The sequence below is a fragment of the Methylophaga sp. SB9B genome, from assembly GCF_004832235.1.
GTDB classification, from domain to species: Bacteria; Pseudomonadota; Gammaproteobacteria; order Nitrosococcales; family Methylophagaceae; genus Methylophaga; species Methylophaga muralis.
Map to the genome: position 1 here is coordinate 62,467 of NZ_SSXS01000012.1, position 57,671 is coordinate 120,137.

The following is a 57,671-nucleotide window of genomic DNA, read 5'->3' on the forward strand; positions in this document are numbered from 1 at the left end:
CTAAAAGGCCAGACAACGGCGTCCATTAAGCGAACATTTTTTCATCAATCGTTGGTCTGATTAACGCGTTATTCTTGAAATTGAGGAAAGTACAATGAAATCAATGGTGATTATCACAATCCTGAGTTTTTTCAGTACATCTGCTTATGCTTACAACAAGATTTATCTGAAAAGATTACTCGAACAGAACCAATGTCATCATTGCGATTTAAGTGAAGCACCGTTAGAAGATCATGATCTGAAAGCTGCCGATATGAGCGAATCCAATCTCAAAGGCATCAACCTTAAAAATGCCAATGCCAAAGGTGCCTGGTTTACTCACTCCCGCATGCATGGTGCCCAACTTGAAGGTGCCAATCTCAGTAATTCGTTAATGGATTACAGCCAGTTGATAGATGCCAATCTTAAAAATGCCACCCTTGACGGTGCACACCTGATTTTCTCAGATATGACGGGAGCTGATTTGACCGGCGCATCAATGGAGGGAGCCCATGTCCGGGGCATTAAATATTGTAATACCACTATGCCTGATGGCAGCATAAACAATGATGGTTGTTAGAACCGGTAATATTTCCCGAGATTTAAAGATAAATTCCCGACAAGTTACCACTGACATTTGATTCAGTTGTAGATAGTATATGGCAGAGAAAATCTGCCATAGGAATTAGTTTTGTTGCTGAAAAAATTTTTATTTGTCTGTTTGTTGGCTCCTGTTTTGTCTTACGCTGCTCCCGTTACATTGGTTTTAACCAATGGTGATCGTCTTCAAGGCGATTTATTAGAGCGCAATCAGGAATCTCTTACGATTAAACATCAACTGCTCGGTGAAATGACCATCAGTACCAATACGGTCTCAGAGATCAAGACCGATTATGAAGCCCTAGCGCAGCAAACTCCCACCACTGAGCAGTCAACTCCTCAACCCTATGTCGAACCAGCAGGCCTGGTAGCAGCAGCTGAGCCAGAAGACTCTGGTTTATTTGGCACTGGTTGGTTATCTGACTGGGAAAGACGTTTTGATTTAGGTCTGACCGGCAGCAGAGGCAAATCTGATAACAGTAAAGTAAACGTAGCATTTAACGCCGACCTGGCCACTGAAAGAACCCGTATCAATAGTAGAACTGCTTATTTTTATGCTAAATCAGAAGATGAAACCTCTGATAACAGCTTTTTTACTTCCATTAACCGTGACTGGTTGAAGCCAACAACTCCTTGGTTCATGTTTGCCGGTGGTCGCTTTGATATCGATAAATTCAAAGATTACGATTACCGGGTAAATGCTAACAGCGGTTTTGGTTATGAATTTGCAAACTCCGAAGACTTTTTATTCGTTGGTCGTTCAGGTGTGGGTTTTAATAAAACTTTTGGCGGAGAACGCCAAGAATTCACTCCTGAGGGTTTATTAGGTCTTGAATCTCGCTGGCGGATTAATGCAGCTCAACGTCTGGCACTGGCCAATACGTTCTATCCAAGTTTTGATTCCTTTGATGCTTATCGTAACGTGACTACTTTTGATTGGATCCTGGATCTCGACGAACGTGCCGGCGTAGCCTTAAAAGTGGGTATGACCAACGAATATGATTCAGAAACTGAAGATAACATCAGTAAAAATGATTTCAAATATATGTTGTCACTGTCTTGGAGTCTGTAAAGACGTCTAATCTCACATAGCATCGATGCTAAATGTATGATTCAGCCCTCAGGGCCATTGCATGCGTCCGGGTAAATTGAAGATCAGTGAACAACCTACAGCAACAACTAGAATCACAAATACAAAATACAATGATTGCCGACCAGCACAAGCTGCGTCGGCGCTTATTGCAGTTGCAGAATAAATCCGCTAATGAGTCAGAATGGCTGAGCCTGCAACAACAAATTGAACGTTCCTATCAACGTTATCAGTTACGACGAGATAATCTCCCCAAACCATCCTTAAATGCTGATCTTCCGGTTATCGAACGTCGCGAAGATATCGCCAAGGCAATTCAGCAACATCAGGTAATTATTCTTTGCGGCGAAACCGGCTCAGGTAAAACCACTCAGCTTCCGCAGATATGTCTTGATCTGGGTCGAGGCGTCGGTGGGCTGATTGGTCATACTCAACCACGCCGTATTGCGGCCAGAACTGTCGCCACCCGAATAGCCGAAGAACTGAAATCTGAAATTGGTGAATCAGTAGGATATAAAGTCCGATTTCATGACCAGGTGAAGGCCGATAAAAGCTACATCAAGCTGATGACGGACGGCATTCTACTGGCCGAAACGCAGAATGATCCATATCTCAGCCAATATGACACACTGATTATTGATGAAGCCCACGAACGCAGTCTGAATATCGACTTTTTACTGGGCTATCTGAAACAACTGCTGCCTAAACGCCCCGATCTGAAACTGATCATCACCTCAGCCACTATTGATACCCAACGTTTTTCAGAGCATTTCAATAATGCACCGGTGATTGAGGTCAGCGGCCGCACCTACCCTGTGGAAATCCGTTATCGGCCGTTAATGAGCCGTGATGATGACAGTGAAGATCTGGATTTTATTGATGGTATTGTTCAGGCTGTCGATGAATTGTGTCGTGCCGGTCCCGGAGATGTTTTGATTTTTCTTTCTGGTGAGCGCGATATTCGTGATGTTTCTGAAGCCCTGCGTAAACATCATCCGCCCAATACCGAAATTCTGCCGTTATTTGCCAGGCAATCCGCCAGTGAACAGAACCGTGTGTTTAAAACCGGTGGGCCACGGCGCATTATTCTGGCCACCAATGTTGCTGAAACCTCGCTAACGGTACCGGGCATTCGCTACGTGGTAGACCCCGGTCTGGCTCGTATCAGTCGTTACAGTGTGCGCAATAAGGTGCAACGGTTACCGATTGAGAAAATCTCGCAGTCCAGTGCTAATCAACGCTCCGGTCGTTGTGGGCGGGTTGCCGCTGGTATCTGTATTCGTCTGTATGACGAAGAAGATTTTGCCGCCAGACCCGCGTTTACCGATCCGGAAATTCTGCGTACCAACCTGGCCTCAGTCATTTTGCAAATGACGGCGTTAAAACTCGGCGATCCAGCTAAGTTTCCGTTTATCAATCCCCCGCCACCGAAGATGATTAATGATGGTTATCGGTTGCTGGAAGAACTAAATGCCGTTAATGACAAACGACAAATCACTGAAATCGGCCGACAGCTGGCGAAACTACCGATTGATCCCCGTATTGCCCGAATGATTCTGGCAGCAAATGATCAGAATAGCCTCAATGAAGTTTTGGTGATCGCCAGTGCTCTGAGTATTCAGGATCCGCGTGAACGGCCAATGGATAAACAACAGGCTGCTGATGAAGCGCACAGTAAATACAAAGATGAACGCTCGGATTTTTTGGCCTTCCTCAAACTGTGGGATCTGTATCACGACCGGCAAAAACATTTAAGCCAAAACAAGTTTCGCAAATACTGCAAAGAAAATTTCCTGTCATTTCTGCGCTTACGCGAATGGCATGATATTTATCAGCAGCTGCATGTTCAAACCACTCAAATGGGCTTTAAGCCAAATCAACAACCGGCAGAGTATCAAGCCATTCATCAAGCCCTGCTCAGTGGTCTGCTCAGCAATGTGGCCATGAAGGCTGATCAGCACAGCTATGCCGGAACACGAAATCTGAAACTGAAAATTTTTCCGGGTTCTGCCCTCCACAAAAAAGGGCCGAAATGGATCATGGCCGCCGAGCTGGTTGAAACCGGACAACTCTATGCACGGATTGTTGCCAAAATCGAACCCGAATGGATCGAGCCGATTGCTGGTGAATTGGTCAAACGCCAATACAGTGATCCCCATTGGGAGAAAAAGCCGGCACAGGTTGTTGCATTCGAAAGTGTCAGTTTATATGGCCTGCCAATTGTTAACCAGCGCAAAATTCACTATGGCCCTCTGGATCGCCCTACGGCTAATGAAATATTTATCCGTGAAGCGCTGGTCAATGGTGAATTCAACTGCAGTGCAGCATTTTTCAAGCATAACCGTGAGTTGATTGATGAAATAGAACTGCTTGAGCAAAAGTCGCGGCGACGTGATGTGCTGGCAGATGAAGACACCTTGTTTGCCTTTTATCAGCAACGCATTCCTGGCGACATTATTAATGGCCATGGCTTTGAAAAATGGCGCAAACAGGGTGAGAAAAAAGACCCGAAATGTCTGTTTATGAGTCGTGAGATTCTGATGCAGCACAACGCCGAACTGGTGACGGTGGATAGTTACCCGGATCAATTGCTGGTAAACCGGGTGCCTTTGCCTTTGGAATATCATTTTGAGCCTGGCAAGCAGCATGATGGGATCACTCAGACTATTCCACTGTCGCTGCTCAATCAAAGTGATGCTGAGCGTTATGAATGGCTGGTGCCTGGGTTACTGCGCGACAAAGTTATCTTTCTGCTGAAAAGCCTGCCTAAATCATTGCGCCGACATTTTATACCGGTACCGGATTATGCCGATCGTTGCCTTAAAGCGCTGACACCATACGAAGGCGCATTATTACCAACATTAAGCGATCAGTTGCGCAAAATGAGCGGTGTGGAAATCAAACCTGATGACTGGCGTCTCGAAGATCTGCCACTGTATTTAAAAATGAATTTCAAACTGGTCGATGAACAAGGCCAGTTATTGGCTGAAAGTCGGGATTTAAATCAGTTAAAACAGGACTGGTCAAAAGAAGCGGCTGCCAGTTTCCGGCAATTACCCGATTCAGAATATGAAAAAACCGGCCTGACTGGCTGGGATTTTGAGGCATTTCCCGAACATATCGTGATGCAGCAAAATGGTCTGGAAATGACCGCCTACCCGGCTTTGGTTGACCGGGTTGAACATGTTGATCTGACCTTGATGGATACCTTGCAACAGGCGAAATCGTTTTCAGCTTTAGGGCTGAGAAGACTGTTTATGCTGGCAGAGAAGGATAAAGTTAAATACCTGCAGAAAAATCTGCCGGATATTCAGAAAATGTGTCTTCACTATGCCAATGTGCCAGCAGCCCCATTTGAAGAAAAAACAACGCAGCAAATCACGCCATGTGAGCAGCTGAAACAGGATTTGATTGCGGTGGCATTTGATCGATGTTTTTTAAAAGATCAAGACTGGCCACGCGACAAACAACAATTTGAACAGCGGCTGCAACAACGCAGTAGTGAACTTATCAATACTGCCAATCAACTTGCCAGACTGATTGCAGAGCCATTGAGTGAGTATCACGCCATTGCCAAACGCCTGTCTGGAAATATCCCATTAGCGGCGATGCATGCGGTCAAGGATATCCGCGAGCAATTAGGTTATCTGCTGTATCAGGGGTTTGTGCATCACACACCGGATGAAGCCTTACAACGTTTACCGGCTTATTTTCGTGCTATCGGTGCACGTTTAGATAAACTCAAGACAGATCCAACCAAGGATCGCCAGCGTCAAATGGAAGTCCAACCACACTGGCAACGTTATCTGAACAATATCAAACGTGCTGACAATGAAGCCATGCAGCAATACCGCTGGATGATTGAAGAGTTGCGTATCTCGGTTTTCGCTCAGGAAATCGGTACTGCTATCCAGTCTCAAGCAAACGACTTGATAAGCAATGGTCCGAGTGCTAAAAATTCATCCTTAAATTTCATAGCCATTCAGTATCAGTTCAGTTAAATATTGCTACCCTGAATTTCATTTCGATGAGTGGGGTTTGCGCCATGCCAAAATACCGCTGCACTATAAGCCAGATCGGCTATGTTTCCCCAACGCCATTCTCTCGAATATTTAACAGTAACTATTCCCAAAATAATATTGTTCTCAACCATGCTGGGTCTGTTCTAGATAATGTCATGCTAAGCTCACCAGATTGTATTTATTTAGATGGTCGATAAGCCGTTATGAATTTACGTTTTACAGTTTTCGTGTTTTTTTGCTGTTTTGGCTTGTGGTTTGAGCCAGCCCAGGCTCAGGCTGGCTATAAAGTCACTGAGGGAAATAAACTGGATCCGCAAACCTATCGTGGATATTTACTTTATCGAAACTGGTGTGCTCGCTGTCATGGCACATTCGCCCAAGGACTTGCAGGACCTAATTTAGCAAATAGCCTGAATCAAGCTTCTAAAGAAGAATTCATGCAGGTTTTGTTTAAAGGAAAAAAAGGCCGGACAGGCATCATGCCCGGCTTTCAAGATAATCCCCAGATCGTCAATGGTCGTGAACAACTCTATAGCTATTTACGTGCACGTGCGGACAACGCCATCGGACCCGTAATGCCAGAACAAGGTCCAAAATAATGCATTCACTGACTGCTCGCAGTTTGTTATTATCCAACCATAACAAGCACAATAAAACTAAGGTTATTACATGAAATTTTCCTGGTATCTGCTAATAATGATTCTCACCTTACCGTTATCAGGGTATAGCGATCACTTACCGCCGGAAGCGGAAGCCGGAACCAGCATTAATGATATCGCTCTACCATTGACTAAAAAAACGGCCGCAGAACTGGCTCAGGTTGAATCGGGTGGCCGGGTTTTATCCGTCGATCAAGAGCAATATCAAAACCATACAATTTTTCGCGTCAAAGTATTGCATCAAAATGGTAAGGTAAAGACCTACCGACTGGATCGGGATACCGGATATCAAATGCAATAATTTATGCGTGTTTTATTAATCGAAGATGAACCCCAACTACGTGAACAGATAGGCCAGCATTTACGTCAACAACAACTTACTGTTGATATGAGTGCGGATGGCGAAGACGGATTATATCTGGGCTCAGAATACCCATATGATGTTGCCGTTATTGATCTTGGCCTGCCAAAACTTTCCGGCATCGAGGTGATAAAAAAACTTCGTGAACAGAATGTTACTTTTCCCATTTTAATTTTGACGGCTCGAGGACGTTGGCAAGACAAGGTTGAAGGTCTGGAAGCCGGTGCAGATGATTATTTGGTCAAACCCTTTCATTTTGAAGAGTTACTCGCTCGGTTAAATGCTTTAGCTCGCCGTGCAGCGGGGTGGACAAACTCAACGATGCGCTGTGGTCCGGTAGAACTGAATCCAGCGTCACAACAAGTCACTGTTCATCAATCCGCAATCGAATTGACCGCATTTGAATACCGGCTACTGCACTATTTGATGCTCCATGCTGGTGAAGTCATTTCTAAAACTGAACTGACCGATCACATTTATGAACAGGATCAGGATCGTGACAGCAATGTCATCGAAGTATTTGTTAAACGGCTGCGTAATAAGTTGGATCCGGATAAATCTTTAAACCCGATTGAAACCCTTCGCGGCCGTGGTTACCGATTAACGTTGCCTCGTGAATAAATTCACTCTGTCACTGACCAATCGGCAGTTAATTGCCGTAACCTTGGTATTAAGTGCTTTTCTGGGAATATCGGCGTTCAGTTTATTTAATGCTTTTGCCGGCAATGCCGAGACGGCGCAGAAACAGCGTTTATTGAACTATGTATACACTCTGCTGACTGCTGCAGAAATGAGTCATGACGGCAAATTAATCATGCAGGATAAGCTGGCAGAACCAAAGTTTTCCATTCCTAATTCCGGTCTTTACGCACAGATTACCAGTGGCGATACCATTGTCTGGCAATCGCCCTCGGTTATCGGATTGTTTCTCGCTCTTCCCTATCACCCCGGCCCATCTGAACAGTTATATAGTCAGATAAATCTTGATAATGGCATGAAATTACAAAATCTGGCCTTCGGTATCGTTTGGGAAAATGACGATGGCGAGCATTTTGATTACACCATAAATGTTTCTGAAGACCAGCACATGCTGGAAGCACAAATTGACGAATTTCAGTTAAATCTTTGGTATTGGTTGGGCGGTACTGGTTTGATGTTACTGATTGCACAATGGTTAATTCTCCGCTGGAGTTTGCAACCACTGCATAAAGCCGCTGCTGATCTACATGCGATTGAATCCGGTAAACAACAGCGTTTGGGGGATGATTATCCTAGCGAACTGCAACAGCTCACCCGCAATATCAACAACCTGCTTGATCACGAGCAATCTCGCCGGCAACGCTACAAAAATTCACTGGCCGATCTGGCTCATAGCCTGAAAACACCTTTAGCATTGTTAAGATCTGAGCTGGAAAGTTGTGATGATGTGGTCGCCTGCAAATTGACGGGCGAAGAGCAATTAGACCGTATCAACGCTTTAGTCGACTATCAACTACAACGTGCAGCCACTGAGGGTAAAAGTAACCTTCTGGCACCAGTATCGATTGGAGAAATCATCAATAAACTGATGAACTCACTGAAAAAAGTCTATCAAAGCAAGAACATTCATACTCAATGTGAAATTGAACGAGATGCCATGTTGCATGCCGATGAAGGCGACATGTACGAACTGCTGGGTAATCTACTGGAAAACGCTTTTAAATACTGTAACCATCAGGTCAACATCGTATTACGTCAGCAAGATCGCAGGATTGTCGTGCGTATCGAGGATGATGGCCCTGGAGTGCCCGCGCATGCCAGCGCTGATATTATCAAACGCGGCAATCGCATAGATACCCAGATTGAAGGTCAGGGATTAGGCTTGGCCATTGCCAGTGATATCGTTGAAGCTTATCAAGGGAAAATCAGTGTACAGCCAAGTTATCTAGGCGGTGCTTGCTTTCTGATTGAGCTAATCGATCATTGATTTTGCTGTAACTGTTGGAGATACTTAAACAGTAAACGAGCCGATTTTGGTGGCTGTTGTTTGGCGGCTTCCTGCTTTGCATTACGCACCAGCTGCCTCACATGTTGGTTATCAAAATCTTCAAATTGCTCGCGTAACTCCGCCATGACCGTATCGTCTTCAACCAACAAACGATCACGCCATTTTTCCAATTGGTGAAATTTGTCGGTTTGTGCCTGCAGTGGTTGCTTTAGCTGATCCAGCTTCTGCTGAATTTCTTCATGATCCAGTCGAGCAATGATGCCGCCGATATAACCTTTCTGACGTTTTAAAGCGCCTTTGCTCATGGATTGGGCGTTGATCACAGCTTCAGTTAAATCTTCGTCCAGTTCCAGCTTTAATAAATCTTTTTTAGGCAAATCAATTAAGTCCTCGCCTAATTTTTTCAGTTCATCAAGCTCACGTTTAATACGTGATTTACTCTTGGGAATCGAAGACCAATCAAATTCCTCATCAAGGTGATCCTGTTCAAATTCTTCATTCATTATTATTCACCTTGTACTGTAATAATTACCCGACGCTGCTGGCGGTGAGTGCGATGTTCCCATAAATAAATGCCCTGCCAGATACCCAGTGCGCATTTGCCATTACTGACAGGGACTACTAAGTCCGGATTGGTCAACACGGTACGGATATGAGCACTCATATCATCCGGGCCTTCATCCTGATGCAAAAACATAGCATCACCATCTGGAACGATGTGCTGCATAAAGGTTTCTAGATCCCTTCTAACGTCGGGATCAGCATTTTCACATATCATCAAAGACGCGCTGGTATGTTGCACAAACACATGGCATGTACCCGTAGTGATTCCTGACGCAGCAACAATTTTTGCGACTTCATCAGTGATATTGAGAGTACTGCGACCTTTCAATTCAAATTGTAATTGCTGTTGCAGAATCATCATTTTTTACCTTGTTCAAAAACAGCAAAAGCTTTACCAGAATCCAGAACATTTCTGACCGCATCACCTGCTGCCATTTGATCTTTAACTAAACCACAATGCCATAAGGCCATGGCCGTGCCATAGACCAGTAAATCATAGGCCACGCCTTTTTCCCCTTGCAGGGCAGCCAGACCACGCTGTGCCGATTCAGATGCTGTGAGTTGTTCTTGATCAGGCATCACTCCGCGGGTTTGTTGACTGACACCGAAAGCCTGCGGATCCAATGAACATGGTTTTAACGCACCATCTATCAATAAAAAATTATCCGAAGCTTCCCGCAAGGTCGGCACAATACCACCTTCCAGCCCACGCACGATCAATGCACTATCAAAACCACTTTGTTTAGCCAGATAAGCCAGCACAGGTGGATAAGCTTTATGCACAAAGCCAATTTGCAGATGGGTCTTTTTAGCTTTAACTGGCATCACCAGTTTTTCCAATGTCGCCAAGCTTGGGCGTTTAATCATCAAACGGCGCAAATCCTGCAGAGCAAACAAACTCGGTGTAGTAATAGCCTGATCCAGATAAGCCCAGCCGATATCGGCATTGTTTAAATGCTCAACGGCTTCAGGAACACTCATTCGAACATTCACCCCTGCGGCTTCTAGAACCTGGGCGTGAGTAACACCAAATTTCGGTGCCATTTCATACACACCCTGAGATAAAGCCGGTAATCCACAGGCTGCCATAACTGCTGGCAAAAATGCTGCGATCGGACAATGACGACTAAACCCGTTAAAAGGATCTGACAGCAACATGACGTTTTCAACATTCAGAGTTTGTTGCCCGGTCTTTTCCTGCATGGCTAAAAGCAAGCCCAAATTTTCTTCATCGGTTTCACGTTTCATTCGAAGTGCAATTAACATCACTGCCATTCTTACTGGATCAACTTCACCTGACAGGATCTCTCGCATCGCTTCACGACTTTCTTCCAGACTGAGATCTTTACTCAGATGGGGACCGGTCGCGACTTTTTTGATGGCATCAGCAACTGCACTCATTTAATTAATCCACTGTATTAGGGTCGCTTCATCGACCACATCAATCCCGAGAGATTGGGCTTTATTCAATTTGGAGCCAGCATCTCTGCCAGCTACCACATAATCGGTTTTTGCAGAAACGCTGCCTGCTACTTTGGCACCCAGTGCCAATAACTTTTCCTTGGCTTCACTGCGTGACAGATTTTCTAAGGTTCCGGTCAATACAATTGTTTTGCCGGCTAATTCTGAATCAGCATATACCGGTTTTTCTTCCGGCCAATTTATTCCGGCATCTAACAATCGTTGAATCACATCCAGATTGTGCGTTTGTTGGAAGAAGGTATAGATATGATGCGCAACCACTGGTCCCACATCTTCAATTTCGATTAACTCGTCTTCTTTGGCGGCGATTAATTTATCTAATTCGACAAAGTGTAATGCCAGAGATCGTGCAGTTGCCTCGCCAACTTCTCGAATGCCTAATGCATATAAAAATCGTGCAAAACGGGTGTTTTTGGCCTGCTCTAAAGCATTAACCAGATTTTCGGCAGATTTTTCACCCATACGTTCCAGAGCCGAAAACTGTTCTTTGTTCAGATAAAATAAATCGGCAGGATCTTTAATAAGTTCAGCATCAACCAGTTGTTCGACCAGCTTATCGCCCAAACCATCAATATCCAGTGCTTTACGTGAAGCAAAATGTTTAATTGCTTCTTTACGTTGCGCGCCACAGAACAAACCACCACTGCAACGAGCCACGGCTTCACCTTCAATCCGTTCGACTTCTGCCCCGCAAACCGGGCAGTTAGTGGGCATCACAAACTCAGCTGCACTAGCAGGACGTTTATCTTTGACTACCTGCACCACTTCCGGGATCACATCCCCCGCCCGGCGAATAATCACCGTATCACCGATGCGAACATCCTTACGACGAACTTCATCCTCATTATGCAGCGTGGCATTACTGACCGTGACACCACCAACAAACACTGGTTGTAAGCGTGCTACCGGCGTTAACGCACCGGTACGGCCCACCTGAACTTCAATATCCAAAACCAGCGTGCTTTCTTCCTGAGCCGGAAATTTATAGGCAATGGCCCAACGCGGTGCTCGTGAGACAAAACCCAGACGATCCTGCAATCGACTGTCATCAACCTTGAATACAACACCATCAATGTCATAGGAAAGACTTGCACGCCGCTCACCAAGTTGATGCAGATACTCCAGACATTCATCAACACCTTGTAGCTGTTTGGTGTCGGGACAAACCGCCCCACCCCATTCGCTGATGATCTGCATGGCTTCGGTGTGACTTGCTGGGCGCTCCATTCCCTGAATTTCGCCAAGCCCATAACAGAACAAAGCCAAAGGACGGCTGGCAGTTACAGAAGAATCGAGTTGTCTTAATGAGCCTGCAGCGGCATTACGTGGATTAACAAACAGTTTTTCGTTATTGGCCAAACGCTGTTGATTGAGCTTCTCGAAACCCGCTTTTGGTATATAGATTTCACCACGGATTTCAACCACTTGCGGAACATTATTACCGTGGAGTTTCAATGGAATATTACGAATGGTCCGGACATTTTCAGTGACATCTTCTCCTACTGCGCCATCCCCACGAGTAGCAGCCTGCACTAATAAACCGTTTTCATAACGAATACTGATCGCCAGACCATCGAGTTTGGGTTCTGCAGCATAGGTAATTACGGCATCGGTATTGAGCCGATCCAGAACACGTTGATTAAACGCAGTCAATTCGGCTTCATCAAACACGTTATCCAGCGATAACATCGGCATTGCATGTGTCACCTGGGTGAACTTGTCTAGCGGTGCAGCTCCGACTCGTTGTGTAGGTGAATCAGCTGTCGCCAGTTCAGGGTAATCTGCTTCAAGCTGTTTTAATTCGGCAAACAAGCGGTCATATTCCGCGTCGGTCACTTCTGGTTCATCAGCGCTGTAATAGAGAAAATTATAACGGTTGATTAAATCTCGAAGTTGCGCTGCACGATTGCTGATTTCAGTTGAAATCGTCATCAGATTTATTGCCTGTCTGCAAAGATAAATTTAATTCAAAAATCCGGTTGCGAATGCCTTCCAGATGTTTATCGGTTATCGGTTCACGTTTTTCATCACACAATATGCCGCCCAGATAAGCAGTCAATTGCTGTGCAGTATCCAGCATGGAATCAAATACAGTGAGGCCATTTATAGGGCCCGGAAGTTTTGCGAATAATAATAATCCCGGTGTTTTCATCGAGATCAGCTGATCCGGTAATAAGGTGCCCGGGTCTAGAATATTGGCAACGCTGAATAAGGTTTGACGACGATTGTTAACGGTATAACGATGATAAATCTGCATATCGCCAAAATGCATTTCTTGCTGATCAAGGGCTGATTTTATAGCGCGCCCGGTAAACATTTGTGATTCTGGCGCCATAATCGTCAGCGCAATCACCATTTCCCAATCGGGAGCTTCTTCGAGCTCTTCGTCTTCGAAATCTTCGTCGAGTTCTAGCTCGTCAAATTCATCGTCAATATCTGATTCATCTGAATTCAAACGTACTCGCGGTCCATCCGATAATTCAACCGTATCCTGCGCAAAAACCGAATCAAACCGCGCATGAAAATCGCTATTGTCCGTTTCATCAAAACGATCCAGTTCACGCTCGAACTCTTGCGCACGCTGCTGCTGCCGCGAATGGGTATACCAGCCGCCGATCACCAGCACTACTAAAACAATTACAGACAGAAGAATGATTTCAAACACTTAATTAAATCTACCAACTCAGGGATAATAACGGTTTTGTTAACTGTTAGAGATTACCTATGTCTACGCTACCAAGCAAACAACTGGAAACCTTCGATAACGCTGTTCCGGAGCGGGATTATACCATCCACATCGAAACACCTGAATTTACTTGCCTGTGTCCCAAAACCGGTCAACCGGATTTTGCCACGATTAAAATTGATTATGTACCCGATCTAAAATGCGTTGAACTGAAATCTCTGAAACTGTATTTCTGGTCATATCGTGAAGAAGGCGGTTTTCATGAAAAACTGACCAACCAAATTCTTACCGATTTAGTAGCAGCAACTGAACCACGCTTTATGCGTGTCACTGGTATCTTTAATGTGCGTGGTGGTGTCTACACCAATGTCGTTGCTGAATACCGTAAAGAAGGTTGGGTTGCCCCGACACCTGTTCATCTTCCATAAAACATGCGCGACAGCACATGGATTGGCATTGATTTCGGCACCTCCGGGTGCCGGGTCTGCGCCATTGATAAATCGGCCAATATTATTGCCCAAACCGAACAAAGCTTCCCCGCCTCGTCAAAATCCTATCCATCGCCCCAACAACAGTCCCAATTTCTTTTCAACACGTTAAAAACTTTGCTAAGCCAACTGTCTGAGTTGGATATTGACTCCATCAGCATTGATGCCACTTCCGGATCAGTGATGTTGTGTGATTTTGATGGACATCCATTAAGTGAGATGCTGATGTATAACGATCAGCAAGCCATTGAGGCTAGCGAAGATATTGCTAAACTTGCTCCGGCAGAATCCGCCGCAAATGGGCCCAGCTGTGGCCTTGCCAAACTAGTCTATTTGCAACGCTCATTGGCATTGCCAGCAAACTATTTTCTATTGCATCAGGCAGACTGGTTGGCCATTCAATTAGGTGCCAAACCTGGTTTTACCGATTACAACAATGCACTTAAATCAGGCTTTGATGTAACCAACAATTGTTGGCCTGATTGGTTAAGCGCACTAACGCCATTACATGTTTTACCGCAAGTGGTAACCCCAAGCACGGTGATTGGCGAATTATCAACATCAGTCATAAAAACTCTCGGACTCAAACAATCTACACCTCCTCTTATCAAAGCAGGAACAACCGATAGCCTCGCTGCTTTTATCGCAACCGGTGCGAATAAGATAGGTGATGCAGTCACCTCACTCGGCTCAACGCTGGTATTAAAGCTTGTCTGTCAGAATCCGGTGTTTGATGCCAAACGTGGCATATACAGTCACAAGCTTGGCAATCACTGGTTATGTGGTGGTGCGTCAAATTCTGGTGGTGTGGTGTTAAGGCACTATTTCAGTGATGAGCAATTAGTCGCTTTGAGTCAGAAAATTGATTTGCAAATGCCAGTCGAAGATTATTATCCATTGCTAAAACCCGGTGAACGTTTCCCAATAGCGGATCAGGATTTTCCCCCGCGCATGCATCCACGCCCGGCAGAGGACCAACAGTTTTTATATGGTTTACTATCAGGAATTGCCCGTATTGAAAAAGCCGGATATGAATGTCTGCAACAATTAAGCAAGACGCCATTAACCTCAATACGCAGTGTCGGGGGCGGTGCAAAAAATGCTGTGTGGACTCAACTTCGCCAATCATTGATAGACGTGTCTTTCAAACCAGTAGAACATACTGATGCTGCCTACGGCAGTGCATTACTTGCAAAAGATGGTCTTAAGTTATTTCAATAAGGTATTGATATATGGGTGATTTTATCCAAGGCTCACGCTATTTATTAAGCGGATTCAAACTTATCAATCAACCTGGTGTGCGGCGTTTCGCCTTCATACCTATTGTGATAAATACCCTGCTGTTTGCCGGAGCCATCTGGTTTGGCATCAGTCAGTTTGATTACTGGATGACCCAGTTAACACCGACCTGGTTACCAGAGTGGTTGTCCAATGCCTTGATGTGGATTCTCTGGCCATTGTTTGCGATTTTGATTGTGTTAATTGTGTTTTTTACCTTTTCCATTCTCGCCAATATAGTCGCTGCACCATTTAATGGATTATTAGCTGAAGCAGTTGAAAAACGCCTTTCCAATCAACCTCCACCAGAACAAACCTTTTGGCAATTAATTGCTGATACGCCACGGATGATTTTTAACGAATTACGCAAATTAGCCTATCTGCTGAAATGGATGATTCCGCTATTTATCCTGTCATGGATTCCAGGTATTAATCTTATAGCACCGTTGTTATGGCTGTTCTTTTCCAGCTGGACATTAGCGCTTGATTATCATGATTATCCACTTGGAAATCATCTGATGGGTTTTAAACAACAACGAGAGTTGCTCAGAAAAAAACGCTCATTAGCTTTGGGTTTTGGCATGACCACTTTGGGCGCGACCATGATCCCTATCCTGAATTTTTTGATTATCCCGGTGGCAGTTGCCGGTGCGACGGCTCTTTATGTCGGTCGTTTGCAAAACCTGACTGAACTAGTGTCAACAGAAAATTAACTTTCCGCCTGGATGCTTAATTAGGTTATGACACTTCCTTTTTGAGTAGTGTACTGGCTTGTTATTCATCATAAATTCTGTTTTTAAAACCTATCCAATATTCCTATCATTTCTTTTCAGCGTCTTAATACATTTTTCTTCGGCCTATTTTCAAATATCAGATCAAGCCTGAGTTCTTCTCCATATATATCCTCGTAGCACAATTCATACACTGTGGAACTAATACAATAATTAACTGTTGCGCCTACAAATAAGAAGCATTATCATTACGTTACTCAAAAGCAGAACGATACGTTTCAATATTAAAAACCATAGGGATAGAAGGAAAAAAAATGAGATTAAAACCACTTTATGTGATGCAGGCATTGGCAATTGCTAGTATTTCAATGTCAGCTAATGCGGAAACACAAACTACCACCCAATTTAAAATGCCTGCATTGCAAGTAGTCGGCACTGAAGGTTCTAAAGAAGAGCGTATTTCGCGCCAGACAGGTGCTGTAGTCCTCATCGATCGTGAAGAAATTGAGCGCATCCAACCAACCTCCACAGAAGACGTTTTACGCCGAGTTCCTGGGATTAACGCTAAAACTGAAGAAGAATCATCGGTAGTTAGCAATATTGGTATTCGAGGCCTTTCCGCAAGTGAATCTAAATCTTTGATTTTGGAAGACGGTGTCCCTGTTGCACCTGGTTTATTTATTGGTAATGACCGCTATTTCAATCCGCGCATTCAGCGCATGGAAGGTATTGAAATATTAAAAGGTTCTTCATCTTTACGTTATGGGCCATCCACTATCGGTGGGGTTATTAACTACCAAACAAAAACACCAGATGATGGTGTACATGTTTCTACTCGTTTTGGTTCTTTCAATACACGTGAAGCAACGTTAGAAGCTGGCGGTCGTACAGAATCCGGTGATAGCTTCGCGGGTATCGTTGCCACCCGCGCCCTAAGCGATGGCTTTATGGACAAAGATTACCGCATGAGTGACATCATGGTTAAAGCCGGGACTAAGTTGAATGAAAATCACAGCTTGGGCATAAAGCTTTCTTACTATGAGAATGAAGCTAACATCTCTTACCGAGGCATGTTCCTGAATGATTACAAAGCAGGCAGAACTTACAACCCTGCTCCAGATGATTATTTCTTAACTGATCGCAAGGCTATAGATGTAAACCATGAGTGGCATTTAAGTGATAACGTCACGCTGACCACCTTGGCCTATTGGAGTGAAATGTCCCGTGACTACTGGCGCTATGGTGTTAACACTGGTGCTTCAAATGCATCCGGGCGTTGGGTTTACACTGATAGTCTAAATGGTAATAACCGAAGCTTTGAGCGTTATGGCGTTGAATCTCGTTTAGCAATTGATCATAACCTGTTCGGCATAACCAATGAAACCGAGTTTGGTATTCGTTACATGCAGGAAGAATCTGACGATAAAACTATCGGTGCGACACGAGCTAATGATCGAAGCGGAAGGTTGAACAACCATCTTCGTGATAAAGCTGACAGTATTGCTGGTTATGTACAAAACCGCTTTGAAATCACTGATCGTCTAGCTGTAACGCCTGGATTACGAGTTGAATCCTACGAACAGAAACGTAATACCATTTTAGTTCGAAACGCTAGTGGAGTTCTGCTTCCTGCAGCTACTGGTTCAGAAAAAACTAACAATACTGAAGTACTGCCAGGTATTGGTGCAACCTATCAGTTAATACCAGAAGCTCAGTTGTATGGCGGTGTGTATAAGGCTTTCTCTCCAGCTTCAAACAATGTTGCACTGGAGGGGCTGACAGACCAAAAACTGGATGGTCAACGCTCAGTAAACTATGAACTAGGAATACGTGGCGCTGTTGATCGTATGTCGTACGAGCTTACAGGCTTCTATATGGATTTCGATAATCTGGTTGTTACTGGAAACTCCGATCCAAACTTATCTCAATCTAATGCAGGTGAGAGCAAACATTACGGCCTGGAAGCTGCTTTGGGTTACGAATTAGGTGGTGGTTTCAGTGTTGATACAAACCTAACATGGGTTCCCTACTCTAGGTTTGAAGCGGGCGAAAATAGCGGTAATCGTCTACCGTATTCTCCTAAATTCCTTGCAAACGTAGCATTGAACTATACTCAAGGTAAATTCTCCAGTTCATTAACGGCGCATCACCGTGGTGAGCAATATGGGCTTGAAACAAATGAAGAGAACATTCCTACTGGTGCCGGTGGTGGTATCTGGGGTGGGTTAATGCCTTCATATACTGTCTACGATCTTTATGCCCAGTATCAAGTTAGTGAGCAGTTCCGTGTGCGCGGTGCAGTTAAGAACCTGACAGACAAACTCTACATTACTGGTTTACGCCAAGGTATTTATGTTGGCCCTGAACGTTCGTTCGAAGTTGGTTTTGACTACAGCTTCTAAGCTGAAAACAAATGAGGTGCGACAGCTCTGTCGCACCTCCTTTTTCAACATTTGTCTTTTCTATTTAAAAACCAATTCATCCAGCAATAATTCGATCTCGTGATCACAGGAACCACATCCTGAAATTGCGCCGGTTTTTCGTGAGATGGTATCCGTGTCTACAATGCCCTGCTCTACCAGGCTAATAATCTTTCCCCGCGTAGTACCACTGCAATCACAAATTACTTCATCAATATTTTCAGTCATGTCATTTTTGTTATCCATCGTGATTACCTGACAAAAAAATAATAGTGGAGAAGAATTTTCCGGTTTGGTTTAGCATATTAAATAGCGTTAGTTATGATTAACTCAAGTTATTGTGACGTCATGCCCAAACTGAAATAGTAGCTAATGATTAATTGTTCTTGGTCAGACAAGAGCCTTCCCGAGATCTATCCCATTTTGATTCCGTATTTAAAGGATTTAGCTGCATGTTGAGTAAATTATCTCTACAGCAAAATTTCGCGTTACCACAATCACTAATGAGCTTTTCCAGACTCATTATCGTTATATTTACCAGTCTTTTTTTTAGTACCACTTTTGCTGAAACATCTAACGAACAGGTCGACGGCACAGCATTTTCACATGACACAGTTATTGAATATGCTCGCAAGCTTGCTGAAGAACCGTTTAAACAACCAAAAACTGCTCCAGAAGAATTAAAAAAGCTGGATTATTCCACCTATCGGCAAATCAATTTTCTGGAAAATGCGGCGATTTGGGGGGGTACTCCAACTAAATTTTCGGTGCAATTATTTGCCCCCGGATTTCTATACCAGGATTTAATTGATATTGATGTGGTTGAATCAGGAAAGTCTTTTCCGCTTGAGCTCTCTGAAAATTCATTTCGTGTACCGAATGAAATCATCGGCAAAAAACTGACTGAAGTAGGTAAATATGCGGGTTTGCGCCTCCACTATCCTCTGAATAATGCTGATTATCAGGATGAATTTATTGTGTTCCAAGGGGCCAGTTATTTCCGCGTTGTCTCCAAGGGTCAGCTTTATGGAATTTCTGCGCGTGGCTTGGCGATTGATGTCGGACAACCAAAAGGTGAAGAGTTTCCAATTTTTAAACGTTTCTGGATTGAACGGCCATCCTCAAAACAGAATGCCATCGTGGTCCATGCCTTACTGGATAGTAAAAGTGTCACCGGAGCCTATCGCTTTGGAATACATCCTGGCTCCCCCAGCAAGGTGGATGTTCAGGCCATTCTGTTTCCTCGCACAGATGTCAAACACGTCGGCCTTGCGCCATTAACATCAATGTTTATGCATGGCGGCATGGATCGCCCTGATCAACTGGATTATCGCCCGGCAGTGCATGACTCAGAAGGTTTGCAAATGCGAAATGGCCAAGGTGAACGAATCTGGCGTCCGTTGAACAATCCGCAGACGTTGCAGATAAGTGCATTTATAGATGAGAACCCGAAGGGATTTGGGTTGATTCAGCGTAATCGTGATTTTGCTTATTATCAGGATCTTGAAGCCAATTATCATCAGCGTCCTTCAGCATGGATAGAACCGGTGGGTGACTGGGGCAAAGGTCAGGTTGAACTGGTTGAGATACCATCAGCCTCGGAAGAAAATGACAATATTGTTGCCTACTGGAAACCAGAAAATGGCCTGAAAAAAGGCGAACCGTTTGAGTTTGCTTATACCTTAACATCTCCTGATGATGTGCCTACCAATAAAAATAGACCCCGTATTGTCGGCAGCGCTAGTGGATTGAAATTATTCGATAAAAACAAAGAAATATTGATTGATTACAGCAACATCAACAGCGATGACATTGAAAATATTGACGTTATTGCCAGTATTAGTCAGGGCAAGATCTTAGAAAGTCGGATCGAAGCAAACCCTCATATTAACGGTGCACGAGTAGTGATAACGTTTGATTCTCAAGATGCTGATGTTGCAGAGTTACGAGTGCAACTTAATAAAGGTGATAAACAAGCTGCACCAACCTGGCTTTACAGATGGTTAAGCAGAGACTGGAACAATTCTTTATGAGCGTTGAGTTATTGACTGACAATAATGAAAAGAGCATCGCTTATGAACGTGCTCTGCCCCCTGAGTCGCCATTATCCATGCCTCGGCATGGCGTATACGAACAGGTTTGTCGATGCGTCATAATCAACGGACATTCTTTTATATCCTAAGAACCTTAGTTTCCAGATTATTCGTACTCGCCGTGATGCTGGGATTATCGTATTACGGTATTACCGAAATATATGGTGTTTTAAGTACCACCAATAACGTTACTTACCTACAGTGGTTGTTCTTAATTCTGTTCAGTATTAACTTTCTCTGGGTATCGTTTGCTTTTGCACAAGCCTTGTTGGGTTTTTTACTTCATCTCAAACCAAGGCTGATAAGACAAGCTGAGCGAGAAGCTGATTTTACCACCGCGATTTTGTTGCCCATCTATAACGAAGATCCGATAAGAATTAAAGCTGCGCTTAAAGTTATGCGCGAAGATATATTAAACAAAGCGCCCGGTAAGTTTGCCTTTTTTATCCTGAGCGACACCAATAAAGCAGATGCCTGGATTGCCGAAGAACAGGCTTTTCTGGATCTAGTCAACAAAGACGAATCCGGCTGCCCGGTCTACTATCGTCGCCGTCAGAATAATTCTGAACGTAAAGCCGGCAATATCGGTGATTGGGTGCAACGCTGGGGCGGCGCTTATGAAGCAATGATTGTTTTAGATGCCGATAGTGTGATGAGCGGTGAGTGCATGCTTAAATTGTCCCAACGGATGGCGGCGTCTCCTGGGGTAGGTTTAATTCAGACGTTACCAACTATCATCAGAGCAAACACGTTGTATGGGCGTTTACAGCAATTTGCTAACCATTGTTTTGGCCCAATTTACGCTGAAGGCTTATCTGCCTGGCATGGTTTGTCTTCCAATTTTTGGGGGCATAACGCCATCATTCGCACCCGAGCATTCGCCGAGTCATCTCATCTGCCGATTTTGCCCGGTAAACCACCATTCGGTGGGCATGTATTAAGCCACGATTTTATTGAAGCGGCCTTATTACGTCGTGCAGGTTGGGGCGTTCGCTTTGACACTGATATTCAAGCAACTTTTGAGGAATCTCCACCGTCGTTGATTGATGTGATGATTCGAGATCGCCGTTGGTGTCAGGGAAACCTGCAACATACGCCGTTTATGTTCGCTCAGGGGTTTGTTCTGCCTACTCGTTTGCATATATTTTCGGGACTAATGTCGTATTTAAGTGCGGTTTTCTGGTTATCGTTAATTGTTGTCGGTTTAGCTATCGCTGTACAGGCAACCTATGTTCGGCCTGAATATTTTGCTAACCCGTCACTGTTCCCTACCTGGCCGGTATTTGACTCGGAACGGGCTTTAAACTTATTTATTGTTTCGATGGCTATTGTTATTGCACCAAAAGTATTTGGCTGGTTTGCAGCACTAATCAATATTCCTCGTTGTATGCAATTTGGTGGTCCAATTCTGTTGACCTTGAGTACCCTGCTGGAAATGATCATGTCGGCTTTATACGCACCCATTCTGATGGTGCATCAATTTGGCGTGGTGGTTGGCATTTTTCGTGGTAAAGACAGTGGCTGGATGCCTCAATCACGCGATGATGGTGCCTTAAACTGGGCATCGGTTGCCCGTGCTCATATTGGTCATACTATCTTTGGTATTATTCTCGCTGTTATCTCGTTAGTACTCAGTAAAGAATTATTTTATTGGTTGTTACCGATTACCGGAGGGTTGATGTTATCCATCCCGTTATCCTGGATAAGCGGCGGCGCCCGGCGCAGCAAGTTAATCAAATGGTTAGGTCTGTTACGGGCACCCGAAGAGAAACATCCAGCACCGATTATCAAAGCATTGGAAGCACAGCTGTCTCAACTTTCTGATCAGCCCAAGCAACATGCCTTTATCCGCTTGCTAAATGATCCACAGCTTTGTAAATGGCATATCGCCCAGCTGCCGGACGATGCTGGACAACGCCCGGTATTTCACCCGCCCCGTATTCTGGCGGAATGGAAAGTGCGTCATGCCGAGAGTATGCAGCAACTTGAGACTTGGCTGGAACCAGCAGAATCAATGGCATTTTTAAGTCAACGAGATTGTTTGCAACAACTGAAAAGTCTTGAACACTCGTTTCTTAAACAAGTTGTTTAATTGTTAAATCCAGTACATCGAGCCAATTTAATTCTGTTTAGTTAAGTTAATAAACTAAGTTTAAGCAGTTGGCTCGTCTCTTTTCTGCACAATCAAATAGAGATGTAATTCGGGATATTGATCATATTCAAGATGCCTACATACCGCGCCGGCTTTATCAATCAGTCTAAGTGTGTCGGGGATGCCTAACACGTTGTAATACATCGGTGGCCCCATTACTGAATCAGTTTTCTCAGAGGCTGTATCCATCGCACCAGTGGTAAAAATCAAAACGCCACCGGGTGTCAAAGCATCAATCAACTTGTTCAAAACCGGTTGCTGCTGATTTAACGGTAAATGCCAAATGCTATCCCAGGCTGAAATAAAATCGTATTGCTGAGTAAACTGCCATTCACAGATATCAGCATGATGAAAAATCGTTTGCGGATGTCTTTTACGAGCAAATTCCAGCATCTTTTCTGATATATCCAGCCCTTCCACATCAAATCCGTAACTCATCAACAAATCTAGAATACGTCCACTAGCACCACAGCCAATGTCGAATGCTTTAGATTTATTTTTTACAAATGCAATTGCCCGTTTGTGTTGTTTGATTCCATTGTCGCGGTTAAAGCTGTCGCTGTTCCACACATCAGCAATCTGATCATAACTTTCGGCGACTTGTTTTGGTTTCATCTGTGGTTTATCACACTATAATTTATTCAACGCAGCATGAATCCGTTCGACAGCCTGAATTAAACGAGCTTCATCTGTGGTATAGGCAAATCGCACATGTTGATCGGCAAGATGTAAACCGAAGTCATTACCTGGCGTAATCGCCACCCCTGCTTCGCTGAGAAGATATTTAGATAACGCCATGCCATTTGGGATTTTGTCATTCAATAATTTGCTACAGTCTGCATAAATATAAAACGCGCCTTGCGGTTTCACCGGAATGGAAAAGCCCAATGATTGCAATGCCGGTAACAATATATCTCGGCGTTTTTCAAATGCTTGGCGGCGTTGTTCGAGAATCGCCAGACTCTCCTGTTCAAATGCAGTCAATGCAGCATGTTGAGCGGTTGTTGGTGCGGCCAGAAAAAGATTTTGTGCCAAGCGATCCATCACTGGTTCGAGACTTTCCGGCACCACTAGCCAACCCAATCGCCAGCCAGTCATGCCAAAGAATTTGGAAAAACTATTGATGACAATCGCTTCATCATCGACTTCAAGGATGGAAGGCAAATGTACGCCATCGTAATTCAGTCCATGATAAATCTCATCAACAACTAATAGTCCCCGCTTTGCGTTAACGGCCTCTGAGAGGGCTTTTAAGCCGTCTTTATCAATAATGGTTCCGGTAGGGTTAGAAGGTGTAGCAACCAGGGCTATTTGCGTGTCCTGATTCCAGTATTTTTCAATATGTTCTGGAGATAATTGGTAAGCCGTATCGGCACCCACCGGCACAGAAACGGCAGAGGCTTCTACAAAACGGGCGAAATGTCGGTTACAGGGATAACCCGGATCGGTCATTAATAAATGCTTGCCTGCTTCTAATAGTGCTCCCATCACTAGAAGTAAGGCGCCTGAAGCGCCAGGGGTAATGACAATTCGTCGTGGTGAAATGACAAGCCCGTATTGCTGTTGATACCAGTCGGCTATTTTTTCGCGTAATGCCATCAAGCCTAATGATGGTGTGTAAAACGTATCACCGTTTTTTAATGAAGCAATTGCAGCATCAATAATAGGCTGCGGCGTTTGAAAATCCGGCTCCCCAATTTCCAGGTGAATAATATCCCTGCCCTGAGCTTGCAGCACCTTACCTTGCGATAAAATATCCATCACCTGAAACGGTTTAATATCCAGCGCGCGTTGAGTTATGTTAATTGGCTTTGGCATGTAAATCCTGAATGGTTTGAGCAGTGATATAACTCGTATTGATCGGTGAGCCAGCGATTATTTTGCAGGGAGAATCAGCTTCGCCAAGCTGATCCACAACACACACTGCCTGGTTGAAATCCTCTTCGGCGGTATAGGAATTAATAGTTACCAATGTGCTTATGCCTGCTCCAACAGCGGCCTGCAAACCATTGGCTGAATCTTCTATTGCCAAACACTCTTTGGCATCCAAGTGCAATTGTTGCAGGCAATAGTGATAAATATCTGGGGCAGGCTTTTTCATGGGCACAATATCACCCGCTGCAATGCAATCAAACCAGTCTAAAGCACCTTCCCCCATCGTTGCTTTAATTAAACCTGTTACATTCTCTGGAGTTGATGTGGTGGAAATAGCCAGTCTGATTCCAGCAGCTCGTAATTCCTCTATCAATCTTTTCACACCAGGACGTAGCTGAATTGTCTGGCTTTCCAGCAAGCCAACATAGTGCCTGTTTTTATCAGCGTGTAATTTAGTAATCATGTCACGATGATCACCGGCAAAACCACACTGCAAATGAAAATTTTCCAGATAGTACTGGATACGTTCTTTACCGCCCGTTATCGCCAATAATTGTCCATAAAACTGTTCATCCCAATACCAATCCAGACTCGCCTCGGCAAATGCGCGATTGAACGCAATTCGGTGACCACTACGCTCGGTTTCAGCAAGGGTTCCATCTACGTCGAATATAACGGCTTTTAATTGATTCATTAGTCTCTTATTTTTTTCAAAATGGGTTAAAATAGCTCAATTATTTTGCACATGCCCGAAGCTTCTGGTATAGATGCGCCCTTGTTTTTAGAAAGTATGAGGTTTGCCAACATGGACCCGAACCAAGATGATGTAAGTTTCACCCCGTATCAACCGGGTAGTGATGAAGAATACATGAGCAAAGATATGGTAAAACATTTTCGGGGTATTCTCGAAAAATGGCGTTCGCAACTTATGGAAGAAGTTGACCGCACTGTTCACCATATGCAGGACGAAGCAGCAAACTTCCCGGATCCAAACGATCGCGCTACGCAGGAAGAAGAATTTACCCTTGAATTACGTACTCGTGATCGCGAACGCAAACTGATCAAAAAAATTGAAGAATCATTGATTGATATGGATAAAGGTGATTACGGATATTGTGAATCATGTGGTGTTGATATCGGTATCCGCCGTTTAGAAGCGCGTCCGACAGCAACATTGTGTATCGATTGCAAAACATTGGATGAAATTCGCGAAAAGAACCGCGCCTGATTTCACCCAGACTCACCTCATACTTGAGTAAAAGGTAGGTCAAAAAAGCCCTGTATTTATACAGGGCTTTTTTTATCGTTCGTAGATATACAACAAGTCCACGCCGCTATGTGTCCCTGACTCCGCTTGCAACGTCCAAATCTTGCTTAAGGTATAGCGTAATTGCACGGTGCTCACCGGCTCAAAGATACCAATGCCGTAACCCAAATAAAGTTTGGGTGACAGGTATTTGCCGATTTGCACTGCAGCCGTCTCTGGACTTTCACCTGTAAACTCGACCGAATCCAAACCAAAAGTGTTGGCAATTTGCTCACTTATCGCATTACCGTTGGAAATACCGAGGTTGGTTGCAGCTGAAGCCAACATCGCAGCATCAGCTGCGCTGGCTTGTCCTAATGGCCGTCCTAGAACAATATAAGACAGAATGTCTTCCTGGCTCATTGATGGCACTGAAAATAACGTTGCCTGGGGATTATTAGCAGGTCCGGTAATATGAATACCCGCCTGATAATTTGTGCCTTTACGAATTGCTTTTATATCTAGATCGGGGTTATCAATAGCTGCACCAGAAAACAACACTCTGCCATTATTTACGGTTAATTCGCGCCCATAAGCGGCATAACTGCCATCATTCACTGTGATTTGGCCATTGCCCAGCAAAAGCTCTCCTGCATCACCATATATGCGTAGATTTCCGCCCAGACGACCACGAAAACCTAATGCCCGTATCATCACATTGTCACCCAACTGCACAGTGACATCGACATCCGTTGCCAGACGCATTTTTTCATCATCCATTTCCTGACCGACAATCACCACATCCTGACTAGCTGAAACCGTGGTGTTGAAATCCATCGGTGCTAATTCTGCTGTAGGAATCGCAACTGTGCCACTCACTTTGGCTGTCTGCGGAGAAACCATCAGTTTTAAATCTGGCGAAGCAATCACATAAGCTTCCGGCAGATTCATCACTTCCAGCTGGTCACCTTTAATGGTGGCATTCAGCAACCAATCAGCATCGGTCATGCTGAAATCACCAGCAATTTCCAACTGGCCCTCGGCGGACTGTGCCTGCAATAACATCTTCACGCCAGATAAAGGATCGCCTTTGATATCGCCATTAATCGCCGATAAGGTTATCCCCATATCTACTAAAAATATTTGCCCATCACGCAAGCTGATTGCTGTGGATAATTCCGGTTGATTAACTGTGCCCTGCATATCAACATGCAACTCAAGTTTGCCGGCTAATTCATCAAATGCCAGTGTTTCCAGATTTAACGCAGCGAGATCTTCAACCGAAGTCTGCAATTGCAAGGTAAGCGGTGTGTCCTTCGGTGCTTCCATGACGGTTTTAATCGCGGCAGATTGCAATCTTGCTTCGATGGGCTGCATACCAGCGACATCGGGAGCAATAGTTATAGCCAGCATGCTGTCTTCAGCGGTGAGCTGATAAAGCAATTCAACCGACTCAAATTCAATCGGTTCTTGCTGGCGGAGGCCTTCCGATTCAAGTTTTAAAACAGCTTCGTCCAACGATAAATTGCCAGTGCCAGTAATATCCCCTTCCGCTGCCATAGCCAGTTGCAATTTGCCGTTAATAAACCCGGATAATTTTGCGTATTCCTCAATCCAGGGTCTGAACAGTTCCATTGAAAGTTGATTGATGTCTACTTGAGCCTGAGCACCTTGCACCGCATTTTCACCTTGCAGACACAGTTCTGCCTGCTGAGCAGATTGCCAGCAATGTTGCGTCATGATCTGTTTATCCGCTGATAACTGGATATCACCGGCTTCACGTAGTTGCCAGCTGCCCGCCATATCATTATCAATGTCCATTGACTGTAACCGGCCGTCCATTGATTTTCTGCATTTAAGCTACCTTGTAATAGACTGGATAAGGTCACAATGTCAGACTGGATCTGCAGACCAAGCTGGTGTTGATCGCGTTTACCACTCAAACTTAAGTCAACTGAATCGATGGTTTGTTGAGCAACTACGATCTGCGTTGACTTAACATTAAGTTTGCTTTGTTGATTGTCAGTAAGGTCTATTTGGGCATTGGCATTAAAAGAGCCGATAGTTAGTTCATCGGCCCAGTGAATAGCGCTGCCGTCCAGTTTGGCATTCAGTTTTAATCTGGCCAGTTCGCCGAACAATTGCCCCTGCCCGTTTAAACTACCGGATAAATCAGGATGAAAATCCTGCAGATTGGGTGAAGCTAATTGCCAACTTAAATCCAGCTGCTTCTCAACCTTACCATTTAACGATAGTTGTGAATCGCCTAGTTTGAGCAGCAAATCTTCAATATTTACATCGGTATTAATTGCTTGCAGATTACTATCCAGCGAAAAGTTACGTTCTCTCAACATGCCGTTTAAATGCAATTGCTGCACACTGGCTTGGAAATTACCCTCACCTTTATCCTGAAATTGTAATTGTGCCTGACCACTTATCCTGCCCGGCCATTCAGTGTCAAAAGCCGCGGGATCCAGCTGTCTTAAGGTGAGTTTTCCTTCAACCAACAGATTTTCTTTCCAATTGACTTTGCCGCTAAAACCGGCACCACCATCTGCGATTTTAGTATCAGCCCGTATCTCGGTTATTCCGGCTTCCGGGCTGCTGGCCAGTAAATTTACTATCAAGGGGATGTCATCAATAATAAAATCTGAATCTAGTTTTAAATCAAATAGTTCTTTCTCACCTTTAAGGTTGAATAAACCCGAATAGCTTTCAACCGTGACGCCACTTAAACTTGCCGGTAGCTGCAGATTTTTCCATCCACCTTCCAATTGATAACGTAACTCAGGATCCCAACCGACATCACCACTAACAGCAAGCTCAGCGAGCGCCGATTGGATTTCTAGTGAATTAATTGTCGCGTGCTGCAGATCACCGCTTAAATTTGTATTAATCGTCCAGTTTTGCTCCAGTGCTGATAGCGAACTGCTCAGTACCAAACGATAATCCTGCAGGTTCCCATCCAAAGAAAGTTGTCCTGAGGCATCGCCAACTAATAATTCGGTATCGGGTTGCCAAGGCCATTTTAGCTTCGACCAGCTTGCCTCAATTGAAAAGCCGCTCTCCAGCGGATCTTCAGTAACTTGTATGTCGCCATGCAGCTCGGCAAAACTGTTTTGACTGATAGCGGCCATTAAATCAACACGCCAGTTGCTTAAATCATTCGAACTCAAACTTACACTTGCCGACAATGGTGGGTGTATTTCTTCAAATTCATCCAGTTGAAAATCAAGTTCTAACTTAGCGCTGTTCAAGGTGCCTTTGGCATCTAAATCGATTGCGGTGATATTGCCAAGGTCAGTTTTAAGAATTTTCCCCAAGGGCAACTCTTCACTTTCAATGCTGAGACGCCAATCTAAATCACCTAGCAGATTACGCACCATGATGGTTTGTTCAGATGCAAATGGTGCCCCCAATTGCTGTCGTAATGTCATTTGTTGAAGATCACCGGTAATCGTTCCGGTTGCAGAAATAAGGCCCCATTCAGGATCGTTCAGTCTGGCACCATAATTTAAATTGGTGGTGTAGGGTTCGTTTAACTGCACATTGCCCACTAAGGTAAAAGCAAACACATCACGATTCAGCCTTAATGAAGAGACAATCAACCGGTCGTAATTCAACCTTAGTGATGTATCGAAACGATCAAATAAAGACGTTGCAACACCTTGATTATCAATCAATTCCGCTCTCGTTATGCGCAATGATCTGACATGTATTGCAAGGGGGATGCGTATTTCCGGGAGGCTGAAGCTATCTTCATCATCAACCTCGATGACCGTTTCGGCCTGTTTGATTTGCAGCTTATTTAAATGGACTTGATTGATAATAAATCGGCTGGAAAGTAGCGACCATAACTGCCAACGGGCATCAATAGTATCGACATAAATCGCATCGCCATCTTCAGGTTCATAGGCAATACCTTTTAAAAATATGCCATCGTAAAGCCGACCACGTGCTTCGTTAATAGTGAGTTCTGGTATGGTTTTCTGAGTAAAATTTAATGCTGTTTCAAAACCAGACTTTGTCATTAATAACCAATATAAGCCTGCCGGCAAAACCAGCAACAGTGTAATAGCGATTATCCATAATGCGCGCTTTATCACAAATCAGGCCCTATCATGATATGTAAACCAAAGGGTTTGTCTTCATCCGAAATACCACTGGCTACATCCACTCGTATCAAGCCAACCGGTGAACGCCAGCGAATACCGACACCTACACTATACTCTATTGGATCAGACCAACTATTGAATGCGTTACCAAAATCAGTAAACACCGCACCACCCCAATTCTGCAAAAACATATGTTCATATTCGACACTGCCAACAGCCGTATAACGACCACCAGTCACCTCATCAAGATCATTTTTTGGACCAAGTGATTGATAATTAAATCCACGAATACTGTTATCGCCACCGGCAAAAAAACGTAAGGAACTGGGTAATTGTGAAAAGTCACTGACTTCAGTGGCACCAACGGTTGCTCTGGTAATAACTCTGCTGGAACCACCAATGCTTTTGATGTATTTACCACGCAAGACTATTTGGCTGAAACTGATATCTGACAGAAAACCTTCAGCCGCACCACTCAGCTCTACGCTGACTCGACCACCATGTCGGGTATAAATAGTGTCATCAGCCCAGGTTCTGGCGTAAGCAATTCCGGGAATTAATAAAGTGGTTGATGCAGAATCGTCTGACACGTCAAAGTTTTCGTTAAGAAACTTGATGCTACCGGTTTCTTCCCAGCCCCAACGCATGCGGTTGTAATAACTTCCGACCGCAACGGATTGGCTTTCACTGGTATCGGTATCTTCTTGCTTTAATTCTGTATTAAAACCAACTGTATCAATGTTTTCACTCCAGAACGGCATCTGGTAATCGGCACCAATCCGGTTGGCAATTTGCGATAAACGACTTTCTACCGAAAGTCTATGACCACGATCGTTTACGTAGCGGTTTTGCCACCCCAGACTCATCCTGGCACCGGTATCAGTACCATAGCCCACCCCTGCGCTATAACGATGCTTCAGATTTTCATCCAATGAAACCTCTATAGGGACTTCATCGTTTTCCCGAGCAGACGTCATCGCTTGAGTAGAAACAGAAGCAAAATAGCCGCTGTTTTGTAAGTTATTGCGTAATGTCAGTAACTTGCTTGAAGTGAAGGGTTCACCTGTTTCGATAGGTGACATCGCTTCAAGCAATTCATCATTTACCACGGTATCTGGAAAAGAAATCGTACCGAATCGATAGCGCTGTTTGCCGTCATACACCAGACAAATGTCGGCAGCATTAGCCTCTATATCTACACTGACCCGATTACAGGTAAAAGCACCATCAAAGTATCCACGCTCAGCAGAAATTCTGAGCATAGACTTTTTGGCATTTTCATAATTGTCATGTTTAAAGTGGTCTCCCACTTTAAGCGGCATAGTCTTTACCAATGTAGTAAAGACCGGATCAGTCTTAGCATCACCCTCAACAGCGATATTGATTTTACGAATAGTGACAGGTTGGCCCAACGCAATTTGATAACTGGCCTGCCAGTTATTTTCGTCAGTCTCAATTAATTCAGCAGTAATTTCAGGGGAATAATAACCATATACCGTAAGCATATGTTTCAATTCATCGGTCGCTTGATCGTGTAAACGGCCAACGCTGCGAGACTCCAGCCGCGGGCTATTCTTTTGTCTATTGATGCTCAGACCATTCAACAAAGTTTCAGTTAATTCTTCATCTGCCCTGTTATTTGAATATCGATATTCTTTTCTGAATCTGCCATGACCAAATGGGATGGCAAAAAACTCAAAATTAATAACAGGATGACCCTGTTGAAAAAATAGTATTGGCATAACGGCATAGAATTTCTGTCATTACTGAAGGGGTATTTTTGAGAGGTGAAGCAAATTTAACTGTCACAATTATGACAGCTTGAAGCCTTCGACGTTCTTAATAAACGAAATTAAATGACTAGTTATAGCGATTAATCAGGCAGATTTACTTTCCGAAAAGCGCTGGGTGAACAGCCAAAAAACTGACTGAAACGTCGGCTGAAATGGCTTAAGTCATTGAATCCATAACCATAACAAGCTTCAGTGACACTTTGGCCGTCACGAATCGCATCAGCAGCAGATTTCAGTCTGAGTTGTTGGTGAAATTCACCTGGTGTACAACCTAACTGTTTTTTAAATTCAACATACAATCGGCTGCGACTCATACAAGCCTGCCGACATAATTGATCGATATCCAAAGGTTCACGAAGGTTTTGTTCCAACGTGTGAATAACCGTTGTTATGCCACTGGCATCGGGCACACGTTTGCAATAACTTAATAACACTTCGCGACCCTGCTCACGAAGTAATCTAATTACCAGTTCTGATACGCCTAAATCCACCATCAATTCTTTATCTGGATCATTTCGCACATAAAACGAAACCATTCTTTCCAGTAATTGCTGGGTATCACGAGTGTGATGTTTGTGAATAATGCGGGGCTGATATTCCCAGTGATGTTCTGGGGCTTCTATTTTCACTAAATCTCGCATACGTTTTGAAATTGCTTCAATACGTTCTTTGGAGATCTCAATGGTCAGGCAAGTTGTAGGTTGTTGCTCATTGGCATCGGGAAAATCAATTTCAACATGTTCGCCAGGTGGCATCACATATGATTCATGTGGCACAAACAGCTCACCCGAAACATTGTAATGGTTATGCATGACTTTTCGGCCACTAACCATGCCGCAATACAATAAGTGATCAGCTTCAAGTGCGACGCCTGATGAATTACGATAAGTATCGTAAATACTTAATTCCGTTTCTGGACCGTTGAATGTCACTTTATTTTCTATTAGCAACTGACGGTTTTCGCGACGGCTAATTGGTGGCAATGTGTTCAGGCTCATAATATGACCTTAATAAACGTTGATTGATCATGTGTCCGTTTCCGAGCATAAGTCAAGTCATAGTATTTACGACTAAAGACTTCTTTCCAATCACAAAAGATGTGAAAATTTCATAGCTAAAAATAGCAACTCTATCGAACGATGTGTTAACTTTTTTGTCACTTCTGGACTATCAGTCAAGTGAACAGGATTTTCAGTCAAGTATTTTATCCGCCACAGCATTTATGCTGGGCTTTTTAAAACATAACAATATAAGAGAGAGAATTATGATTTACGCAAAACCAGGCACACCAGATTCGGTGATCTCATTTAAATCACGTTATGAAAACTTTATTGGCGGTGAATGGGTCGCCCCTGTAAAAGGCGAATACTTTAATAATATTACCCCGGTAACCGGTGAAGTCATTTGTGAAATCCCCCGCTCCGGCGAAGCTGATATTGAATTAGCGCTTGATGCAGCTCATAAAGCACGTGATTCGTGGGGCAAAACTTCAGTTCAAGATCGAAGCAATATTCTGCTGAAAATTGCTGATCGCATCGAAGCAAATCTTGAAAAACTGGCCGTAGCCGAAACCTGGGATAACGGCAAAGCTGTGCGTGAAACGCTCAACGCCGATATTCCATTAGCCGCTGATCACTTCCGTTATTTTGCCGGGTGTTTGCGTGCTCAAGAAGGCACCATGGGTGAAATCGACGAAAATACTGTCGCGTATCATTTCCATGAACCACTTGGTGTTGTTGGTCAGATTATTCCGTGGAACTTCCCGCTTTTAATGGCGGCATGGAAACTTGCTCCAGCGTTAGCTGCAGGCAACTGTGTTGTCATGAAACCAGCTGAACAAACACCTGTATCGATTCTGATTCTGGCCGAACTAATCGCCGATTTATTACCCGCAGGAACATTAAATATCGTTAACGGTTTTGGTCGCGAAGCGGGTCAGGCGCTAGGAACCAGCAAACGTATAGCCAAAATCGCATTTACCGGTTCAACTCCTGTCGGCTCGTTAATCATGAAATACGCCGCCGAAAACATCATTCCATCTACTGTTGAACTTGGTGGTAAATCACCGAATATCTTCTTTGAAGACATCATGCAGCAAGAACAGGACTACATTAATAAATGTGCCGAAGGCATGGTCCTAGCGTTCTTTAACCAAGGTGAAGTTTGTACCTGCCCTTCTCGCGCAGTCATTCAAGAAAGCATCTATGACGAGTTTATTGCAGTTGTCATGGAACGCGCCAAACTGATCAAACGTGGTAATCCACTTGATACCGAAACGCAAGTCGGTGCTCAGGCTTCACAAGAACAGTTCGATAAAATCCTCAGCTATGTTGAAATCGGTAAACAAGAAGGCGCCCAATTATTAATGGGTGGAGGTATCGAACAACTAGGTGCTGAATTCAATAATGGTTTCTATATCGAACCGACATTGATGAAAGGTCATAACAAAATGCGTATTTTCCAGGAAGAAATTTTTGGACCTGTGGTATCAGTCACAACTTTCAAAGACGAAGCCGAAGCTCTGGAAATTGCTAACGACACCGAATTTGGTCTGGGTGCAGGTTTATGGACCCGTGATATGAATCTGGCTTATCGTATGGGCCGTGCTATTCAGGCTGGTCGTGTTTGGACAAACTGCTACCATCATTATCCAGCTCATGCCGCCTTTGGTGGATATAAAAAATCTGGCGTGGGCCGTGAAACCCATAAGATTGCTCTGGAACATTACCAACAAACGAAAAACTTGTTGGTCAGTTACAGCACCAGCCCGCTCGGTTTCTTCTAAACACTACCATTAGCTTAAACTGACTCTCCCCTAAGCATTCTTGCTTTCGGGAGAGTTTTTTATTGGAAGCTGACTACATTTAAGCTGGCAGCGGGCTATACTCAAAACAGAGAGAATAATAAGGTAAGGTATCTATGGCTCAGAATAATATTGAATCTACCCTTCATGAAAACCGGCATTTCGCCCCCTGCGAAAGTTTTTATAAAAGCTCTGCGCTAAACCCTAAAAATCTTGATGCACTTTATGCCAGGGCGGCTGAGGACCATGAAGCTTTTTGGGGCGAATTAGCTAAGCAGGAACTTGATTGGATAACCCCTTTCACTAAAGTATTAGACGACAGCAACGCCCCGTTTTATAAATGGTTTGCCGATGGTCAATTGAATGTTTCCTATAATTGCCTTGATAGACAATTAAAAGAAAATGCCGAAAAAACGGCCATCATCTTTGAAGGCGAACCCGGTGATGTGCAACATATCACCTATCGAATGTTGCATCAGAAAGTCTGCACATTTGCCAATGCATTAAAAAATCAAGGTATCACAAAAGGCGATCGGGTCATCATCTATATGCCGATGATTACCGAAGCCGTTGTGGCCATGCAGGCTTGCGCTCGCATTGGTGCCATACATTCAGTCGTGTTTGGTGGATTCTCTGCTGAAGCATTAAAAGATCGTGTCGAAGACACCCAGGCCAAACTTGTCATCACAGCAGATGGCGGACATCGTGGTGGCAAAATCATTGGGCTGAAAAACACAGCTGATCAGGCCTTAAGCAAAGGCTGCAAAAGTGTCGAAACGGTGATTGTTTTTAAACGTTGCGGCAATGACATCAACATGCAAGATGGTCGTGATATCTGGTGGCATGATGCTGAGCAAGATCAGTCATCGGAGTGTGAACCTGAACCGATGAATGCCTGCGATCCATTGTTTTTACTATACACATCGGGTTCTACCGGCAAGCCAAAAGGTATCCAACATTCATCAGCCGGTTATTTACTGAACGCCATTACCACTATGCGCTGGGTATTTGATATTCAGGCAAAAGACGTATTCTGGTGTACTGCCGATGTTGGTTGGATTACCGGTCATACCTACGTCGCTTATGGTCCGCTTGCAGTCGGCGCAACAATGATTATTTATGAAGGTGTACCAACCATTCCCGATGCAGGACGTTTCTGGGATGTATGTGCGCGTCATCATGTCAGCATTTTCTACACAGCTCCCACAGCAATCCGGGCTTTGATGAAAGCAGGCGATGATATTCCACAACGGTACGATCTCTCCCACTTGCGCTTATTAGGTACAGTGGGTGAACCGATCAATCCGGAAGCATGGATGTGGTATCACCGCGTGATTGGCCAGGAACGCTGCCCTATCGTTGATACCTGGTGGCAGACTGAAACCGGTGCACATATGATTGCTCCGGTACCGGCCGTCACAGTAACTAAACCAGGTTCATGTACCCGAGCTCTGCCCGGTATTGATGCGGCAGTCGTCAATGAACAAGGTGAAGCGCTTGGTCCAAATCAAGGTGGTTTTCTGGTGATTCGTAAGCCTTGGCCGTCAATGATTCAAACCATCTGGGGTGATGACCAGCGTTATAAAGACACCTATTGGCCATATTTCGATGGCAAATATTATCTGGCTGGTGACAGCGCCCGTCAGGATCAAGAAGGTTATTTCTGGATCATGGGGCGCATTGATGATGTGCTTAATGTATCCGGTCATCGTCTGGGTACCATGGAAATCGAATCAGCTTTGGTTGCCCATGAAGCCGTTGCCGAAGCAGCGGTTGTTGGTAAACCGCATGATGTAAAAGGCGAATCGGTTTTTGCCTATGTGGTTTTAAAAGGCAATCGCCCTGAAGGCGGTGTTGATGAAGAAATGACCAACGTATTACGCGCCTGGGTCGCTGATCAGATTGGACCTATCGCCAAGCCTGATGAGATTCGTTATTCCGATAATTTACCAAAAACCCGCAGCGGAAAAATCATGCGTCGGTTATTGCGTACCATTGCCAAAGGTGAAGAGATTACCCAAGACACCTCTACACTTGAAAACGAAGGTATTTTATTGCAATTACAAGGTAAAGCTTGATGGCGAAAGCCGAAACCGAAAGTCAGGAAAATCAACGACTGGATAAGTGGCTCTGGGCTGCGCGGTTTTATAAAACCCGCAGCCTTGCTGTTGAAGCAATAAATGGCGGCAAGGTTCATGCAAACGGTCAACGCGCTAAACCCAGCCGTACTATTCGTCCAGGCGATCAATTAGCTATTTCGCTGCCACCTTATGAATATGTTATTGATGTATTAGGTCTGCAAAAACAGCGTCGTCCAGCCAGTGAAGCCCAGTTGCTTTATCAGGAAACGCCGGAAAGTCGTGAAAAACGCGAATTATTACGTGAACAAATCAAAAACGAGCCATTAGGCTTTCGTGATCAAAAAGGTCGGCCAAGTAAACGTGATCGCAGACATATTATTAAATTTACCCGTGGCGACTAATGGCTAAAACTTCCCTGCTTAATGCTGCCGATAAACAGCTTCCATCGCTTCGTTACGCGGTCGAATTGCAGAAATCTGCTGCCAGTGTTGGATTTGACTGGCCGCATATCGATGGTGTGATTGCCAAAATTCACGAAGAGCTCGACGAGGTTGCCGCAGAACTGGATGATGCCAACCCAAACAAATTACAGGAAGAAATTGGTGATTTGCTGTTTGCCATTACTAATCTTGCCAGACACTTAAAGGTTGATCCTGAACAAGCTATCGAGCAATGTAATCAGAAGTTTTTGCGTCGCTTTCAGTACATTGAAATGCAGATAAGTCAGCAGGGAAAATCAATGCAAACAGCATCATTAGATGAGCTTGATGCATTGTGGGACGAAGCAAAAATTAATGAGAAAAACGATTAAGTTTGTATTGTAACTATCTGTTATTAAACTTCTAAAAACAAACGATATGCTTGCATGGAAGACTCTGTGAACCCATGTTGTTGATAAAAATGATGTGCCGCTTCATTGTCATTATCGGTAAGCAAAGTAATACGTTTGCAACCTTTTTGTTTGGCAAAATCAATAGCATGTTTCAACAATGCAGAACCGACACCCAGACCACGATGTTGCGGTGCAATAACCATATCTTCGAGAATCGCTACCCTACTGCCTAATGCTGTAGATACGGTGTAGAGTAAATTCACCATGCCGATAATTTGCCCGGATTGTTTTGCTACCAGAATATCGCCAATGCCATCACCTTCAATGATCGCCCCTAATCCAAGCGCCTGTAATTGACTGTCCGGTTTAAACTCGGCTTCCTGACTGAACAAGGTGTCGAGTAACAAACATAATTGTGGGATATCAGCACCAACGGCCGTTTGTATTTCCATATTTTATCCAGCAGAGCTCAATGAAGTATTCGTTTGAAATTGATCTTGGCCTGTATACACCAGAAAGTGTTTACCTTTAGCGCGAGCGACCATGCCAATACCAATATTTTGGGCAATATTTAAGCCCATTTCAGTCACCCCACTTCGGGATAACAGCAGTGGTACTTGCATCTGAGCAACTTTGATGACCATTTCAGAGGTCAGACGGCCAGTGGTATAAAACACCTTGTCATCGCCTTTCACATCGTTAAGCCACATCCAGCCGGAAATCGCATCAACGGCATTATGTCGGCCAACATCTTCAACGAAAAACAACACATCGTTCTGCTGACACAATGCACAGCCATGCACCGCCCCGGCCTGTTTATACATTTCGTTGTACTCGTTTAATGCGTGCAGTACATCATAAATAGACTGGGCACTGAACGCAGGACACTGCAGTTTCATTTCAGACAACGAATCCATCACATGACCAAACATGGTGCCCTGCCCACAACCACTGGTGGCAATACGCCTGGACATAAGGGAATCGAGGTTGTTTTTCTGTTGATGCGTGGTCACCGCTACCGCATCGACATCCCAATCCACCTGAATGGATTTGATATGAGTAAGTTCATCAACCAACCCCTGATTTCGCAGATAACCCAGGGTGAGTAATTCAGGCTGACCGCCCAAAGTCATCAAAGTCACAATCTCACGATTATCGAGATAAATTGTGAGAGGTCTTTCGCCGGTTAACGACACTTCACGGGCTTCGCCAAACTCATCTAATACGGTGGTGGTATGCAGGCGATTAATGCCTTGATTGGTCATTTCCGGCTGATATCTAGCCACCGGTGACACTCATATGACGGAAAATAATTGGCTGTTCTTTGATATTAAAGTCATGGCCTTTCGGTTTGATATCCATCGACTGGATAATGGCTTGTTTGAGTTGTTCAATATCACCTGGATGACGGCGAATAATATCGCGTAAATCCATTGAATGTTCCTGGCCCAGACATAACAGTAAACGGCCTTCAGTTGTTACCCGAACCCGATTACAGCTTTCGCAGAAATTATGACTATGCGGTGAGATAAAACCGATTTTGCTCTTGGTACCAGCTACTTGGTAATAACGTGATGGTCCGCCGGTGTTGGCGATACTAGTTTGCAAATCAAAATGCTTTTGTAATGTGGCCAGCACTTCATCACTACTGCAATAGCTTTCATTACGACTGTGCGTCACTTGGCCTAATGGCATCTCTTCGATATAAGAAATATCCAACTCATTATCAATCGCAAATTGAGCCAGATCGACAATCTCATCGTCGTTACGGCCTTTCATAATCACCGCATTCAATTTAATGCGTTTGAAGCCAGCCTGTTTGGCGGCCTCAATCCCGTCCAACACCTGAGTTAATTCACCGGTACGGGTTAATTCACGAAAGCGATCGGCATTCAACGAGTCCAGGCTGATATTAATGCGATCCATACCGGCTGCAGCAAGCTTTTCAGCGTACTTGGGTAACTGCGACCCGTTGGTGGTTAAGTTCAGTTCTTTAAGCGACGTAGTGTGCTTTAACGCGCCAATTTGCTCTATCAGCCAATCAACGTTACGACGCACTAATGGTTCACCACCGGTAATACGCACTTTTTCAACGCCTAACTCGCAAAAGGCTCTGACCAGAAAAGCAATCTCTTCCAATGTCAGCAAACGTTCGCGCGGCATGAACGTCATTTCCTCATCCATGCAATACACACAACGAAAATCACAGCGATCAGTGATCGATATGCGGACATACGACACGCGTCGTCCAAAGTTATCGATTAATTGTGTTTGGTTATTCGTCATGATGTTTATTATGCGCTAGCTACGCTCTTTATGAGAAATGTCACAGGAATCATTTGCAGTAGAAAAGCCAAACAAGGCATAACCACCACAGCGACCACTTAAACCATTAATCAGCAGCCCCAAACCCAACAAGGCCCACCAACTCTGGTAATACAAAGCAACCGCTATTATAAACAGACCGATTATGATGCGTAACGTTCTATCGGTTTTGCCCAGATTCTTTTTCATGGCAATGCTCCAGAAACAAACAAGCCCCTAGAAAGGGGCTTGAATGAATAACATTTAAACTCTCGCAAATTAATCGCTGCTTGAGAAAGCGCCGATCAAATGCAACAGGCTGGTAAACAGGTTGTAGATACTGACATACAAGGTCACAGTCGCCATGATGTAGTTTGTTTCACCGCCGTGAATGATGTTGCTGGTTTCATACAGAATCAAACCAGACATCAGCAGTACAAACATCGCTGAAACAGCTAATGACAGACCAGGCATGTTAAAGAAGAACGCTGCCAGACCCGCCAGGAAAGCAACCAGGATACCGACAAACAGGAAGCCGCCCATGAAGCTGAAATCTTTTTCAGATTTAATCGCATAAGCAGACAAGCCTAAAAACACAATGCCGGTCGCACCCAAGGCTTGCATAACGATTTGCGGACCATTTGGTAAACCTAAATAAGCGTTAACGATTGGTCCCAATGTCAGGCCCATAAACCCTGTTAAAGCAAATACAGAAGCGATACCCCAGACACTGTTGCGCAATTTAGCTGTCAGGAACAACAGACCGAAGTAACCGATCAAAGTGATGATAATGCCGGGATGCGGCAGGTTGAAAACCATTGAAACACCAGCTGTAACGGCACTAAAGCCGAGCGTCATTGCCAGTAGTACATAGGTGTTACGCAATAACTTGTTGGTTTGCAGCGCAGACTCGCGCGAGCGTACAACTGTTGATTGTGTATCGTAGTTCATCAGTTTATTTCTCCATTACTCAGTAAAGTATTGATGATTGGTGGTTCATCCAATGGACATCATCCTACCGGATAAGTTCTAAATGGCAATAGCAATATAAATTTTGTTTTCACTGTTGTCAGAACAAGTCATTCCTAGTAATATGCCGCGTCTTGGAGGGATGGCAGAGCGGTTGAATGCACCGGTCTTGAAAACCGGCGTGGGTTTATAGCCTACCCAGGGTTCGAATCCCTGTCCCTCCGCCAAACAAACTAACGGACTTCGGTCCGTTTTTTTGTATCTGGGGTTTGGAAATTGTGATTTTAGCTGTTCTATATTTAAAGATTATTTCAGGCCATATCGTCGTATCTGAATATATCCTTTTACTACTGACATTATCCGTCGTTTCTGTCTCCGCCATCCCATGCACATCGTTGTACCCCCTCCTTCGCCATTACGTTCGAATCTGCTTAAAGCCGACCATGTATTTAGATATGTGGCCAGTAAGCCAGACGCGACATTAATGCCAACTGCTTAGCCCAAGTCAGAGCGATGTACGGTGACGCACAGACGGGCGGATCATAGCTGGCTAACATCAGAAACAAAGTCTCTAACTAAATTAGTCAGCATGGAAGTGAACAAGCTGTTCTCGGTACCAGGTCAATTCGAAGAACACGGTGGAGAGCAACTTGTAAGTGGCTTACGTCGAAGATGTAGAGAGATGTTTTAGGGCATTTTGTCTGACGATGCGCTATGTATCAGCATCATCTTCCTCCATTCTCCCAACAAGGCTGGCGAAAATGCCGGCGTCCTCTATAGGTCTCAATCACTGGGAGATCGTGCTGCTCCCCAACCGAGAGTCCTTATACAAAAGGAAGAATTATGGACAAACCTCTTTTACCATTAATATCGATGATTGACTCATACGTTTCACGAAACACAGGAACGCTAGTCATATTTTTATCTACAGATTTTTATCAACGACTTTTTCAATCAAACAGAACCTCGTTCAATTTAGCTTATGATCCCCCCAAATTGTTGGGACATATTTTTTCTGTGCGGGATGATATTGATACTAAGGAGAAATAATTTTTTGTTACTAGTGAAGCTGCATCCATGTAAGTATTGTTGATGCATCATTTACTGTTAACTCTACTGCGGCACCGCACGCGTATCCCGGTAACCCTTTTCAGTCATGCAGGCATGCCATGCTTTGCGCAGACGCATCTCCGTCTGCCGATCTGTTTCTTCGGGTCGTTGGGCGGCTTTAATTGCGTTGGAACCGAATTGTATGGACTCGTTTGGGGGACCACCGCATTCCGCAGAGTCCTGTCGCCGAGTTTCCGACGTCCAGCCCAGTTTTTCATAGTATTGCAGGTGAGGTATACTCTCACCTACGCTGGTAGCAACCAGAATCGTCGTATTGCACCCTGTCAGCAACAAAACTATGCAGGGCACAGTCCACTTTGGCCGACTCATTTCGTTGCACCAAACATAATCGAAAAAACCTTCCTCACTGTTCCGTCATGGCAAAGGGGGCTGATGACCATATCTTGTAGAGTCAGATTCCATAGATTTAGCCGTCATAATTATTGTTCTCGAATTTGTAAATTAATTATGTTCAGGGGTAACGACATCGGTCATCGCAGTACTCTAAATAAACATATCCTTTATCTCGCATACATTCAGCCCACTCATGAGTGAGTCTTCCCATTGCTTTTATATCATTAGGATCGTCAGGTTGTTTGGCGGCCTGGATTTCATGAGGAAGGAAATTGACACTTTCATTACCCTTGGCTCCGCAAGCTGCAATATCTTCTCGTCGACTCTCTTTCGTCATTCCTTCCTTGATCCAGTGAGCGCCGTAAGGTTTTACATTTACCCCAACCCTTGGATCCCCAGTCATCCAGTAACCTCCACTACCACATGCAGCCAGGAAGACAATTAAAACAGCAGTAATAAATAACTTTATGCGAAATATCATTTTGCATTTCTTAATAAAATAGAAATTGCTTGCCAGGCATCGGGCGGTAACCAATGTTGCAGCGGCAAGAGAAAATCAAACAACATGACCCTATTGATTGAACAATTAATCTAAAATCATCGGCTAACTACTGAGTCGATGCATTATTTACTGTTAACTCTGCGGTACAGCACGCGTATCCCGGTAACCCTTTTCAGTCATACAGGCATGCCATGCTTTACGCAGACACATCATTGTCTGCCGATCTGTTTCTTCGGGTCGTTGGGCAGCTTTAATTGCGTTGGAACCGAATTGTATGGACTCGTTTGGGGGACCACCGCATTCCGCAGAGTCTTGTCGCCGAGTTTCCGACGTCCAGCCCAGTTTTTCGTAGTATTCCAGGTGGTGTTTTGAATCATCTACAAGCACCAGACCAGTCATCGAATACCCTCCTATTCCACAACCGGTTTGAAGCAAGACAGTCAACTGGATTGTCAGACATAATATTTTGAATTTAAATCTTATTTTCCGGCCTAAGAACATTCTCAAGGCGATCCACAAAGAGGTCGTGATTGCATATATTTGCTTGAACAATCTCCCGTGTAACGATAACCGCTGCTTATCATGCAACGTTGAAATTCATCGCGTTGTCGCCTTGAGCTTTGCTCATCACTTTCTCCTGGAAATTGCTCCATCACTTTCCAAGAGAAAGTACCATTCCCATTTCCACCGCACACCAGCCAATCCTCTAATCGGCCTTCATTCGTCATTCCCGCTTTTTCCCAGTAAGCGATGTAGGGTTTGATATCAGATTTGTAGAAGGGTCACCAGTCATCCAGTGACCTCCTATCCCACAACCTGTTTGAAGTAAGGCGATTGTTAGGATTGTCATACGAGATATTTTGGATTTCACTCTCATTTCGAAGCCCCCAAATAGATTGAAATGGCCTTCCACACCTCTGGCGGTAATAACGTTGCCGCTCCAAAGGGAGCCGAAGGAACAAGGGCGACAGCAGTCCATGCTTCATTTACTACCTTTTCGGACGTGCTACGCCCTCTAGGAGCATTACCCTCATCGTCATAAAAACCCGCACCCTGACCACCAATAAAATCATGCGGTCCGCCAAAGGCCTCGATAAGCTTGTCAATAAAACTTCCCGCCTCGTAGGGCACTCCAAACAAAGTACCCTTAACAGCCTGAACTCCCCCGGTTAGGCCGCGCATCTTTTTACCCTCTGGTGTTTCGAGCCATTCGAGGAGGGGTTTTCCATCGGCCTCTTCACGATTCCACTGCACCATTCCATCTTTGAGATCAAGAATCTGATTACCATTCCCATCATCTTTGGTCATGCATCGCTTGTTATCAGCACCACACAATGCATCGAGGTCCACCCTTGTACCACCAGTTTTAGTGGGGTCTAAATCCCATTTCCCACCAACACTTTTACCTGAAAAGTTGGATAGAGTGAATGGTTCGCCATCAACGGATTCGTCAATAACTCCTGGAGATAGCTTTGAGTTTGCAATGGTGATCTTGCGAAGCTCTTCCGAAACAGCCGCAAGGCTTTCGCGAGTGAGTGTCGTACCACCTAAACCTGTCACTGCACCCACAAGTACGTTGAGCACATGGGTTTCAAGACGCAATTTGTCAACCTCGGTCTGCAGCGCCTTCTTTTTCTCTGGATCAGATTCTTCTTCATATTGAATACGTAACTCGTTCATCTGATTTTCCGCATAACTATCGATTACTTGACTTGCCTGTTGGCCAAATTCTTTAGTGATTTTCACCTGAGCTTCAATTTCCTTGGCGACTTTTTCTGCATCAAAGATAGGGGCGATGGTATTAGCGGTTAAATTTCCTTGGCTGTCGACTGCCTCTCCCTGCTCGTTAATCTGCACATCTCGGTTCAGCTGGGCAACCGTGGTGATGGCATCCTCACCGAGGAGTTTTTTCTGGCCGTCGCTATCGGTAATATTCAACGTACCCTGACTGATGGCACTGACCGTTATGCTCTCTGCTTTATCGCTATCTTTTCCTATGCCGGCCCCAGAGAGTTGCGGTAAACCTGCCTGAATACCACCGCCTATAGTCGCCGAGGTGGCCTTGGCATCATATTCCGCTTTGTTATTGATATCCGATACGCTGAGCGTTTCGGTCGTCAGGCTATTCTTATTGTCTAAAATGGCTTGCTCAGTAGAGGCGATGACTGCCCCTTTGAGGTTGGTATTGCCCGCCACGTTGACTTGAAAGCCATCATCCCCGGCGAAGATTCCGACTTGTTCATTGACACTGGCATAATCGCTATTGATCTTGCTTTGACTGGAGCTGATTGAACCGCCAGCCGAGCCAGCACCTATCGGAATACTGACACTAATACCTGCACTTTTCTGTTTGCTATCGTAGGTGCTGGTATCTTGCAAACTGTGGATATCGAGATTGCCCTCGCCCGAAGTGCCGACATCGACCACTACTTGATTACCTCTCACTTGTGCACCAATGAGATTGGTATCGGTACCGCTCTCCAGGCTGACTTTATTGCCCGCCGCTACCATGGTTTCCGTCCAGCTCACATCTGTCCCATTGGCTTTACCTTTTCCTTGAGATGCACTGGCAGTGATAGCGAGCCCATTGGTGCCAATGCTAATACCAACACTGGCACTACTGTTTTTATTTTTGCTGTTAAGTGTGTAGGTATTTTTAGCAGCAATCAGATTGACTTGGTCATCAGCTTTGATTGATACGTTTTCTCCCGCATTGATAGTGCTGCCTATCACGTGGAAATCAGAATCTGCCCCGCCACCAGTAGCACTGATATTGATATCCCCTCCCGCCATAACTTGACTACCTTGAACACTGTTACTGGTTTGAATGGAAGTACTGCTGCTCTTTGAGGTACCGATGGAAAGGCTGAGATTAATGCCGCCTGCTTGATTGGCCGCATCAGTTAAATCATTGCCTGTAGACGATGCAGATAATGCTTGCTGGGTAGAATCATAGGCATTCTTTGCTGCCAGAGCTGTAGCGCCTGCCGCTAAGGCCTTCATACGTCCATCCGAGGTATCGCTGGCTGCTTCACTCATTTGTTGTGCCGTTTGAATGGCAGAGATAACTGGGCTAGTAATGGCAAGCGTTAAGCCACTTTGTTTGAATTTAGTTTCTTGGGTGGTATCACGGCTATTTTCCCCAGCAACGATATTGACCTGTTGAGCACTGATATCGATATTGCCTTGTGGGGCCAGCACATCGCTGGCTTTTTGGGTATAACGCTTGCCTGCCTCAATCGCCACATCACCTTCCACACTGCCCACTGTGCTGCCAGTCTGCTTAGTACTATTGAGGGTCTGTGTTGTATTCAGTGAGCTGGAACCTAGGGTGACGCTGGCACCACTGGTGCTAAGGCCGCTCGTTTTGGTTTTACGCTCATGGTATTCGTAAGCCGTGCTGCTGGCAGCGGTGATATTCACGTCATTTTCTGCGCTTAGCATAGTACCGTTATCACTGATAACATTGCTGCCACGAATGTTCAGATCGTTACCGGCCAGTAACATTACGGTATCACCGCTGAGGTTGCTACTGATGCTGTTATCCGCTTCGAACACATCGCGTTGGGTCTTGGTTTTGCTGCTAAAGGTGCTGCTTCTTTTTACCTTACGCGCAGCGTCGAAGTTACTGGTTTCACGGCCTTCAACGATGTTGATATTTTGTATGGCGGTGACATTGATGGCACCCCCTTCACTGTTGATGCTAGCGGCGGTTGCATTGAAGTCATTACCCGCGTTGAATGCGATATCGCCCGTTGTTTCAATGACGCTGCCAATTTCCTGTGTGCCACCGTGTTTGACATAGTTTTTAGCGTTACGGATGCTGCTGTTCTGTTCGGCAATCTGCAGCGTGCCAAGATTGATGTTTTCTCCGGCATTAACTTGTGTGATGCCACCTTCTCCACCATTGATGATACTGGCAGCCATCAGGTTAACGTCATTACCTGCTGAGGCAACAAGGATAGCGCCGGGGTTGCTGAGATAAAGTCCGGCAACACGATCTATATTAGTACGACTGAAACTGCTGGCCCCCTCTCTTTGTTTACTGCTTTGTGTCGTGCTCAGTAGGTTAATGTAATTGCCAGCCTCCAACAGCATCGCATCTCTGGCAATAACTTGGCCACCGATGTTATTGATATCGTTATTGGCTTTTAATAACGTCGAATCAGCAACTATCTGACCTCCTAGATTATTGATGTTGTCAGCATTCAGTGTCAGTAACTCGCGACCGGCGATGGTACCCTGATTAGTTGCATCAGCAGAGAGATTCATAGTGACCGTATTACCTGCCATCATACCGGTGGTTGGCTTAAAGTCTTCTACTTGCGGCTTGACATAAACTTGCGGCACCAAAGCCTGAGTAACTGTGCCATCAGGTAGCGTGACTGTTTGCTCAACCAGCCAGACAATATCGCTGGTGAGCTGCGCCACCTGCTCCGCAGAAAGCGCAACGCCGGGGACAAGTTGTACGGCATCGACTTGTGTCAGAGCCGAGGTCATTAAAGCCTGATATTGCGCTTCATCAGTAGCATGTCCATCAAGGAATCTACGGCCCGTTAATTGGGCGATTTGTTCACGCACCAGACGTTGCTCGTAGAAGCCATCGCCCAAACGCTTTTGAGTGGTGGCAGGGTCGAATGACAGTTGCTGCATCATGTAGTCAGAGCTTAACCAGCTGCGGTAATTGGCAAAACGTGGATTGGTTTCAATCAAATAAGTGGCAGCGATATCCGGACTGGCCTGAAACAGGCTATTGGTAACAACTGGAACCGTTGCTGAGCTGACAGTGGTGCCACTGCCAGCAGGCAGGGTGTTCTGTGTGACTTCACTGGTTGATAAGTTAAATGTGGTGACAACATCGGCAGGATTGTATGCGCCCAGATAATCAACGTCGTACCTGAACCCACTGCCGCTGCCATCGTAATCATAATAGTAGGCATGGCCTCTGGATCGAACTCTGATTTCACCTTGAGTATTCAGATTTTGCAAGCTGGCACCACTGACATCAAGGGCACCACCTGCAATGATCTGGCTATCGCTATTGGTGATGGACCCGCTAATGACCATATCCCCCCCAGAAAATATCTGCCCGGGAGCGGAATCAATCACATGTGTTTCTCGGGTAACAGTGGTGCCGCGATAACGATGATATTCTCTAAAGGTATAACTACCAGCAGTGCGCCAGGAAATACTCTCGTCACCAATTCGTGCCCCGGGGTAGTCGGCTGCATTTAAAATAACGCTGGTCGATCTTGGGGTAAAACGATCAAAGCTGCCGGAACCGGTCTGCACCAGTTGTGTGACAAGATTGGCATTTAAGTTTTGTAAGTCGACAATGGTCAATGTTACCTGACCCAATGCCTCAATAGTTGCACCGTCATTGATAAGCGAATCTGCTGAGCCGATTGCTTGATTACCGCTACCCAGACTTCCTGCAATCGCCAGATCGCCTGCACTGAACATCAGACTATTATTGCGGTTTTCAATAGTCCCCGCACCTATATCGAGCCGATCTCGGGCTGCGATCAAAGCGCCAGTATCATTGCCAAGATGAGCCACCTGAATGCCAATCTGATCACCAAAGATGCTGCCGGTTTGTTCATTTATCAGCGTATCTGCGTAGATAACCGTTTCTACCCCATCTATCAAACCGTGATTGGTGAGCCTATCCTCAGCCAGCATCTGCGTATTGAGACCTATGATTTCGCCATTAACCGTATTGTCGATGTTGTTGGCGCTAAGGTTTAGCGATTGACTTGCGAGCATGGTCGATTGATTAGTGATATCACCAGTGGTGCGTAAGTCAAGATTACCGCCAGCTTGCAGGTCACCGGTGTGTACGTAATCAGAAGCAAGGTTGATCGTAATGTTGCCCTCTGCTCCAACACTTCCTTCACTTTCCAGCCCGGTGGTAGTCAACTGGATATTGGTTTTAGCACTGATAGTGCCGGTATTTTGTAACATCCCGTCGGCAGTAATAGTCACAGCACCAACGCTTGCACCGATATCACTAGCGTTCCTTACTCCCAAACCAGATTCGGTTCCAACCATGTGAATTTTGCCCGCATACATGCCTCCCAAGGCTGCAACATCCACAGCAAAAGCCGGGGCAGCACTTCCTGCATCAGGAACAATCGGATTTATACTGGTTTGATTGCCGTTGCTGTCGACATTGACTTGGTTCGTACCGGTGGTAATGCTGAGCTCATTCGCCCAAATACCAGCGTTCACATCTACGGCGCGTGCAATTACATCGGTAAAGTTAGTTTGTGAAGTATCGAGTCCATTACCTAAAAAGTTAATGTTACCGCCACCTACACGATAGCCGAGCAGGTTGCCGTTATTGATGATGGGTTTGCCAGTCGTCAGCGTAGCTCGATTGGCATTGATAAACCCACATCCACTACAGCTAATACCTGCCGGATTGGCAATTACTACCTGTGCTCGGGTACCAGCCACTTCAATATAACCGTTCAATAAACTTGGATTGTGGCTGTTGACTTCATTCAGAATGACTTTGGCGGTTCCCCCTGCAAGATGGGGATTACCCTGAACCCAGCCGCCGAGTTGAGTTTGGGTATTGGTGTTGCTGTTGTTGAGAATAGCGCCTTGTGTCTTAACATCGAACTGATGATACGTATTACGCGAGACACCGGCTGCGCTAGGGGTCTGAATATTGACCAGTGGCAGACCATTTGCAGTTTCATTAACAATGGGACGCTGATTAGCAGGTGCGCTCGGGTCGGCAATGATATCTGCTTTGGCAGGGCTGACTGTTATCATCAAACTGCTCATAATCAGAATGGAAATCCACACCGGACGTAACATAATAATTGGTGCAGGGCTGGATGCAGTTGAAACGCTTTGTTTACTTTTGGATGAGTAACTTCCCACGTTTTCAGCCACCACCACCATCAAGCCACGTGCTTTGTTAAATACAACCCTGAATTTATTTTTGTTCATGATTATTCATCCTTGATCACATGAGAATCAAATCCAACGTCAGAAAGTCAGGTTAAAATTGAATCCTGTTGTCGTACTGTCTGTTTCAAATCCTTTTGGTTTTTTAAGTGCTTTGCCGACAAACACGTCATAGCTAAAACTGCTGAAGCCGCCTCTTAATCCCAATACAATCCCTGCGAGTTGCCTACCTAATAAACGGTCGCTGGATTGACCGCTGACTTCGCCATAATCCACGCCACCATAGACAGCCTGCCTTGTGGTACCAAGCGATGCACTGAGTTCATTACGGATAAACCAGCCGTTATCGGCACTTAAAGACAACTGCCCATCAAAGCCACGTACTGTGTAGCGATTACCGATCGCGAATCGATCCTGAGGTGTTAATGGAGTGAAATTGTATTGCCCTCGAATTTGGCTTGAGTAATACAGCGCTTGTTCCCCCCAAGGAGCATTCAAATTGAGTGGATGGTTGAAAGCCATGTCGACGGTGAGTATTTCCATGCGTGAGGTACCTTCATCGAAGGCTTCTTCTGGTGCTTTGAGTGAATTCCTTGCCCCTGTCCCGCGCTTGTAGCCGAGACTGTAATCGAGCAGTGATTGTCCTAAATACCAGGTTTGGTTAAAGCCAAGCTCCCAGCCCGCTGTGCGGCGTCTTTGCACTTCAATCTCTGTATCGTCGATAAAGTTAGAAGATTTTCTGAAGAAGCCTCGCAGTGAAAGGTAGGTTTTATTAATGGCATTACGGAAAATCAGCCGACTCACCTTGATGTCAGAATTCTCGCTCCGACCACTGTAGGTATAGGTTTGATTCACACCAGATACTGCCTGATAGTAGTCATAGCTTGATGTGGTCAAACCGAATAACCAGTATCCAAACGGCAGCGAATAATGAATAGTCTGGCCATCAGATCCACGCTTACCTGATTCGCCACCACCCAAATCATGGTTGTAATTGACGTAGAACAAATCATTAAGCATAAGTAGATTGTCGCCTGACAACGTAATGCCGCCCTGATATTTTCCGGTGGAATCGAACCCGGCATCATCAGCGCTGAGGGTTAGACGAAACGGAAAACGCTGTTCGTATTGGATCACCACATCGCTTTCACCAGGCAAAGATTCGGGCCCTTCTGCCGGTTCTATCTGGATATCGACTTCTGCAGTCGGGATGCGTTTGAGATTTTCCAGTCCCTGCTCAATATCTCGCAAGTTCAGAATGTCTCCTTGTTTAACAGGAATCGCATTCCATTTAGTTGCCCTAATGGTTACCTCGTCTGCAAACTGAATTTTTCTGACTTTACCTGGGATAACAGTCAGTTCCAAAGCGCCAGAATTAAGATCTTGCGGCGCTGCCAATACGCGGGTAGTGACAAATCCCCGGGCAATAATGGCGTTTTGAATACGGCTCATTGCAACATTAATGCCTTGTGCCCCAAGACAACGTCCTATTGCAGAATCGTTGCCATCCGTTACTGCGAGTAAAGCAACCTGAAATTTTTCAGCACTTTCGCCAATAAGCGTAATACTGGAAATAGTGAAACAAGGGGATTCATTATCAGGATAAACGAGGAATTCGGGTGGAGACGTTGGAGCGGGTAAACGTACATCAGGAGAGATTTCTTGCTGATCGCGAAGCTGCCGCTCGCGCTCTTGCTGCAATAGTTGCTCTTGTGCGGCCCGGTCAATAACCGTAGCACCAGCATAAGCTGCTAGAGAAAATAAATTCCATATAACAAACACCACTAACCGAAGATAGGGTGCTCGTCTTCCGTGACGATTATCCATTTTATCCTTCTTGAATTCCTTTCAATTACGAAAAATAGTAATTCAAGATTAAAGGCGCAGGCAACGCTCATGCCGAGCTGTATGGCAAAACTGTGCGCTAGTTAAAATTTTTGATGAATGAACAATTAACTTTGATCCAGATTGATTTCAAAAATCTGCTGATTATCGAGTTCGGGAAAATAATCAGGTCGCTGATGCATCAGCACAATCAACATTTTGTCCTGCCAAAGTGGAGATAAACGCTGCCAAATGCGTTGGGCCATTTCTGCATCAATGCCGTTAAAAGGTTCATCCAACAGGATCAGTTTCGACTCTTTTAATAAAAGTCTTGCCAGACAGAGCCTTCTGGCCTGGCCACCTGATAGTTGGCTACCAGTATCACCCAACCAGCTGTGTAATCCGGCGGGCAGTTGTTTGGCCCAATCATCCAGCTCGACTAAAGTCAGAGCCTGCCAAAGCTGTTGTTCGTCGACTTCATCAAGCCCTAAGGTCAAATTGCTATATAACGTCGCAGCGATGATGCTGTTTTGCTGAGTCAGATAGCCAATCTGCTTATGCCAGGCTTGTGTTTGCTCTGTACGCATTGGAATGCCGTTTATCAGCAACTGATAAGGTGTTGTAAATGAATCCGGGATTTCCAGTCCCGCCAGTATGTTGGCGACTGTGGATTTTCCACTTCCGGATCGACCGGTTACCAGCAGGCATTGTCCGGGGATTAATTCAAATGCCATAGCAGTGTCGATAGTGCTGATCACTTTTGGATGATCGGCCAGCATCATCGACAGGCGTTCAAGCTGTTCCAGCTCCATTTTCTCTGTAGTCTTATGTTCGGCTAAAGGTTGCAGACGTTCTGCTGCATAGCGGGTTCTACCCCACTGCCCTAACTGCCCCGGCAGGTTTTGCAGTAACTCGCCCAAACCAAATACAGCCAATACCAGCATAACCGCAACCGGTCCACTGAAAATAGCATTTTGATAGGCCCACATTGCTGCCAGCGCCACGCCTATCACCAGCAGCCCATGACAGATACTGACTATTAACTGTGCATTGGCAATCTGTTGATTCAGCTTTAAGTGTGCCTTGCCAATTTCACCAAGCGACTGCACCAGTCGCGTTTGATGTGCTTCGTTTAAATGTGCGGCCTGTAACTCCAGCTGGCCTTGTAAATGTTCAATCGTCAGCAATCGCGCTTCGTTAATTTGCTCGGCATAAAAGCGACTGATTTGGGTTGTTTTATGGGTAAACAGGCTGAAATAGAAAATGCTGATATCAGTGTGATAACACCGAATATCACCCCAAGTGTGAGTGAGAAAAAACTCATAAATAAGGCCAGCAATAACAAACTGCCTATTGCTGTCATTGGGGGTAATAACAGTCGTAGTACAAGACTATCGAGATTATCCAGATCGGCGGTTAAACGGCTCAGCCATTCGCTATCCTGGGTGTTTCGCAGTTGTTGAACCGGTAAATCCAGTAATCCGGAAAATAGCGTGCCTCTGAACCCAGCAATAACTCGCAACACTAAATCGTGATTATGCAGACGTTCAAAATAGCGCCCTACCGTTCTGCTTAAGGCAAAAAACCGGATGCCACCACCTGGACGATAAATATCCAACATCACCGCACTGCCCGCCGTAATTGCCAAACCGGTTATGGCTGTTGCGGTGATTAACCAGCCAGACAAGGCCAACAGTCCCATCGCTGAAACAACGGTTAATAACGCCAGAAGCAAACCAATTATTAAGCGTTTTTTCTGATGTTCCAATACTTTTCCAAGCCAGAATCTAATTGGTGAAACTGTATTTGGTCGAGGATTCAACATGATCAGTCATCCCCTTTAAACTTAAAATGGAGCTGCTGATCGGCAAGCGCTAATACCTCAGGATCATGGCTGGATATCACTAAAATACACTGTGATTTTAACTCTGCTAGTACCGCCAAAACATACTGCCGACTCTCGGCATCTAGACTGGCCGTTGGTTCATCCAGCAATATTAAAGGTGCAGGCGAAAGTATGACTCTCGCCAACGCCATTCGTTGTAACTGACCACCGGAAAGCCCTTCACCATGTTCATTAAGTTGACTGTCTAAGCCATTGTCTCTATTTAAAATTAAGGTTTCCAAACCTAACTGAATCAATGCCTTTTGCATTGCTTGTTCAGTGGCTTGTGGTGCCAGCACCGATAGGTTATCGGCCCAGCTGCCGTTAATAATCCAGGGCTTTTGTGGCAGATAACGAATCGCTGTTTTAGTGATTGGCTGGTTATTCAATAGCAGCTCACCGGACACTGATGGCAGATAACCTGCCAGGGTATGCAACAGAGTGGTTTTACCACTGCCGGAAGGGCCGCTAATCACCAGACACTGCCCTGTCGTTAACTCGATATTTAAAGGCCCCTGTATTTTTTCATTGGCGCTATAACCGATAGAGAGATTAGTGGTGATCAACTTGGATATCGCCGAATTAGATTGTTGTTTTGATATGACATCTGCAGGAAGGTTTTTAGTTATGTCTGACTGATCCAGATATGTGGCAATTTGCGTCGCGGCTGCCAAAGCAGCAGCCCGATCATGATAGAACTGGGAAAGATTTCGTAGTGGCTGAAAAAACTCCGGTGCCAGCAGCAAAATAAATAAACCACTGAATAACGTGATATCAGCCGACGGACCCCAGCTAATCGCGCCTAACAGGGAAAAACCAATATAAATAGCGATAGTGGCAATAGCCACGCTGGTAAAAAACTCTAAAACGGCTGAGGATAAAAACGCCAGTTTCAGTGTTTTCATCACCACCTGCCGGTAATCCTCACTGCGTAAATTCACTTCAGTTAATGCGGCAGATTCGGCAGCAAACAGTTTTAATGTGGTGAGATGTTTGACCCGATCCAAAAAATGACCAGCCAGACGCTGGCGTTGGTTGAAGAAACGCTGATTAATGCTTTCAGCGCCCATCCCGACTAAAACCATAAACAATGGAATCAATGGCGCTGCCAGCAATAAAAATATGGCGGCCAGCCAGTTGTAATAAAACACAACAAAAACAATGATTAGTGGTGTAAGTACTGCCAATAATTGCTGTGGCCAGAATCTGGCGAAATAGCCATCCATCGCCTCGACATCTTCAATTAACTGGCTGGCAGCTGAACCGGGAGATCGTTGACTATGTTGCAACGCGCTGATTTGACGCCACTTGAAAAGGATCTGATTTCGTAACGCCTCACGTGCATACAAACTTGCCAGCTGAGCGTAATGTTCCTGAGCCCTGACCAGCACTGATCTTAAAATAAGTGCCAGTACCATCAGGCCAATAATTAGGGATTGTTCAACCAGCGACTGCTGTTGAATGAGTACTGCGTAGGTTAATCGTGCCAGTGCATACCACTGCACAATCATCGCAATCGATGCCATAACGCCCAGCAACACCGCCAGATACAATCGGCTGTGTTGCTGCTGCGTCAGATTTTTGAGTAATAAACGTCCGGCATTGATCAGGGATTTATCATGCATTCGCTAATGATAACCGCCTTTTACCTTGCCGCGGAAAATCCAGTATGACCAGGCGATATAACCCAATACAAATGGAATAACAAACAGGAAACCTAACAACAGGAACAGTTGTGATTCATAGGCCGAAGCCGCATCCCACAATGTGTAATCCGGTGGCACCAGATAAGGCCATTTACTTGCCAGCAATCCCAGATAGGTGAACAGAAACAATCCCATGGTGGCCACAAACGGCAAGCCTTCCTGCTGTTTTTTCACTGAGCTATAAATGAGATAGCACTATAAAGTGCTAAAAGTGGTAAAAACCAAATGATTGAGAAACCATGGAACCACCGCTCCATTACCCCTGCGTCAACAAATGGCGTATAGATACTGATGATGGCAAACACTAATAACACCAACACTAGCAGACGAAGCGTCACCCGATACGCCCATTGCTGAAGTTCACCCTCGGTTTTCATAATTAACCAGGTACTGCCCAATAACGCATAACCCGCCACCAGACCCAAACCGGTAATAATGGTGAAAGGCGTTAACCAGTCAAACGCACCACCAACATAAACAAAGTTGTCAGTTGCAAAACCCTGAACATAGGCACCAACCACCGCGCCCTGAGCAAATGTAGCAACGAATGATCCACCGGCAAACGCCCAGTCCCATATGTATTTAGTGGTATTTGCCTTAAAGCGGAATTCAAATGCCACACCGCGAAAAATCAAACCGGCCAGCATCAGAAACACACCTATATATAAAGCGGGCAGAAATACCGAGTAAACCAACGGGAATGCACCTAACAACCCGGCACCGCCCATTACCAGCCAGGTTTCATTACCATCCCATACCGGCGCTACCGAGTTCATCATAATGTCGCGTGAGTGATCATCCGGCGCGAAGGGATACAGAATGCCCTGCCCCAGATCAAAGCCATCCATCAACACATACATCATCACCGAAAAGCCAATAATCCCGGCCCAGATAATCACTAAATCAAATGGCTGTTCCATCATAGACCTCCGTCTAAATTGGCATTGGCTGCGGATATCGGCCGTTGGGCTTTTTCAACATCAGAATCAGTTTGTTCAGCATTGGCTGTTTCCAATCCACCGCGGAACACACTCATCAGATAAAACACCCCGGCACTGAATACCATGGCATAAACAAGGACGTATCCGATCAAAGTAAACAACGCCATACCACCGGTAAGTGATGGGGTTAAACCTGTGCATGAGTCATTTGTTCGTAGATTAACCAGGGTGCCCTGCCGGTTTCGGTGACAATCCAACCTGATAACACGGCGATAAACGGTGACAGACTCATCACTCTTAACCCGTTAAGGAAAGGTTTACTTTCAAGGTAGCGATCGCCTCTGCGGAGCCAGAGTCCTGCCAGGCCAAACAACACCATCAGCATGCCCATTGCCACCATCACCCTGAAGGCCCAGAACACAATAAATACCGGCGGCTGCATTTCGGGAGCGACTTCATTTAAACCTGGTACTTCACCATCCCAATCATGGGTTAGGATAAAGCTCGCCATTTTGGGGATTTTGATTTCATAAAGATTTTGTTGATTCTCTTGATCTGGCAAGGCAAATAACAGCAACGGCACACCAGTCCCTGTCTCCCAGTTACCTTCCATCGCGGCAACTTTCATTGGCTGATGTTTGAGCGTATTCAGGCCATGAAAATCACCAACCACTACTTGAGCTGGTGCCAAAATCAATATCAGCCACAACGAAATAGACAATGCTTTTTTATTGGCTGCCAATTCACGTTTTTGCATGATGAACCAGGCTGACACCCCTGCGACAACAAAGGATGCGGTCAAAAATGACGCCAGTGCCATATGCAGAAAGCGATATCCGAATGAAGGATTGAAGATGGCATCTGTCCAGGAAGCGACATAATACAGGCCGTCACGCAGCACCAAACCATCAGGTGTTTGCATTAATGAGTTGGCTGATAAAATCCAGAAAGAGGAAATAAAGGTACCTAACGCCACCATCATTGCCGCGAACAGATGTACACCTTGCGGGACTTTATCGCGACCAAATAACAACACGCCAAGAAAAGCTGCTTCCAGGAAAAAGGCGGTGATAACTTCATAGCTGAGCACCGGCCCAAGAAAATTGGCGGTTGCATAGGAAAAATTACTCCAGTTGGTGCCAAACTGGAATGACATAACAATGCCCGACACCACGCCCATGCCAAACACTACGGCAAAAACCTGAATCCAGAACTTCGAAAGTCGCTGCCAAAGTGGATTTCCTGTCTTTAATGACAAAGCTTCCAATACAGCTATGAAGCTCGCCAGACCGATGGTAAATACAGGAAAGATGGCATGAAAACACACCACGAACGCAAACTGAATTCGTGACAGTAAGAGCGGATCGAGTTCCATGGTGACTCCAATTTAATAATGCTGCAGACAGATCTGATAACACGCACAGCTTAAGCTACGTTTACATTCAGTTTTATGACTAAAAATATCATAAGAAGTGCTACGCAAAATTGACTGGGATCAACTTTTTTTCAGTTACAACAATAAACTGCACTTAAACATAGGTTAAGCAAGCCGAGTGATGAATTGTTTATCCTGACAGTTGTCATGGTTATATAAGACATTGTTATGAACAAGGTCTTTTGTTATCGATTTAGGAATGATATCCGCTGATTACAGCGTTAAACCTGAATCAATTTTGTCTCTCAGGAGGAAGCAATATGGAAGTAGAAATTCAAGATGAAAAACATACTGGTCGTGTAGCTGCCGTCTATAACAACGAAGCAACAGCTAAAGCGGCCAAACAAAAACTCATCGACAATGGTATTGCCCCCGGCATCATT

General features: G+C 44.9%; 48 protein-coding genes and 1 tRNA gene (1 of these 49 running past the window's edge). 20 read left to right on the forward strand and 29 right to left on the reverse strand.

Translation table 11 applies throughout. From position 1 onward, the window contains the following. The first annotated feature begins 94 nt into the window (after positions 1–94). From E8Q33_RS12495 to E8Q33_RS12525, 7 genes are all read left to right on the forward strand, one after another. Positions 95–559, forward strand: coding sequence for a pentapeptide repeat-containing protein (locus E8Q33_RS12495; RefSeq protein WP_136555128.1), 465 nt, complete (start codon positions 95–97; stop codon positions 557–559). A gap of 111 nt (positions 560–670) precedes the next feature. After that, positions 671–1,651 (forward strand): YdiY family protein, encoded by a 981-nt coding sequence (locus E8Q33_RS12500; RefSeq protein ID WP_136555130.1) that lies wholly within the window; start codon positions 671–673, stop codon positions 1,649–1,651. A gap of 86 nt (positions 1,652–1,737) precedes the next feature. Further along, the gene (gene hrpA / locus E8Q33_RS12505) at positions 1,738–5,670 is read left to right on the forward strand and encodes an ATP-dependent RNA helicase HrpA (protein WP_371413299.1); all 3,933 of its coding nucleotides are present in this window, start codon (positions 1,738–1,740) and stop codon (positions 5,668–5,670) included. Between the two features lie 224 nt (positions 5,671–5,894). Further along, complete coding sequence (locus E8Q33_RS12510; RefSeq protein WP_069295968.1) at positions 5,895–6,290, forward strand: cytochrome c; 396 nt, start codon at positions 5,895–5,897, stop codon at positions 6,288–6,290. A gap of 70 nt (positions 6,291–6,360) precedes the next feature. After that, positions 6,361–6,651, forward strand: a complete 291-nt coding sequence (locus E8Q33_RS12515) for a PepSY domain-containing protein (protein ID WP_069295967.1) — start codon at positions 6,361–6,363, stop codon at positions 6,649–6,651. Positions 6,652–6,654: 3 nt separating this feature from the next. After that, positions 6,655–7,332, forward strand: coding sequence for a response regulator transcription factor (locus tag E8Q33_RS12520; protein WP_136555131.1), 678 nt, complete (start codon positions 6,655–6,657; stop codon positions 7,330–7,332). Further along, positions 7,325–8,677 carry an ATP-binding protein gene (locus tag E8Q33_RS12525; protein WP_069295965.1) on the forward strand — a complete coding sequence of 451 codons (1,353 nt, stop codon included), beginning with the start codon at positions 7,325–7,327 and terminating at the stop codon, positions 8,675–8,677. Before E8Q33_RS12520 ends, E8Q33_RS12525 begins: the two co-directional genes overlap by 8 nt. Here E8Q33_RS12525 and yjgA read toward each other — a convergent pair. From yjgA to E8Q33_RS12550, 5 genes are read right to left on the reverse strand one after another with little or no spacing between them, the layout of a single operon-like run. Then, positions 8,671–9,201, reverse strand: coding sequence for a ribosome biogenesis factor YjgA (yjgA, locus tag E8Q33_RS12530; RefSeq protein ID WP_136555134.1), 531 nt, complete (start codon positions 9,199–9,201; stop codon positions 8,671–8,673). The two genes, E8Q33_RS12525 and yjgA, sit on opposite strands and share 7 nt — an antisense overlap. A 2-nt stretch (positions 9,202–9,203) precedes the next feature. Then, positions 9,204–9,620: a secondary thiamine-phosphate synthase enzyme YjbQ gene (locus E8Q33_RS12535; RefSeq protein WP_069295963.1), complete on the reverse strand. Its 417-nt coding sequence runs from the start codon at positions 9,618–9,620 to the stop codon at positions 9,204–9,206. Next, the gene (locus E8Q33_RS12540; protein ID WP_136555136.1) at positions 9,620–10,663 is read right to left on the reverse strand and encodes an anthranilate phosphoribosyltransferase; all 1,044 of its coding nucleotides are present in this window, start codon (positions 10,661–10,663) and stop codon (positions 9,620–9,622) included. Before E8Q33_RS12540 ends, E8Q33_RS12535 begins: the two co-directional genes overlap by 1 nt. After that, complete coding sequence (gene ligA / locus E8Q33_RS12545; RefSeq protein WP_136555138.1) at positions 10,664–12,676, reverse strand: NAD-dependent DNA ligase LigA; 2,013 nt, start codon at positions 12,674–12,676, stop codon at positions 10,664–10,666. After that, positions 12,660–13,409: a cell division protein ZipA C-terminal FtsZ-binding domain-containing protein gene (locus E8Q33_RS12550; protein ID WP_136555141.1), complete on the reverse strand. Its 750-nt coding sequence runs from the start codon at positions 13,407–13,409 to the stop codon at positions 12,660–12,662. Before E8Q33_RS12550 ends, ligA begins: the two co-directional genes overlap by 17 nt. Before the next feature lie 59 nt (positions 13,410–13,468). On the opposite strand from E8Q33_RS12550, the gene queF reads away from it, so the two are divergent. The 4 genes from queF (at position 13,469) to E8Q33_RS12570 (ending at position 18,329) form a co-directional block, all read left to right on the forward strand. Next, positions 13,469–13,858: a preQ(1) synthase gene (gene queF / locus E8Q33_RS12555; protein WP_014707089.1), complete on the forward strand. Its 390-nt coding sequence runs from the start codon at positions 13,469–13,471 to the stop codon at positions 13,856–13,858. A gap of 3 nt (positions 13,859–13,861) precedes the next feature. After that, entirely contained in the window at positions 13,862–15,139 is a 1,278-nt protein-coding gene (locus tag E8Q33_RS12560; RefSeq protein WP_136555142.1) for an FGGY-family carbohydrate kinase, read from the forward strand. An 11-nt stretch (positions 15,140–15,150) separates the two neighbouring features. Next, a complete protein-coding gene (cysZ, locus tag E8Q33_RS12565) occupies positions 15,151–15,909 on the forward strand; it encodes a sulfate transporter CysZ (RefSeq protein ID WP_136555144.1) in 759 nt (252 codons plus the stop codon). A gap of 332 nt (positions 15,910–16,241) precedes the next feature. Next, positions 16,242–18,329 (forward strand): TonB-dependent receptor domain-containing protein, encoded by a 2,088-nt coding sequence (locus tag E8Q33_RS12570; protein ID WP_136555146.1) that lies wholly within the window; start codon positions 16,242–16,244, stop codon positions 18,327–18,329. 60 nt (positions 18,330–18,389) lie between these two features. Here the strand turns inward: E8Q33_RS12570 and E8Q33_RS12575 are convergent, their stop codons facing one another. Continuing rightward, complete coding sequence (locus E8Q33_RS12575) at positions 18,390–18,593, reverse strand: (2Fe-2S)-binding protein (protein WP_136555148.1); 204 nt, start codon at positions 18,591–18,593, stop codon at positions 18,390–18,392. Between the two features lie 206 nt (positions 18,594–18,799). On the opposite strand from E8Q33_RS12575, the gene E8Q33_RS12580 reads away from it, so the two are divergent. Together E8Q33_RS12580 and mdoH are read left to right on the forward strand one after the other, a co-directional pair. Continuing rightward, positions 18,800–20,380, forward strand: a complete 1,581-nt coding sequence (locus tag E8Q33_RS12580; RefSeq protein WP_136555150.1) for a glucan biosynthesis protein G — start codon at positions 18,800–18,802, stop codon at positions 20,378–20,380. A 112-nt stretch (positions 20,381–20,492) separates the two neighbouring features. Beyond that, positions 20,493–22,532 carry a glucans biosynthesis glucosyltransferase MdoH gene (gene mdoH / locus E8Q33_RS12585; protein WP_211116165.1) on the forward strand — a complete coding sequence of 680 codons (2,040 nt, stop codon included), beginning with the start codon at positions 20,493–20,495 and terminating at the stop codon, positions 22,530–22,532. A 60-nt stretch (positions 22,533–22,592) separates the two neighbouring features. Here the strand turns inward: mdoH and E8Q33_RS12590 are convergent, their stop codons facing one another. Genes E8Q33_RS12590 through E8Q33_RS12600 form a run of 3 tightly spaced genes read right to left on the reverse strand, consistent with a single transcriptional unit; the run spans position 22,593 to position 25,161 of the window. Further along, entirely contained in the window at positions 22,593–23,207 is a 615-nt protein-coding gene (locus E8Q33_RS12590) for a trans-aconitate 2-methyltransferase (RefSeq protein ID WP_136555152.1), read from the reverse strand. A 15-nt stretch (positions 23,208–23,222) separates the two neighbouring features. Beyond that, on the reverse strand, positions 23,223–24,410 hold the full coding sequence (locus tag E8Q33_RS12595) for a pyridoxal phosphate-dependent aminotransferase (protein WP_136555154.1): 1,188 nt from the start codon (positions 24,408–24,410) through the stop codon (positions 23,223–23,225). Next, on the reverse strand, positions 24,394–25,161 hold the full coding sequence (locus tag E8Q33_RS12600; protein WP_136555156.1) for an HAD family hydrolase: 768 nt from the start codon (positions 25,159–25,161) through the stop codon (positions 24,394–24,396). Before E8Q33_RS12600 ends, E8Q33_RS12595 begins: the two co-directional genes overlap by 17 nt. A gap of 111 nt (positions 25,162–25,272) precedes the next feature. Here E8Q33_RS12600 and dksA point away from each other — a divergent pair, with 111 nt between their 5' ends. Further along, positions 25,273–25,695 carry an RNA polymerase-binding protein DksA gene (gene dksA / locus E8Q33_RS12605; RefSeq protein ID WP_069295949.1) on the forward strand — a complete coding sequence of 141 codons (423 nt, stop codon included), beginning with the start codon at positions 25,273–25,275 and terminating at the stop codon, positions 25,693–25,695. A 72-nt stretch (positions 25,696–25,767) separates the two neighbouring features. Here the strand turns inward: dksA and E8Q33_RS12610 are convergent, their stop codons facing one another. From E8Q33_RS12610 to E8Q33_RS12625, 4 genes are all read right to left on the reverse strand, one after another. Next, positions 25,768–27,534 (reverse strand): translocation/assembly module TamB domain-containing protein, encoded by a 1,767-nt coding sequence (locus E8Q33_RS12610; protein ID WP_168800209.1) that lies wholly within the window; start codon positions 27,532–27,534, stop codon positions 25,768–25,770. Beyond that, the gene (locus tag E8Q33_RS12615; RefSeq protein WP_136555159.1) at positions 27,450–29,819 is read right to left on the reverse strand and encodes a hypothetical protein; all 2,370 of its coding nucleotides are present in this window, start codon (positions 29,817–29,819) and stop codon (positions 27,450–27,452) included. Before E8Q33_RS12615 ends, E8Q33_RS12610 begins: the two co-directional genes overlap by 85 nt. Continuing rightward, positions 29,816–31,570, reverse strand: coding sequence for an autotransporter assembly complex family protein (locus tag E8Q33_RS12620; RefSeq protein WP_247870095.1), 1,755 nt, complete (start codon positions 31,568–31,570; stop codon positions 29,816–29,818). Before E8Q33_RS12620 ends, E8Q33_RS12615 begins: the two co-directional genes overlap by 4 nt. Positions 31,571–31,701: 131 nt before the next feature. Continuing rightward, complete coding sequence (locus E8Q33_RS12625) at positions 31,702–32,619, reverse strand: helix-turn-helix domain-containing protein (protein WP_069295946.1); 918 nt, start codon at positions 32,617–32,619, stop codon at positions 31,702–31,704. Between the two features lie 266 nt (positions 32,620–32,885). Here E8Q33_RS12625 and E8Q33_RS12630 point away from each other — a divergent pair, with 266 nt between their 5' ends. The 4 genes from E8Q33_RS12630 to E8Q33_RS12645 all read left to right on the forward strand — a co-directional run bounded on the left by E8Q33_RS12630 (position 32,886) and on the right by E8Q33_RS12645 (position 37,316). Further along, positions 32,886–34,406 carry an aldehyde dehydrogenase family protein gene (locus E8Q33_RS12630; protein WP_136555161.1) on the forward strand — a complete coding sequence of 507 codons (1,521 nt, stop codon included), beginning with the start codon at positions 32,886–32,888 and terminating at the stop codon, positions 34,404–34,406. A 134-nt stretch (positions 34,407–34,540) separates the two neighbouring features. Next, positions 34,541–36,502 (forward strand): acetate--CoA ligase, encoded by a 1,962-nt coding sequence (gene acs / locus E8Q33_RS12635; RefSeq protein ID WP_136555163.1) that lies wholly within the window; start codon positions 34,541–34,543, stop codon positions 36,500–36,502. Next, on the forward strand, positions 36,502–36,906 hold the full coding sequence (locus E8Q33_RS12640) for an RNA-binding S4 domain-containing protein (protein WP_069295944.1): 405 nt from the start codon (positions 36,502–36,504) through the stop codon (positions 36,904–36,906). Before acs ends, E8Q33_RS12640 begins: the two co-directional genes overlap by 1 nt. Further along, a complete protein-coding gene (locus E8Q33_RS12645) occupies positions 36,906–37,316 on the forward strand; it encodes a MazG nucleotide pyrophosphohydrolase domain-containing protein (protein WP_136555165.1) in 411 nt (136 codons plus the stop codon). The genes E8Q33_RS12640 and E8Q33_RS12645 overlap by 1 nt, the downstream gene beginning before the upstream one ends. 23 nt (positions 37,317–37,339) lie before the next feature. On the opposite strand, the gene E8Q33_RS12650 is transcribed toward E8Q33_RS12645, so the two are convergent. From E8Q33_RS12650 to E8Q33_RS12670, 5 genes are all read right to left on the reverse strand, one after another. Further along, a complete protein-coding gene (locus E8Q33_RS12650) occupies positions 37,340–37,789 on the reverse strand; it encodes a GNAT family N-acetyltransferase (protein WP_136555167.1) in 450 nt (149 codons plus the stop codon). A gap of 3 nt (positions 37,790–37,792) precedes the next feature. Further along, positions 37,793–38,623: a formate dehydrogenase accessory sulfurtransferase FdhD gene (locus tag E8Q33_RS12655; protein ID WP_136555169.1), complete on the reverse strand. Its 831-nt coding sequence runs from the start codon at positions 38,621–38,623 to the stop codon at positions 37,793–37,795. Then, entirely contained in the window at positions 38,616–39,623 is a 1,008-nt protein-coding gene (gene moaA / locus E8Q33_RS12660; RefSeq protein WP_136555171.1) for a GTP 3',8-cyclase MoaA, read from the reverse strand. The genes E8Q33_RS12655 and moaA overlap by 8 nt, the downstream gene beginning before the upstream one ends. Before the next feature lie 15 nt (positions 39,624–39,638). Further along, the gene (locus E8Q33_RS12665) at positions 39,639–39,851 is read right to left on the reverse strand and encodes a DUF2892 domain-containing protein (RefSeq protein WP_136555173.1); all 213 of its coding nucleotides are present in this window, start codon (positions 39,849–39,851) and stop codon (positions 39,639–39,641) included. 69 nt (positions 39,852–39,920) lie between these two features. Continuing rightward, entirely contained in the window at positions 39,921–40,592 is a 672-nt protein-coding gene (locus tag E8Q33_RS12670) for a Bax inhibitor-1/YccA family protein (protein ID WP_069295938.1), read from the reverse strand. 154 nt (positions 40,593–40,746) lie between these two features. Between E8Q33_RS12670 and E8Q33_RS12675 the strand changes: the two genes are divergently transcribed. Beyond that, positions 40,747–40,837 (forward strand) — tRNA-Ser (locus tag E8Q33_RS12675). 1,355 nt (positions 40,838–42,192) lie between these two features. On the opposite strand, the gene E8Q33_RS12680 is transcribed toward E8Q33_RS12675, so the two are convergent. The 11 genes from E8Q33_RS12680 to E8Q33_RS12725 form a co-directional block, all read right to left on the reverse strand. After that, positions 42,193–42,555, reverse strand: a complete 363-nt coding sequence (locus tag E8Q33_RS12680) for a hypothetical protein (protein ID WP_136555175.1) — start codon at positions 42,553–42,555, stop codon at positions 42,193–42,195. A gap of 153 nt (positions 42,556–42,708) precedes the next feature. Then, a complete protein-coding gene (locus tag E8Q33_RS12685) occupies positions 42,709–42,975 on the reverse strand; it encodes a hypothetical protein (RefSeq protein WP_136555177.1) in 267 nt (88 codons plus the stop codon). A 474-nt stretch (positions 42,976–43,449) separates the two neighbouring features. Beyond that, the gene (locus tag E8Q33_RS12695) at positions 43,450–49,539 is read right to left on the reverse strand and encodes a hemagglutinin repeat-containing protein (RefSeq protein ID WP_136555179.1); all 6,090 of its coding nucleotides are present in this window, start codon (positions 49,537–49,539) and stop codon (positions 43,450–43,452) included. Positions 49,540–49,578: 39 nt separating this feature from the next. Then, positions 49,579–51,324, reverse strand: coding sequence for a ShlB/FhaC/HecB family hemolysin secretion/activation protein (locus E8Q33_RS12700; RefSeq protein WP_136555181.1), 1,746 nt, complete (start codon positions 51,322–51,324; stop codon positions 49,579–49,581). 125 nt (positions 51,325–51,449) lie between these two features. After that, the gene (locus tag E8Q33_RS12705) at positions 51,450–52,508 is read right to left on the reverse strand and encodes an ATP-binding cassette domain-containing protein (RefSeq protein ID WP_136555183.1); all 1,059 of its coding nucleotides are present in this window, start codon (positions 52,506–52,508) and stop codon (positions 51,450–51,452) included. Further along, positions 52,502–53,146, reverse strand: coding sequence for a hypothetical protein (locus tag E8Q33_RS12710; protein WP_136555185.1), 645 nt, complete (start codon positions 53,144–53,146; stop codon positions 52,502–52,504). Before E8Q33_RS12710 ends, E8Q33_RS12705 begins: the two co-directional genes overlap by 7 nt. A gap of 2 nt (positions 53,147–53,148) precedes the next feature. Then, complete coding sequence (cydD, locus tag E8Q33_RS12715; protein ID WP_136555187.1) at positions 53,149–54,831, reverse strand: thiol reductant ABC exporter subunit CydD; 1,683 nt, start codon at positions 54,829–54,831, stop codon at positions 53,149–53,151. A gap of 3 nt (positions 54,832–54,834) precedes the next feature. After that, the gene (locus tag E8Q33_RS16580; protein WP_305792041.1) at positions 54,835–55,086 is read right to left on the reverse strand and encodes a cytochrome d ubiquinol oxidase subunit II; all 252 of its coding nucleotides are present in this window, start codon (positions 55,084–55,086) and stop codon (positions 54,835–54,837) included. Continuing rightward, a complete protein-coding gene (cydB, locus tag E8Q33_RS12720) occupies positions 55,083–55,835 on the reverse strand; it encodes a cytochrome d ubiquinol oxidase subunit II (protein WP_305792042.1) in 753 nt (250 codons plus the stop codon). Before cydB ends, E8Q33_RS16580 begins: the two co-directional genes overlap by 4 nt. After that, positions 55,832–56,014, reverse strand: coding sequence for a hypothetical protein (locus tag E8Q33_RS15715; RefSeq protein ID WP_211116166.1), 183 nt, complete (start codon positions 56,012–56,014; stop codon positions 55,832–55,834). The genes cydB and E8Q33_RS15715 overlap by 4 nt, the downstream gene beginning before the upstream one ends. A 26-nt stretch (positions 56,015–56,040) precedes the next feature. Continuing rightward, a complete protein-coding gene (locus tag E8Q33_RS12725) occupies positions 56,041–57,228 on the reverse strand; it encodes a cytochrome ubiquinol oxidase subunit I (protein ID WP_211116167.1) in 1,188 nt (395 codons plus the stop codon). 320 nt (positions 57,229–57,548) lie between these two features. Here E8Q33_RS12725 and E8Q33_RS12730 point away from each other — a divergent pair, with 320 nt between their 5' ends. Then, positions 57,549–57,671, forward strand: the 5' portion of a protein-coding gene (locus tag E8Q33_RS12730; protein ID WP_136555188.1) for a hypothetical protein. 402 nt of this gene lie beyond the right edge of the window; only the first 123 of its 525 coding nucleotides appear in the window; it begins with the start codon at positions 57,549–57,551; its stop codon lies beyond the right edge, outside the window.

Excerpts from the sequence above, each read along its gene's own strand:
- E8Q33_RS12495 (WP_136555128.1), top strand. The coding sequence starts at position 95 with ATGAAATCAATGGTGATTATCACAATCCTGAGTTTTTTCAGTACATCT.
- E8Q33_RS12510 (WP_069295968.1), top strand. The coding sequence starts at position 5,895 with ATGAATTTACGTTTTACAGTTTTCGTGTTTTTTTGCTGTTTTGGCTTG.
- E8Q33_RS12515 (WP_069295967.1), top strand. The coding sequence starts at position 6,361 with ATGAAATTTTCCTGGTATCTGCTAATAATGATTCTCACCTTACCGTTA.
- E8Q33_RS12520 (WP_136555131.1), top strand. The coding sequence starts at position 6,655 with ATGCGTGTTTTATTAATCGAAGATGAACCCCAACTACGTGAACAGATA.
- yjgA (WP_136555134.1), bottom strand. The coding sequence starts at position 9,201 with ATGAATGAAGAATTTGAACAGGATCACCTTGATGAGGAATTTGATTGG.
- E8Q33_RS12535 (WP_069295963.1), bottom strand. The coding sequence starts at position 9,620 with ATGATTCTGCAACAGCAATTACAATTTGAATTGAAAGGTCGCAGTACT.
- E8Q33_RS12540 (WP_136555136.1), bottom strand. The coding sequence starts at position 10,663 with ATGAGTGCAGTTGCTGATGCCATCAAAAAAGTCGCGACCGGTCCCCAT.
- ligA (WP_136555138.1), bottom strand. The coding sequence starts at position 12,676 with ATGACGATTTCAACTGAAATCAGCAATCGTGCAGCGCAACTTCGAGAT.
- queF (WP_014707089.1), top strand. The coding sequence starts at position 13,469 with ATGTCTACGCTACCAAGCAAACAACTGGAAACCTTCGATAACGCTGTT.
- E8Q33_RS12560 (WP_136555142.1), top strand. The coding sequence starts at position 13,862 with ATGCGCGACAGCACATGGATTGGCATTGATTTCGGCACCTCCGGGTGC.
- cysZ (WP_136555144.1), top strand. The coding sequence starts at position 15,151 with ATGGGTGATTTTATCCAAGGCTCACGCTATTTATTAAGCGGATTCAAA.
- E8Q33_RS12570 (WP_136555146.1), top strand. The coding sequence starts at position 16,242 with ATGAGATTAAAACCACTTTATGTGATGCAGGCATTGGCAATTGCTAGT.
- E8Q33_RS12575 (WP_136555148.1), bottom strand. The coding sequence starts at position 18,593 with ATGGATAACAAAAATGACATGACTGAAAATATTGATGAAGTAATTTGT.
- E8Q33_RS12580 (WP_136555150.1), top strand. The coding sequence starts at position 18,800 with ATGTTGAGTAAATTATCTCTACAGCAAAATTTCGCGTTACCACAATCA.
- mdoH (WP_211116165.1), top strand. The coding sequence starts at position 20,493 with ATGCGTCATAATCAACGGACATTCTTTTATATCCTAAGAACCTTAGTT.
- E8Q33_RS12590 (WP_136555152.1), bottom strand. The coding sequence starts at position 23,207 with ATGAAACCAAAACAAGTCGCCGAAAGTTATGATCAGATTGCTGATGTG.
- E8Q33_RS12595 (WP_136555154.1), bottom strand. The coding sequence starts at position 24,410 with ATGCCAAAGCCAATTAACATAACTCAACGCGCGCTGGATATTAAACCG.
- E8Q33_RS12600 (WP_136555156.1), bottom strand. The coding sequence starts at position 25,161 with ATGAATCAATTAAAAGCCGTTATATTCGACGTAGATGGAACCCTTGCT.
- dksA (WP_069295949.1), top strand. The coding sequence starts at position 25,273 with ATGGACCCGAACCAAGATGATGTAAGTTTCACCCCGTATCAACCGGGT.
- E8Q33_RS12610 (WP_168800209.1), bottom strand. The coding sequence starts at position 27,534 with ATGGACATTGATAATGATATGGCGGGCAGCTGGCAACTACGTGAAGCC.
- E8Q33_RS12620 (WP_247870095.1), bottom strand. The coding sequence starts at position 31,570 with ATGCCAATACTATTTTTTCAACAGGGTCATCCTGTTATTAATTTTGAG.
- E8Q33_RS12625 (WP_069295946.1), bottom strand. The coding sequence starts at position 32,619 with ATGAGCCTGAACACATTGCCACCAATTAGCCGTCGCGAAAACCGTCAG.
- E8Q33_RS12630 (WP_136555161.1), top strand. The coding sequence starts at position 32,886 with ATGATTTACGCAAAACCAGGCACACCAGATTCGGTGATCTCATTTAAA.
- acs (WP_136555163.1), top strand. The coding sequence starts at position 34,541 with ATGGCTCAGAATAATATTGAATCTACCCTTCATGAAAACCGGCATTTC.
- E8Q33_RS12640 (WP_069295944.1), top strand. The coding sequence starts at position 36,502 with ATGGCGAAAGCCGAAACCGAAAGTCAGGAAAATCAACGACTGGATAAG.
- E8Q33_RS12645 (WP_136555165.1), top strand. The coding sequence starts at position 36,906 with ATGGCTAAAACTTCCCTGCTTAATGCTGCCGATAAACAGCTTCCATCG.
- E8Q33_RS12650 (WP_136555167.1), bottom strand. The coding sequence starts at position 37,789 with ATGGAAATACAAACGGCCGTTGGTGCTGATATCCCACAATTATGTTTG.
- moaA (WP_136555171.1), bottom strand. The coding sequence starts at position 39,623 with ATGACGAATAACCAAACACAATTAATCGATAACTTTGGACGACGCGTG.
- E8Q33_RS12665 (WP_136555173.1), bottom strand. The coding sequence starts at position 39,851 with ATGAAAAAGAATCTGGGCAAAACCGATAGAACGTTACGCATCATAATC.
- E8Q33_RS12670 (WP_069295938.1), bottom strand. The coding sequence starts at position 40,592 with ATGAACTACGATACACAATCAACAGTTGTACGCTCGCGCGAGTCTGCG.
- E8Q33_RS12680 (WP_136555175.1), bottom strand. The coding sequence starts at position 42,555 with ATGATATTTCGCATAAAGTTATTTATTACTGCTGTTTTAATTGTCTTC.
- E8Q33_RS12685 (WP_136555177.1), bottom strand. The coding sequence starts at position 42,975 with ATGACTGGTCTGGTGCTTGTAGATGATTCAAAACACCACCTGGAATAC.
- E8Q33_RS12695 (WP_136555179.1), bottom strand. The coding sequence starts at position 49,539 with ATGAACAAAAATAAATTCAGGGTTGTATTTAACAAAGCACGTGGCTTG.
- E8Q33_RS12700 (WP_136555181.1), bottom strand. The coding sequence starts at position 51,324 with ATGGATAATCGTCACGGAAGACGAGCACCCTATCTTCGGTTAGTGGTG.
- E8Q33_RS12710 (WP_136555185.1), bottom strand. The coding sequence starts at position 53,146 with ATGTTGAATCCTCGACCAAATACAGTTTCACCAATTAGATTCTGGCTT.
- cydD (WP_136555187.1), bottom strand. The coding sequence starts at position 54,831 with ATGCATGATAAATCCCTGATCAATGCCGGACGTTTATTACTCAAAAAT.
- cydB (WP_305792042.1), bottom strand. The coding sequence starts at position 55,835 with ATGATGGAACAGCCATTTGATTTAGTGATTATCTGGGCCGGGATTATT.
- E8Q33_RS12725 (WP_211116167.1), bottom strand. The coding sequence starts at position 57,228 with ATGGAACTCGATCCGCTCTTACTGTCACGAATTCAGTTTGCGTTCGTG.